41 protein-coding genes (2 of these 41 cut by a window edge) are annotated in these 57,671 nt (G+C 42.8%); 33 read left to right on the forward strand and 8 right to left on the reverse strand.

What is annotated here, in order from left to right:
* The 5 genes in view from IWX76_RS07640 to IWX76_RS07660 are tightly spaced (at most 44 nt apart) and all read left to right on the forward strand, a layout consistent with a single transcriptional unit that may run on beyond the window.
* Positions 1-615, forward strand: partial view of an alkaline phosphatase family protein gene (locus IWX76_RS07640; protein WP_196859315.1) — the 3' end only. The gene continues 663 nt to the left of window position 1, outside the view; the window shows 615 of its 1,278 coding nt (coding positions 664-1,278); its start codon lies beyond the left edge, outside the window; the stop codon is at positions 613-615.
* Between the two features lies 1 nt (position 616).
* The gene (locus IWX76_RS07645; protein WP_196859316.1) at positions 617-1,315 is read left to right on the forward strand and encodes an ABC transporter ATP-binding protein; all 699 of its coding nucleotides are present in this window, start codon (positions 617-619) and stop codon (positions 1,313-1,315) included.
* Positions 1,312-2,256 (forward strand): HlyD family secretion protein, encoded by a 945-nt coding sequence (locus IWX76_RS07650; protein ID WP_196859317.1) that lies wholly within the window; start codon positions 1,312-1,314, stop codon positions 2,254-2,256. The genes IWX76_RS07645 and IWX76_RS07650 overlap by 4 nt, the downstream gene beginning before the upstream one ends.
* A 26-nt stretch (positions 2,257-2,282) precedes the next feature.
* Positions 2,283-3,392: an ABC transporter permease gene (locus IWX76_RS07655; protein ID WP_196859318.1), complete on the forward strand. Its 1,110-nt coding sequence runs from the start codon at positions 2,283-2,285 to the stop codon at positions 3,390-3,392.
* Between the two features lie 44 nt (positions 3,393-3,436).
* Positions 3,437-4,777 carry a TolC family protein gene (locus IWX76_RS07660; RefSeq protein ID WP_334641767.1) on the forward strand — a complete coding sequence of 447 codons (1,341 nt, stop codon included), beginning with the start codon at positions 3,437-3,439 and terminating at the stop codon, positions 4,775-4,777.
* 4 nt (positions 4,778-4,781) lie between these two features.
* Here IWX76_RS07660 and IWX76_RS07665 read toward each other — a convergent pair whose 3' ends face one another.
* Positions 4,782-5,825, reverse strand: coding sequence for a hypothetical protein (locus IWX76_RS07665; protein WP_196860028.1), 1,044 nt, complete (start codon positions 5,823-5,825; stop codon positions 4,782-4,784).
* Positions 5,826-5,960: 135 nt separating this feature from the next.
* On the opposite strand from IWX76_RS07665, the gene IWX76_RS07670 reads away from it, so the two are divergent.
* From IWX76_RS07670 to IWX76_RS07700, 7 genes are all read left to right on the forward strand, one after another.
* On the forward strand, positions 5,961-6,299 hold the full coding sequence (locus tag IWX76_RS07670) for a hypothetical protein (protein WP_196859320.1): 339 nt from the start codon (positions 5,961-5,963) through the stop codon (positions 6,297-6,299).
* Between the two features lie 405 nt (positions 6,300-6,704).
* Positions 6,705-9,944, forward strand: coding sequence for a SusC/RagA family TonB-linked outer membrane protein (locus IWX76_RS07675; RefSeq protein WP_196859321.1), 3,240 nt, complete (start codon positions 6,705-6,707; stop codon positions 9,942-9,944).
* 28 nt (positions 9,945-9,972) lie between these two features.
* The gene (locus IWX76_RS07680; RefSeq protein WP_196859322.1) at positions 9,973-11,748 is read left to right on the forward strand and encodes a RagB/SusD family nutrient uptake outer membrane protein; all 1,776 of its coding nucleotides are present in this window, start codon (positions 9,973-9,975) and stop codon (positions 11,746-11,748) included.
* 36 nt (positions 11,749-11,784) lie between these two features.
* Positions 11,785-12,621, forward strand: coding sequence for an endonuclease/exonuclease/phosphatase family protein (locus tag IWX76_RS07685; RefSeq protein WP_196859323.1), 837 nt, complete (start codon positions 11,785-11,787; stop codon positions 12,619-12,621).
* Between the two features lie 566 nt (positions 12,622-13,187).
* Entirely contained in the window at positions 13,188-13,919 is a 732-nt protein-coding gene (locus IWX76_RS07690; RefSeq protein ID WP_196859324.1) for an amidohydrolase family protein, read from the forward strand.
* Positions 13,891-14,172 carry an amidohydrolase family protein gene (locus tag IWX76_RS18170; RefSeq protein WP_196859325.1) on the forward strand — a complete coding sequence of 94 codons (282 nt, stop codon included), beginning with the start codon at positions 13,891-13,893 and terminating at the stop codon, positions 14,170-14,172. Before IWX76_RS07690 ends, IWX76_RS18170 begins: the two co-directional genes overlap by 29 nt.
* 205 nt (positions 14,173-14,377) lie before the next feature.
* Entirely contained in the window at positions 14,378-15,520 is a 1,143-nt protein-coding gene (locus tag IWX76_RS07700) for a glycoside hydrolase family 43 protein (protein WP_196859326.1), read from the forward strand.
* A 440-nt stretch (positions 15,521-15,960) separates the two neighbouring features.
* Here the strand turns inward: IWX76_RS07700 and IWX76_RS07705 are convergent, their stop codons facing one another.
* The gene (locus IWX76_RS07705) at positions 15,961-16,302 is read right to left on the reverse strand and encodes a VOC family protein (protein WP_196859327.1); all 342 of its coding nucleotides are present in this window, start codon (positions 16,300-16,302) and stop codon (positions 15,961-15,963) included.
* A 501-nt stretch (positions 16,303-16,803) separates the two neighbouring features.
* Between IWX76_RS07705 and IWX76_RS07710 the strand changes: the two genes are divergently transcribed.
* Entirely contained in the window at positions 16,804-18,024 is a 1,221-nt protein-coding gene (locus IWX76_RS07710) for an MFS transporter (protein ID WP_196859328.1), read from the forward strand.
* A gap of 104 nt (positions 18,025-18,128) precedes the next feature.
* On the opposite strand, the gene IWX76_RS07715 is transcribed toward IWX76_RS07710, so the two are convergent.
* From IWX76_RS07715 to IWX76_RS07735, 5 genes are all read right to left on the reverse strand, one after another.
* A complete protein-coding gene (locus IWX76_RS07715; protein ID WP_196859329.1) occupies positions 18,129-20,006 on the reverse strand; it encodes a RagB/SusD family nutrient uptake outer membrane protein in 1,878 nt (625 codons plus the stop codon).
* Positions 20,007-20,017: 11 nt separating this feature from the next.
* Positions 20,018-23,206: a SusC/RagA family TonB-linked outer membrane protein gene (locus IWX76_RS07720; RefSeq protein WP_196859330.1), complete on the reverse strand. Its 3,189-nt coding sequence runs from the start codon at positions 23,204-23,206 to the stop codon at positions 20,018-20,020.
* 119 nt (positions 23,207-23,325) lie between these two features.
* Complete coding sequence (locus IWX76_RS07725) at positions 23,326-26,196, reverse strand: glycoside hydrolase family 2 protein (protein ID WP_196859331.1); 2,871 nt, start codon at positions 26,194-26,196, stop codon at positions 23,326-23,328.
* Between the two features lie 91 nt (positions 26,197-26,287).
* Positions 26,288-27,496, reverse strand: a complete 1,209-nt coding sequence (locus IWX76_RS07730; RefSeq protein WP_196859332.1) for a rhamnogalacturonan acetylesterase — start codon at positions 27,494-27,496, stop codon at positions 26,288-26,290.
* A 753-nt stretch (positions 27,497-28,249) separates the two neighbouring features.
* Entirely contained in the window at positions 28,250-29,437 is a 1,188-nt protein-coding gene (locus IWX76_RS07735; protein WP_196859333.1) for a hypothetical protein, read from the reverse strand.
* Between the two features lie 756 nt (positions 29,438-30,193).
* Here IWX76_RS07735 and rhaT point away from each other — a divergent pair.
* The 16 genes from rhaT to IWX76_RS07815 all read left to right on the forward strand — a co-directional run bounded on the left by rhaT (position 30,194) and on the right by IWX76_RS07815 (position 54,580).
* Complete coding sequence (gene rhaT, locus IWX76_RS07740) at positions 30,194-31,270, forward strand: L-rhamnose/proton symporter RhaT (RefSeq protein WP_196859334.1); 1,077 nt, start codon at positions 30,194-30,196, stop codon at positions 31,268-31,270.
* A 20-nt stretch (positions 31,271-31,290) separates the two neighbouring features.
* The gene (locus tag IWX76_RS07745) at positions 31,291-33,411 is read left to right on the forward strand and encodes a bifunctional aldolase/short-chain dehydrogenase (protein WP_196859335.1); all 2,121 of its coding nucleotides are present in this window, start codon (positions 31,291-31,293) and stop codon (positions 33,409-33,411) included.
* Between the two features lie 15 nt (positions 33,412-33,426).
* Positions 33,427-34,701, forward strand: a complete 1,275-nt coding sequence (locus IWX76_RS07750; protein ID WP_196859336.1) for a TIM barrel protein — start codon at positions 33,427-33,429, stop codon at positions 34,699-34,701.
* Entirely contained in the window at positions 34,701-36,086 is a 1,386-nt protein-coding gene (locus IWX76_RS07755; protein WP_196859337.1) for an FGGY-family carbohydrate kinase, read from the forward strand. Before IWX76_RS07750 ends, IWX76_RS07755 begins: the two co-directional genes overlap by 1 nt.
* On the forward strand, positions 36,083-36,817 hold the full coding sequence (locus IWX76_RS07760; protein WP_196859338.1) for a (Fe-S)-binding protein: 735 nt from the start codon (positions 36,083-36,085) through the stop codon (positions 36,815-36,817). Before IWX76_RS07755 ends, IWX76_RS07760 begins: the two co-directional genes overlap by 4 nt.
* Positions 36,818-36,827: 10 nt before the next feature.
* The gene (locus tag IWX76_RS07765; RefSeq protein ID WP_334641478.1) at positions 36,828-38,210 is read left to right on the forward strand and encodes a lactate utilization protein B; all 1,383 of its coding nucleotides are present in this window, start codon (positions 36,828-36,830) and stop codon (positions 38,208-38,210) included.
* A 4-nt stretch (positions 38,211-38,214) separates the two neighbouring features.
* Positions 38,215-38,805, forward strand: a complete 591-nt coding sequence (locus IWX76_RS07770; protein ID WP_196859339.1) for a LutC/YkgG family protein — start codon at positions 38,215-38,217, stop codon at positions 38,803-38,805.
* 1 nt (position 38,806) lies between these two features.
* Complete coding sequence (locus tag IWX76_RS07775) at positions 38,807-42,415, forward strand: DUF4450 domain-containing protein (protein ID WP_196859340.1); 3,609 nt, start codon at positions 38,807-38,809, stop codon at positions 42,413-42,415.
* A 3-nt stretch (positions 42,416-42,418) separates the two neighbouring features.
* Positions 42,419-43,873, forward strand: coding sequence for a glycoside hydrolase family 28 protein (locus tag IWX76_RS07780; protein ID WP_334641481.1), 1,455 nt, complete (start codon positions 42,419-42,421; stop codon positions 43,871-43,873).
* A gap of 3 nt (positions 43,874-43,876) precedes the next feature.
* Positions 43,877-45,742 carry a rhamnogalacturonan lyase gene (locus IWX76_RS07785; protein WP_196859341.1) on the forward strand — a complete coding sequence of 622 codons (1,866 nt, stop codon included), beginning with the start codon at positions 43,877-43,879 and terminating at the stop codon, positions 45,740-45,742.
* A 5-nt stretch (positions 45,743-45,747) separates the two neighbouring features.
* Positions 45,748-46,539 (forward strand): rhamnogalacturonan acetylesterase, encoded by a 792-nt coding sequence (locus IWX76_RS07790; protein ID WP_196859342.1) that lies wholly within the window; start codon positions 45,748-45,750, stop codon positions 46,537-46,539.
* A 119-nt stretch (positions 46,540-46,658) separates the two neighbouring features.
* The gene (locus tag IWX76_RS07795; RefSeq protein ID WP_196859343.1) at positions 46,659-47,795 is read left to right on the forward strand and encodes a glycoside hydrolase family 88/105 protein; all 1,137 of its coding nucleotides are present in this window, start codon (positions 46,659-46,661) and stop codon (positions 47,793-47,795) included.
* A 1-nt stretch (position 47,796) separates the two neighbouring features.
* Positions 47,797-50,250, forward strand: a complete 2,454-nt coding sequence (locus tag IWX76_RS07800) for a glycoside hydrolase family 31 protein (protein WP_196859344.1) — start codon at positions 47,797-47,799, stop codon at positions 50,248-50,250.
* 97 nt (positions 50,251-50,347) lie between these two features.
* Positions 50,348-50,656 carry an L-rhamnose mutarotase gene (gene rhaM, locus IWX76_RS07805; protein ID WP_196859345.1) on the forward strand — a complete coding sequence of 103 codons (309 nt, stop codon included), beginning with the start codon at positions 50,348-50,350 and terminating at the stop codon, positions 50,654-50,656.
* A gap of 11 nt (positions 50,657-50,667) precedes the next feature.
* A complete protein-coding gene (locus tag IWX76_RS07810; RefSeq protein WP_196859346.1) occupies positions 50,668-53,451 on the forward strand; it encodes a glycosyl hydrolase in 2,784 nt (927 codons plus the stop codon).
* A 97-nt stretch (positions 53,452-53,548) separates the two neighbouring features.
* The gene (locus tag IWX76_RS07815; protein ID WP_196859347.1) at positions 53,549-54,580 is read left to right on the forward strand and encodes a GntR family transcriptional regulator; all 1,032 of its coding nucleotides are present in this window, start codon (positions 53,549-53,551) and stop codon (positions 54,578-54,580) included.
* A 117-nt stretch (positions 54,581-54,697) separates the two neighbouring features.
* On the opposite strand, the gene IWX76_RS07820 is transcribed toward IWX76_RS07815, so the two are convergent.
* On the reverse strand, positions 54,698-55,225 hold the full coding sequence (locus tag IWX76_RS07820) for an OmpA family protein (RefSeq protein WP_196859348.1): 528 nt from the start codon (positions 55,223-55,225) through the stop codon (positions 54,698-54,700).
* A gap of 256 nt (positions 55,226-55,481) precedes the next feature.
* Here IWX76_RS07820 and IWX76_RS07825 point away from each other — a divergent pair, with 256 nt between their 5' ends.
* The 4 genes in view from IWX76_RS07825 to IWX76_RS07840 are tightly spaced (at most 50 nt apart) and all read left to right on the forward strand, a layout consistent with a single transcriptional unit that may run on beyond the window.
* On the forward strand, positions 55,482-55,931 hold the full coding sequence (locus IWX76_RS07825; protein WP_196859349.1) for an NfeD family protein: 450 nt from the start codon (positions 55,482-55,484) through the stop codon (positions 55,929-55,931).
* Complete coding sequence (locus IWX76_RS07830) at positions 55,928-56,890, forward strand: SPFH domain-containing protein (protein ID WP_196859350.1); 963 nt, start codon at positions 55,928-55,930, stop codon at positions 56,888-56,890. Before IWX76_RS07825 ends, IWX76_RS07830 begins: the two co-directional genes overlap by 4 nt.
* A 50-nt stretch (positions 56,891-56,940) precedes the next feature.
* Positions 56,941-57,507, forward strand: coding sequence for a thiamine pyrophosphokinase (locus IWX76_RS07835; RefSeq protein ID WP_196859351.1), 567 nt, complete (start codon positions 56,941-56,943; stop codon positions 57,505-57,507).
* Positions 57,504-57,671, forward strand: partial view of a GNAT family N-acetyltransferase gene (locus IWX76_RS07840; protein WP_196859352.1) — the start only. It continues 330 nt past the right edge of the window; the window shows 168 of its 498 coding nt (coding positions 1-168); its start codon is at positions 57,504-57,506; its stop codon lies off the right edge, out of view. The genes IWX76_RS07835 and IWX76_RS07840 overlap by 4 nt, the downstream gene beginning before the upstream one ends.

The following is a 57,671-nucleotide window of genomic DNA, read 5'->3' on the forward strand; positions in this document are numbered from 1 at the left end:
GATGCCGCACAAACCATTGCTGCAGTTAAAGAAGTGGATGCTACCATTTATAGGTTAACCGAGGCCGTTAAAGCCACCGGACTACCTGTTAATTTTATTTTTGTTTCTGATCATGGCATGACTGCTGTAGACCGCGAAAATCCAATAGGACTGCCGGCTGCCATTGATCCCGATAAATTTATTATTCCTACCTCAGGTACCATGGTTGATCTACATGCAAAAAACAAAGCGGACATTATTCCGGTTTATAAGCAATTGAAAGTTACGGAAAAAGACTATAAGGTATACCTGAAGAAAAATGTGCCGCGTAAATATAACTACCGCAGTAAAGACGATAGGATGAACCGGATTGGTGATATCCTTCTGGTGCCGGAATGGCCTAAAGTATTTTCACAACGTAAACCAGGCATGGGTTATCATGGTTTTGATCCTAAAGTGGTAAAAGATATGCATGCCACATTTTATGCCTGGGGACCAGCATTTAAAAGCGGAATGAAGATTAAATCTTTTGAAAATATACATGTATATCCGCTCATCACAGAGATCCTTGGTTTACAACAAACAGAAAAAGTGGATGGTAATAAGAAGGTTTTAAAAGGGATTTTAAAGAAATAACATGGAAGTAGTCGCCGCGCTTCAGCAAGCAAAAAAGGTCTACAAAACGGGCGATACCACCATTACGGCCCTGGAAAGCACCTCTATTGATATTCATAATGGTGAACTCATGCTTATTATGGGCCCATCAGGTTCGGGCAAAACGACTTTGCTTTCCTTAATCGGCTGTGTTATTTATCCAACAGAGGGCAAAGTGTTTATCCAGGGATCGGACATCACAAGTTACTCTGAAAAGCAATTGGCTCATATCCGGTTAAACCATATCGGCTTTGTGTTCCAGCATTTCAATTTATTAAATCCGCTTAGTGCACTCGAGAACGTCATGCAACCTTTGCTGCTCCGGGGCGAAAGCACCAGTAATGCCATTAAATTGGCGCGCCAGGCTTTGGAAAAAGTGAACATGGGCGACCGCGAAAAGAACCTGCCCAAGAAATTAAGCGGGGGACAAAAACAGCGGGTGGCCATTGCCAGGGCGCTGGTTACTGATGCGGCCATCATTTTATGTGACGAGCCGACGGCATCGCTCGATGCTAAAAGTGCCGCCCTGGTGATGGAGGATTTAAAGGCACTTGCAAAAAGCGGCAAGGCTGTTGTAGTGGTTACCCACGATTTACGGCTGCGGCCTTTTGCCGACCGCATCGTCTATGTGGAAGAAGGGGTGGTTGCTGATAAACTTAAAAACGAAGACGATTATAAATGAGATATTTCATCTACCTCTGTGCTCTTTTCTTAATGGCTTGTGGCGGCGATAAAAAAGTAGCTGAACAGGCCGCGGCAGAAAAAAAGGATTCTTTAAGCCGTCCAGAAAATATTAACCGTGTTTCTGCCATTGCTAAAGTAGAACCTGAAGCTGGGCTGGTGGAACTTTCTGCGCCGCAATCGGGCATTGTTGCTGTGTTGTATAAACAGGCAGGCGATAGGGTGAAAAAAGGGGAGGTCATCCTTAAAATAGATTTACAAAACGATCAGCTGGCAACAGACGTACTGGCTAAACAAATCCTGACGCAACAGGCCCGCGCAGCGGCTGATGCGGCAAATATCAGGCAGTACCAGGCCAGTTTAAAACAGAAACAAACGGAAGTTCAGGTGACGGAAAAACTGGTAGCCACTGGTGCCGATACCCGCCAGAACCTAAACACCCAGCAAAAAGAATTGGAGGTGATTCAGGCCAATTTAGAAACAGCCAGAAACCAGGCAGCCGCCAGTATCGCAGAAATTGCTACCCTTAAGAAACAACAGCAACAGGCGCGACTTACTGCCAGCGATGAGCTGATACGGGCGAAACAAGACGGTATTCTGGTCACCATGGATGCCAGAATTGGTGCAGCTTTAACCGCTTTAACACCTTTTGCTACCCTTGCGCCGGCGGGTGACTTAATTTTGCATGGCGAAATTGACGAGATGTTTTCTACCAGGGTAAAGCTGGGCCAGCAGGTTACTGTAAATGAAGTGGGTAGCCAGGCTGTTATTGCTAGAGGTACGGTCAGTTACTTATCACCCATCCTGGCCAACAAATCCTTATTTTACGGTGAACCGGGTGAAGCCAGCGACCGCAGGGTAAGGCCTTTTAAAGTAGTCCTTGATAAGGAATATGGCTTGTTAATCAATGCTAAAGTAGAGTGTAGCATACAGATCAAATAAATATGATTGGAACGGCCTATAAGTTCATGAAATTCGACAAGCCGAAAAGCATCGGAATCCTTGTTGGCATTGTGATCAGTATTTTCCTGATCGGGCAACAGCTGGGTACGCTCAGGTTTTTAACAGTGTTGATGACTGGCTTGATTGTGAATTCCAATACCACTGAACAGGACATTTGGGTGATCGATGAGGTGACTCAAAACGTTAATGCTTTAAATAAAATTGATGCCCGCATTGTACAGGAGCTGCGAAGTATAGAAGGGGTAGCAACCAGTTATAGCCTGGTCATTGCCAATACCAGTGTTACTTTTCCGGGTGGCAAAACCACAGGCGTGAACCTGGTGGGCAGCGATGGCCCCGTTTTCATTGCCGGACCTCATTCCGCTAAAATTATTGAAGGCAGCTTAAGTGACTTGCATCAGGATAATGCAATTGCTGCAGAGTTTTTCAATGCCAAAGATTTAGGCGTTGCCCTACACCGTGGTCAGGCCTTCGAGATTAATAAAAAAGCGGCGGTGGTAAAAGTGCTCACAAAAAATGCACAGGGTTTTGGTGGCAATTTCATGTTTACCAGTTTAAAAAATGCCCGCTTTTATGGGGGCTTGTCGCCCGACCAAGTGAGTGTGGCGGTGGTAAAAATTAAACCTGGGGCAGATAAACAAAGCGTCATCAACCAGATCAATCAAACATTTTACGGCGTTAAAGCCTGGGACGTAGCGGAACTGAAGAAGTCTACGGTATCTGAAATCCTGGTGACTTCCAATATGGGGGTTAGTTTTGGCTCACTCATTATTTTTGCAACCATTAGTGGTTTTTTTATCATAGGCCTTACCTTGTATTCATCGGCATTGGATCGCTTAGTGGATTATGGCACTTTAAAAGCCATTGGCGCCACTAATGGTTATGTAACCCGCCTGATTTTAACGCAGGCCTTGTTATTTGCATTTTCAGGTTATGCCATGGCGGTATTGTTGTTGTTTCTATTTAAAAGTGGCGTTGCCAATGCCGGCTTGATTATAAATTTAGACTTGCAGCTTAACTTATTGTTATTGGCGATTACCCTGTTTATGTCAGTAGGTGGATCTTTGTTTGCAGTATTTAAAATTAAAAGACTCGAACCTGCCTCTATTTTTTAATAGCTCATGATGATTTCAATACCTATTATAAACAATATACATTGATGAAACTAACCCTGCTCAACGCTATTTTTTTGTTGCTTCTGCCCATCATAATCAAGGCACAGGAAAGCCCGGTTACCTTGCGTTTAAGCTTAAGGGAAGCCCGGAAAATGGCCTTGCATCAAAACCCGCGTTTACGGGCTGGCGACCTGAATACACAAATTGCCAGGGAAAACATTGCACAGGTAAAATGGAAAAGAATTCCTCAGGTTTATGCCGATTTCAACTTGCAGCGCAACCTCATTATTCCAGTAACGCCGGTGCCTGCCAATGCCTTTAATCCGTCGGCACCCGAAGGGGAACTTTTGCCTTTAAGGTTTAGTACCAAATGGACAGCAAATACAGGTTTAAATGCACAGGTGGATTTATTTAATCCGCAGAAAAAGCAGGAATTACAGGAAGCGAAACTGCAGGCCGAACAAAGTGTGACCGAGCAACAGCAGCTGGAAAACGACATTGATTTTGAAGTGAGCAAAGCCTATGCTGCTGCACTGATTGCTGAGGAGCAATTGCGACTGGCCATTGCCGATACAGTTGCCAAGTTTAAAATGGTAACCATGACCCAGGAGCAGTTTGATGCCGGACGTCTGTTACTGGCCGAACTGAACCTTGCAAAAGCAGATCGCAATACGACCTTAAGTCATTTTGATGAAGCCACAAAGATTAATGCGGACGCCACTGCCCAACTTCTTTACCACTTGGGCTACGACCCCGAAGCGGAGGTGAAGCTGGAATTTACGGATGACATCGAGTCCTTATTTTCTTCTTTTCAAGGGGTGGCAATGGCCGATAGCAGCCAGCGTTTAAGCTTGAAAAGATTAGACCAGGAGGAGCAAATGATTAACGTTCAGCTAAAGGGCACAAAGAATGGTTTTCTGCCTGTATTAGCAGTGCAGGGGTACTATGGAAGCAATTACTTCGATAATAATTTTGAGCTCTTTAAAAGCCGCAATTGGAACGGCAATAGCTTCGTAAATGTGGGCCTTCGTATACCCCTTACGGAGGGTTTAGAGCGGGTAAAGAAAATTAGCCAGTTGAAGTTACAGCAACAAGTGAACCGGCTGGAATACCAGGATCAGCAGCATAAAAACAAACTGGATGGTCTGGCGGCAAGCCGTGAGGTAGCCCTTGCGGAGAAAAAATACACGCGCGCAAAGGACAACTTCATTTTGGCACAAGAGAATTACCAGAATGTGCAGGCACAATATAATAATGGCAGGTTGCTGATCGGTGATTTCTACAAACAAAGCTATGCCTATGAACAGGAAAAAAACAGCTACCTCAACGCCAGCTATGATTTCATTTTAGCTCGGATGAAACAGGAAAAAACCCTTAAAGATTAAAACTTTAAAGTTTTACCTGCCTGATGATGTTTTTAATGTTCAATTCTATCATATCAGTCATGGTCTGGCAGGCCAGATAGTTTTCATCTTCAAAATGTGCGGCCATGCCTTCTTTTAGCTGGGCAATATTTTCTGCAGAGGTAAGCACCTCAGTATTGGAAACATCTCTTAAATCTTTCAGGCGATGCCTTTCGCTTCGCACGCAGTGCAAAATAGACGATTTTTCTTCCTGTTGATATTGGAGGTAGGTTTTATCCGTTAGCTGCTCCATACCCATTTTTACATAAGGAAAATTCTCCTTAAAAAACTGGGGCTGGTAAACCTTGATGTTCCCTTCATAAAACTGCTGATCAAAATCAATGGCGCGGATTCTAAACTGGATATCATCAAAGTCGGGGGTAATCTGCATCACAAAATTATAGGAACGCATGTCGCCAAGCAGCATCACCAGGCATCGCTCATTAAACTTCACAAATTCTTTAGCAATACGGGTGGGGTTATATTCTGGTTTATGCAGGTAGGTTTTCGAAAACACATCGCCTGGAATACCGGCAATATGCTCTTCAATTAAGGTTTCGCGGTCCACCAGGTAGTTGACCTGGTTCGGCGATAATATTTCTTCCAGCTCGAGTCCATAAATACGTGATGCATCTGCCCGTTTCACATAAAAATAATCGTAGACGTCGTTTAAGCGGTTGACAATCCTGATGCGGAAAGGATGCGTATTGCCAAAGGTGCAATACTCAATTTTGTCGATGTATTTATGCTGCACAATACGCAGGTTTCCGGAAGCCTTTAAATTAGCGTAAATCACCTTCAGGCCATTATGAATATCTTCAATACGATCGTTAGCATAGATGGGCCCTTCCCATAGGGAATCCTTCCCACTTTTATCCATAATAGGAAATGACTCACTGAACTGCAACAAATCGTCGTAGGTTATGGGCAGTTTTGAATCCCTTTGGTAAGCCCGCAGGTATTTTTGTAAAGGGGCTGACACCGGAAATATCGGCTTCTTTAACACTATTTTAACGTCGTTTAACTCCATCAGCAAGCAATTTACGCCTAATTTCGTGGAATCCATAAAAACGACCTTTTGGGATCCACTGTTTTTTCAGCGATAAATAGAATGGGTCCTATGGTTTGACGATCGGAAATTCCGTAAATTGCGCAAAAATTAATTATGAGTACAGTACGCACCATCCCAGAATATAAAGATTTTAAAGAGTTTTACCTTAACGCTGTCCTTCCATTAAAAGAACAAAATCCTGCATTTCGCAGATTAGACGGCAAAACTGCTGGATCTACCAGAAACGTTTATGCTTATTTCTGGTATGCCGATAAAAAATGGCGCGTTGGTGCCGATACGTATATTGATCGCCTGAAAATTGCTTTCGATACTTTCGAGAAAACAGAAACTCCATTTGTGATTAAACCAACACGTGATCATCAAGGCGAAAGCTTGTCGATCAAAGGCCAGCCAATCAGAAACCAAAAGTTTAACGTTTACAACGCTTCCTAAGAATTTCCTAAAAGCCGGTACCGGGTTGATTGTTGGTCGACCAGGGTTCCTGGCAAGAGCGGAGATGCGACGTGTTAGGAACGCCTTTAGTACGGCCTTCGTACGCGTGATGCCGTACGAAGGCCGTATAAAGCCCGTACCAGATGCGTTATTGTGCCGGAGTTGTTAGGAGCCAGGTGCAGTGGCGAGTCTCGCTTTACGCTATTTTCTTTTTTTCTTCCAAATCCATGCGCTCGTTCGTTGAGTGTAGGTATTCTAGTCTATTGCTCCATTATCGAAGTTGCTGGTATTGTTAATTAATTGTTAACTTTTGTTAAAAAACTAAGGCTGTTAACATATACTTTGCTCAAAATTATTACTAGCTTTAAATTGAAGCAAGTAGCTTCGAACCAAATTTAAACAGGTATGGAAATTAAAAATTCTACTAGACTAGGAAGATCTATCTTGTCAGTAATTCTTGTCTTTTTCTGTGTGGGTGCCTTCGCACAATCGAAAAAGATCAGCGGAACTGTAAATGATGGTGATAACCGCCCCCTCCCCGGCATCAGTATTTCTGTTAAGGGAAAAAAACTTCAAACAAGTACAGATGTAGATGGAAAGTTCATTATTAGCGAGGTCGACAATAATGATGTTCTGGTCTTTTCTTATGTGGGTTTTACCACACAGGAAATTTCAATTGGAAATCGTACTACTCTTAGTATTACTCTTAAAGAAGATACTAAAACGTTAAATGAAATTGTGGTTGTGGGTTTTGGGGTGCAAAAGAAAGCAAACCTTACTGGTGCTGTTGATCAAGTCACTAGTGAAGTTTTAGAAAACAGGCCCATTTCTAACCTTTCGCAGGGCCTTCAGGGTGTTATGCCAAACTTGAATATCAAGATGATGGATGGCAAGCCCACACAGTCTCCCAAATATAATATTAGAGGGACAACTTCGATCGGACAAGGCGGAAGTGCATTGGTATTAATTGATGGATTTGAAGGAGATCCAAGTCTGCTAAATCCGAATGATGTTGAAAGTATATCCATGCTAAAAGATGCTGCTTCGGCATCAATTTATGGTGCAAGAGGGGTATTTGGTGTGGTACTAATCACCACAAAGAAACCAGAAAAAGGCAGAACAAGTGTTAGTTATTCTACAAACGTTGCAGTAAAGGCTCCTCTCCAAACTCCAGATTTTGTTACAGATGGTTATACCTGGGCAAAAATGTTTTCAGAAGCTTTTGTAAATGGTGATGGCGCTTTCCCGCAAAATGCAAATAAAACACAGAAATTCTCTCAAGCGTATTTAGATGAGTTTAAAAGGAGATCTGAATCTGGTCAGCCGTATAATGAAGTAGAGATTGACCCACTTACAGGAGAATATACTTATTACGGTAATACAGATTGGTACAAGCATTTGTATAAAGACAACACAACCGCCACGGAGAATAACATATCTGTAAGTGGTAGCTCGGATAAAGCATCATTCTTAGTGTCAGGCCGTTTTTTAACACAAAATGGGCTATTCCGATATAATTCGGATGATTACAATATGAAAAATATTCGTGCAAGAGGTTCAGTAGAAGTATTTCCATGGTTAACCTTAGAAAACAATGCGGATTTTTCAGTAATGCAATACCACAACCCACTAAATGTTGGGGAGGGCGGTGGAATTTGGCGGAATATTGCCGACGAAGGCAAGCCAACCGTTCCTATGTTTAATCCTGATGGTTCCTTGACTTTTACAGCAGCCTATACGGTGGGTGACTTTTATTATGGAAAAAACGGAATAGATACGAAGAAACAGGTATTTAGAAATATTACCGGACTTAGAGCGAAATTTTTTGACAATAAATTTAGAATCAATGCTGATTTTACTTTCCGTAATACGGATAACAATGTAAATCAAAGGCGTGTACAAGTTCCTTATAGTAATATATTAGGGCAGATTGCTCATGTAGGCACCACGACTAATGACCTAACTTTTGAGAGAAATCAAACCCAATACCTGGCCACTAATATCTATGCAGAGTTTGAGCATACCTTCAACGATATTCACTACCTGAAAGCGATGGCAGGTTATAATTATGAGCAGTCTACAGATAACAGGTTATATATTCAAAGAAACGGTTTGATTTTCGAAGATGCGACTGACCTGAATCTGGCATTAGGACAAGCCATAACGCCTGGTGGTGGATTTGAGAAATGGGCAATTTTAGGTGGATTTTCGAGGTTGAATTACTCCTTTAAAGACAGGTATTTGTTAGAAGTGAATGCACGTTATGATGGATCCTCGAAATTTCCAACAGATCAGCGGTATGGCTTTTTCCCTTCAGTTTCTGCTGGATGGAGAATTAACCAGGAACCTTTTTGGAAAATCTCTCCTGACCTCGTATCTGACTTAAAAATCAGGGCATCATATGGATCACTTGGAAATGGTAACATCGCTTCTTATGCTTACCAGGAAATCTTCAACATCGTTCAGTCTGGTGTTATCCTGAATGGGGTAAGACCACAAACGACCAGCCAGCCAGGTGTACTTCCTAATGGAATTACCTGGGAAACTTCTACAACAACCAATTTAGGTCTTGACTTTTCCATGTTTGGAAGTCGTTTGTCTTTTTCGGGAGATGCTTATATACGTAATACGACTGACATGTTTACCTTGGGTTTAACGGCCCCTGCAATTTTTGGAAATACTGTGCCAAAGGGTAATTATGCAGATTTGCAAACTAAGGGTTGGGAGATATCCCTTGGCTGGAACGACCAGATTGGCAAAGATTCGGCTAAGCCGCTTAGGTACAATGTACGGTTAACCCTTGCCGACAATAAATCTAAAATCACTAGGTACAATAACCCTGATCGATTATTAAATGATTATTATGAAGGACAGGTTATCGGTGAGATTTGGGGTTACGAAACAGAAGGGTTTTTCATAGATCAGGCGGATATTGACTCACATGCAAAGCAGAGTCCACAGATGCGGGCCTCACCTACAAATATTTGGTATCCCGGTGACATCAAATTAAAAGATATTAATGGCGATGGCTTCATCAATGTTGGAGATAATAGTGTTTCTAATCCTGGTGACAGAAAAATAATAGGGAATTCAGCACCTAGGTATCTGTACGGAATCAATCTGGGTGCAGACTGGAACAGTTTCTTTTTCTCTACGTTTTTCCAGGGTGTAGGAAAGCAACAATGGTATCCAAGTACAGAAACTGAAATGTTCTGGGGACAATATAACAGACCATACAATAATATTCCAACCTTTCATTTAGGTAACATGTGGACTCCAGAAAATACAGATGCTTATTTTCCGAGAACCATGTCTCGTGCAGCATCCAGCAATACGAATAGAACACTTGGTGTAGCACAAACAAGATACTTGCAGAATGTAGCCTATTTAAGAATGAAAAATGTTCAGGTAGGATATAACCTTCCGACAAAGTTATTAGCTAAGATTGGTGCACGTAATGCAAAGGTGTTTTTATCGGGAGAAAATTTACTCACTTTTTCGCCACTCTATAAAGTTGTAAAAACAATAGATGTAGAGAATGCAGTACCATCAGATCAAGATTTAAATAGAAATAGTACAAACGGAGACGGCTATAATTATCCTATGTTAAAAAGTGTTTCACTTGGTTTAAATATCGGATTTTAATAGAAAAACTTAACCTTAAAGAATCATCATGAAAAAACAATATCTATTGATCCTATTATGCTTGATGGCATTTGCTTCATGCGAAACCCTGGATCAGGAACCTGAATCAACAGCAACAAAATCAGCGGTATTTAGTACCGAATCAGGATTGAGATTATATACCAATTCATTTTATTCGATGTCGTTCATGCCAAGAAGTTCCACTAGTCGCGATGCGATGTCGGATTATTTGGCGGTGAGGTCTGTAGAAACCTTTCTTCAGCCTGGAGCCTATGGTGCAAACCTAAGTTCAGGCTGGTCATGGACAGACCTCAGGAACATCAATTATTTCCTTGAAAATAACAAGGATCCCAATGTGCCACTTGCTGTTAGAAATAACTACTCAGGAATAGCAAGGTACTATAGGGCGTATTTTTATCTAGAGAAAATAAAGAGATTTGGGGACGTACCCTGGATTGGAAAACCACTTGCGATTGATGATCCTGCATTATATGGTAAAAGAGATAAACGTGAATTAGTTATGGATTCCGTTCTTGCGGATATAAATTTTGCCTGCGAAAATATTACCGTAAGTAATGATCCTTCCCGTACTACCGTTACTAAAAATGTAGCTTATGCGTTTAAATCAAGGTTATGCCTTTTCGAAGGTACTTTCAGGAAATACCATACAGAGTTAGGTCTGCAGGCAAGTGCCACCTCCTGGCTAAACGATGCAGCAGCATCAGCTAAATATTTAATGGATAATGGAGGTTATTCTTTAAATACAGCTGGTGGACCAGGAAATTCTTACCGTCAGGTATTCATAAGCACGGTACCCATAGCAACTGAGGTTCTACAATCGTCAATCAGTGACCTTACCTTAAATGTGCTTCACGATGCAAATTGGTGGTGGACAAGTGGAACTTACGGTGCAAAAGCAAGTTTTACAAGAACTTTTATCAATACTTATTTAAAATTAGATGGAACACCCTATACGAATGACCCTGCCTACAGAACCATGGTGTTTAAAGACGAGGTTAAAAATAGGGATTTAAGACTTAAACAGACGATCCGCTCAGGCGATTATAAAAGAGTTAGTGGCGGTGTTCAGGTGCCTGCACCCCCTTTGTTTTCGTATACTTTTACCGGATATCAACCGATAAAATGGACCCTTGATGATATGTACTTTGATGCAGGTTCATTAAATAATAACGCTGTTGCGCTATATCGCTATGCTGAAGTTTTATTAAACTATGCAGAAGCAAAAGCAGAATTAGGCACGTTGACAGATGGAGACTGGGCCCAGACTATAGGCCGACTTCGGGAAAGAGGCGGTATTACTGGTGGTTTATCATCTAAACCAACGCAGGCAGATCCATACCTGATGGCCAACTATTTTCCAGGAATAAGTGATGCTACAATCCTTGAAATAAGACGTGAAAGAGGCATTGAACTCAGTCTGGAAGGATTTAGATTTAGTGATATCTTAAGATGGAAAAGAGGTCAGCTTATGGAGCAGGAATGGAATGGTTTTTACGTTCCATCACTTGTGACGCCAATGGACCTGAATGAAGATGGGATTCTTGATGTCGCTTTTTACCAGGGAACAGCACCGACAGCAGTGCCGGGAGTAACTTATGTGAATGTTTCTCCTACAGCAGGAGGCAGAACAAATTCACAACTGCTAAAAAATGGCAGCTCAGGAGAACTTACCTGGATGAATGAAATCCCACGAAAATGGGATGATAAAATGTATTATTATCCAATTCCTCAGGCTGATTTACAAAGAAATCCTGCTCTTGGACAAAACGCCGGTTGGCAATAGTTTATCCTATTCAATTAACTAAGACAAAATTATAGTATGAAATTAAAATTTATTGTTTTTACCGCTTTACTTAGCTGCATAGCCCTAGGTATAAAAGCGCAATCACTAACCATAGCAAGTTTTAATATACGTTATGCAAATCAAAGTGATACAGGTAACCTATGGGTAAACCGAGCTCCTGTGATTGCCAACTTGATTCGTTTTCACGAGTTTGATGTATTTGGAACGCAGGAAGGACTTAAAAATCAACTGGATGATATTAGTACAGCGCTTCCAGCGTATGCCAGGTATGGTTTGGGCCGCGATGATGGCAAAGAGGGTGGTGAACATTCAGCTATCTATTACCTAAAAGATAAGTATACCCTTGTTGAGAAAGGTGATTTCTGGCTTTCTGAAACACCGGACAAACCTGGAAAAGGCTGGGATGCTACCTGTTGTAACCGGATCTGCTCTTGGGTTTACCTAAAAGATGTCAATACTAAAAAAATGTTCTATGTATTTAACGTCCACTTTGATCATCAAGGAAAGACAGCCAGAGTAGAGAGTGGTAAATTGATGCTGGAAAAGATTAAAAAGATTGCTGGAAATAAGCCGGTAGTGCTCACTGGTGATTTTAATGGGGACCGCGAAAGTGAATGGTATAAAACAATCGCTAATTCTGACATATTAAAAGATGTTTATGGAAAGGTGAAGTTTCCTTATGAAAATAATGGTTCATCCAATGGTTTTAGAACACCTAGGGGTATGCGGGTAATTGATCATATCTTTATGTCTGACCATTTTAAGGCAAAGAAATGGGGGATTCTTACAGATACCTATTTCGGTAAATTTCCTTCAGATCATTTTCCAATCGTTTCCGTACTTACATTATAATTAGCTTCTTACGATTTTATTTTCTTTAAAGCCGTTGTATATTTAAATATATGCAACGGCTTTTTTGATTAGCGCCCTCAGTCATAATGGTGGCGCTAACAAGCAATGTTAATACGATTACGCTTATTCGGCTTTTTTCTTGAATACCAAAATAGACCTAATCCTATTCACCCATGAAAAGGTGTTAAATTGAACAATGCCGGCAACATGAATAAAATCCTCGTCTGCAAGATCCTATCTTCCGATAAAATATTAGAATGTAGAACTTCTACTTTGCCTAGAATAAAGTTATTTCTTGTTGTACTACCATTACTTTAAGCCTTTGTGCAAAAACTGAAAAAAACAGAAGTAAAATTGGAGACAAGATTTTCATGCTGATTGCGATTTAAGCCAAATATAACTGTAGCAAAGATAGTAGTGGCGATCAATGAAAGTAAAAGGAATGAAAACATTATAATGTCGACGTATTTTTTTCTAAATTTAAAGTAGGGGTTATTGGCTGAATACAGATCTGGCAAAGGTTCGGAAGCCAAGTTCCTTTAACGGTATAAGCATAGGTAATTGCTATGAATCGGAGATCTGCATTAAGAAGTTTATCCTCTATTGGGGCTGCTGCAATACTACCGACATTTCTAGATGTTAGGGAAGCTGCAAGCGAAACCTCTGTGAACACGCTACCTGGACAACATTTGCGAAAAATTGCTACCGAGGAGGCTTTTACCATTCCTGAAATAGCTTCAGCAATTCGAGAAATCGTACAACGAAGTGGAACAAATTTAGATCTTGTTCTTTTGAAGCAGCTTTATGAGCAACAGCACACGATCCCGGCCCAACCAAAATCTAGCAGCAACAACGTGTCTAATCGTGACCATGCAGCAAAGGATATGCTGCCGAAATTACTGGACTTTGAAGAAATGAGGCTGCAGGATATGGCAAGCAATGGTGTTGATATGCACGTGTTATCTCTAGTGATGCCGGGTGTCCAAATGTTTGCGCCGAAGCAGGCGATTGAACTTGCCGCTTTGGCAAATGATAGGCTAAGTGAAGTCATAAGTCGGCAACCAACACGGTTTGCTGGCTTGGCGAGTTTTGCACCACAGGATCCAAATGCCGCTGCAAAGGAAATGGAGAGAGCCATTAAACATTTAAAACTGAATGGATTTATCGTCAATTCACATACGGGAAATCGATATTTAGATGATCCTTGGTTTTTTCCTGTTTTAGAAGCTTCCGAAGCTCTTCAATTGCTCAGCAGACTCGACTTCATGGGTGGGACCGGGGGCTCGTGCAGGACGTAAAAATCAGTTAAAACCAAGTGATTTTTTTAAGAAGAACATAACGATTACAACAAGTGGAGTTGAAGATCCACTTGCGCTTAGGTATTGTATTGATAAAATTGGGGCTGACCGCATCATGTGGGCGATCGATTATCCTTTTCAACCCACTACAGCGTCAGTAATATTTATTGAATCTGCCCCTATTTCTGAAACTGATCGTGCAAAAATCACATACAGTAACGCAGAACGAATTTTCAAGATTAAATCAAAATGATATTAAATTCACTTACTATTTTAACACTATTTGTTGGGTTTTTATTCTTCCCATCAATACCCGGAACGTTAATTTACTGTTCTTTACGCGTCTTCATGCAGCATTAATTATGTTACAATAGTATATTGTACAGTTTCTTTATAAAATAATTATATTTCAATGTTTAGTTTTTGCTATTTCAAAAACTCCTTACACACCAAACTATATGAGAAAAGAATTTCTGATCATTATTTTTTTAATCGGGGTGCTTACTAACATTACAAAGGCCCAAACGCATGTAAGTAGTAAGGAGAAAGTTTACAAAAATCCTTTGAAAGTGCAATTAGGGGATCCTTATGTATTACATACTGAAGGTACCTATTACATGTATGGCACCGGAGGAGAGGCGGACCGAGGCTTTTCGGCGTATTCATCTAAAGATTTGGTTAACTGGAAGCCAGAAGGGCAGGTGTATTTCCACGACAATAAAAACGGATGGAGCGATCCAAATACCGCATGGGACGGCGCTTATTGGGCACCGGAGGTATATGAAGTAAAAGGCAAATACTATCTCTTTTACAGTGCACAATGGAAAGTAAACCCAGCGAAGGAAATGGAAAATTTCAAAATCGGCGTTGCGGTGTCCGACAAACCTACAGGTCCGTTTGTTGACTTGGCACCGAAACCATTGTTCGATCCAGGCTACCCGATTATAGACGCAAATGTGTTTTTTGATACCAATGGAAAATCATATTTATATTATTCTCGGGCGGCTTATAAACATCCGGTAGAGAGCGAAATAGCAGACCAGGCCCGGAAAAGCGGTAAGTACAAAGAAATTGAAGAAAGCTGGGTTTATGGTGTAGAGCTGAAACCAGACTTTTCGGGTGTGACAGGTGAACCTGTATTACTACTTCGGCCTCCAGTAAAGTTAAATGACAAGCAGGCAGCGTGGGAAAGCCTTTCTGTAACGACTGGAGAGGTTAACCGGCGCTGGACCGAAGGCTCTGTAACGTTTAAAAAAGACGGCATCTACTATATTATGTATTCTGCAAACCATTTCGGAGGCGAGCACTACGCCGTAGGCTATGGCACATCTTATTCTCCTTTGGGCCCTTTTAAAAAAGCAGAAAATAACCCGGTTTTGCACAAGAACACTAATAATGGAGGCATAGTCTCTGGTACAGGGCACAATAGCATCATTTATTCTCCGGATGGTAAGGAAATGTTTTGCGTTTATCATGGAAGAACCACTGCTACGGGTTCTGAAAGAGTGGTGTTTATTGATAGGATGGAAGTGAAAAATGGCAAAATCACTGTATTCGGACCAACCACTCAGCCACAAAAAAAGCCTTCAGGTTCTCCATGATATTTCAGGTTGTTATAGTTTTTATCAATGGTAAGGGCTTGGATTACTATAAAGAGCAATTCGGTATTAAGTAATTTTTGTTTTTTGAGATAGTAGCAAAATGCAGCTTTCAGCAATAAATCACGTAGTCAATCCCACTAATAGAACTAAATTATTGGATAATATTTTATCAATTTATAGCTTTCTCCTTTTTCTATTTCATTACATTTAATTCTTATTTGTACGCTGTACCCATAAAGTAAATTGATTAAAAAAAGCCGCAAACCAATCAATAACTAAATTAACGCATTGATTTTCAAGGTCAGCTTTCTATTTCATAATCTTCCAATCATTCAGGTAAATATGTAAAAGATATTGCTTAGGATTGCCTTAATGATATATAATCTCGTAACGCAAACGGCTTATCGCATGCGTTCGAGAATGCAAGACAAAATTAGAGTCTATTTATCTGACCATATTGCAAGTTCATTCCCAGAAGGATCAAGAAAATGAAAACGGTGCCCTCCAGGGAACGTGAAAATATCTTTAGTAATTCTTCCTTTGGCCTGAATGACCTGATCTTTGATCTTATTTAGATCTTCGTGATAAAGGACAATTAATGCTCCATTGGTTATCTCATCTGCGCATTTCTCAAAGCCTCCGTCAAGGCCACTCTCGGAAAAGGCGATGTAATTTTGTCCATAGTCTGTAAAGCTCCAGTTAAAAGCCATTGTATAGAACTCTTTTGTTTCATCAAGATCGTTAGTTTTAAATTCAATGTAGTTAATGTGATTGTTTGTCATACTTAAAAATTTTTATGTAGTGTTGGGCAGTGAACAGATTTCAATGAAGCAACCGACACCAGTTGTTTTAGACTTTGGATTGTTAAAGGCTCCTGCATGTCTTAAATATCTATACAAAGTTGTTTTACTTCCAAAATTTAGGATTTAACAAATCTCGCCAGTTGAAATTCCTTAGGATTATACAAGGTAGCAGCTAAGTAGCTCAACCATTTTTGAATACTGTGGTCGCTCTTTTTTCGCCAATACTTATCTCCTCATGAAAGATTTGCTCGCAGCCTATTTTCTTTAAAGCATCAAGTCGAAGTTCTAAATTTTGCTTGTTTCTCAAAACCTGGACATAACCTAAAATCAAATTACACTTTAACGTTCCCAAGGTAATATAATGAAATCTTATTTTTAAACAAGATAATGAACTAATCAAAGTAACCCGTAACATATTTCTCCCAGAAACCTTTGCGTTATAAAACATAATAAACATTTTTGCTGTTCCTCACCTATCAAATGAAACAAAACACACCCAGCTTTACCGGTTATCAAAAGTTAGCCATCTTCCTCCTTGCCATCACTCAGTTTACGGTTATCCTAGATTTTATGGTCATGTCTCCTCTGGGTGACACCCTGATGAAATCACTTTCCCTAACACCTTCCGCTTTTGGCATTGCCGTTTCAGCTTATGCTTTTAGTGCCGGATTATCGGGATTACTAGCCGCCGGTTTTGCCGATCGCTTCGACCGGAAGAAGTTACTGCTGTTCTTTTATGTAGGCTTTATCATCGGCACTGTGCTTTGTGGCCTGGCACATTCGTATGTTGAATTGGTGGGGGCCAGAATCATTACTGGTTTGTTTGGTGGTGTAATTGGATCAATCTCGCTGGCTATCATTACGGATATATTTAGTCTGCAACAAAGGGGCCGTGTCATGGGTTTCGTGCAGATGGGTTTTGGTGCTAGTCAGGTTTTAGGCATCCCTATTGGGTTATACTTAGCTGGAATCTGGAGTTGGGAAGCCCCGTTCTGGATGATTGCTGGTTTAGCCACCATCGTTGCTGTCGTTATTTTAGTTAAACTAGAACCTGTTACTGCACATTTGGGGGTGCAAAGAACGGATTCTATCCTTAAGCATTTATGGAAAGCGGTAATCAAAAAGCGACACCGCACCGCGTTTACCTCCACCGCTTTGTTGTCTATTGGTGGTTTTATGATGATGCCTTTTGCCAGTGCATTTGCCATCAACAACCTTCATGTGACTAACCAGCAGCTGCCGGTGCTTTTTATGGTGTCAGGCGTCAGCTCGCTGTTAATTATGCCCTTAGTGGGGCGATTAAGTGATAGGATAGACAAGTTCAAGATATTTATGGTTGCCTCGCTTTGGATGATGTTTATGTGTGTGGTGTACACGAATTTATCGGTTACTCCTTTTTGGATTGTAGTTGGTCTGAACGTGTTGCTGATGATGGGCATCATGAGCAGGGTAATTCCTTCCTCTGCCTTAACCAGTGCAGTTCCCGATATGGAAGACCGCGGTGCATTTATGAGTGTTAATGCTTCGTTGCAACAGATTGCTGGTGGGGTAGCAGCCACCGTATCAGGTTTAATCGTGGTGCAAAAAACCAGTGTCAGTCCTTTAGAAAATTATAACATCGTTGGCTATGTGCTGGTGTTTATTTCATTGATATCTATTGCATTGATGTACCGGGTTAGTAAACTGGTCAAGCGCACCTAAATTACATCATCAATGTGAACGATTACTTGCTGCAATGAGATCAAAATAAAAAGCGGCCGGTCATCTTTAATGTCCGGCCGCAAGATTAGCGCGTATATCGTATTTTACCAGCCTGGGTTTTGCATGGCTGTTTTCTCTTCGCCTGATAAAGGTTTGCCATTAGCTTGATTAGCATCCAGGAATCCTTGTGGGATTGGACGGTAAAGGTGTTTATCGCTTACCGCACCAGCTGCTTCTTCGTTAAAAGCTTTAGCCCTTAATACCAGTGTTTTTGTTCTGGAAAGATCTTCCCAACGGTGAAACTCTCCTAATAACTCCCGGGCACGCTCATTTAAAATGAAGTTGATGAACCCATCTTTCATGCCGCTTACGCCAGCAGGATAAAGTTCTGCTTGTGCAGCCACAGTGCCAGGCGTAAAGGAATCTTCTGTGACTAGCATTGCGGCTTTAGTAGATTGAATGGCCGTTTTAGGCAAGCCTTGTGCCTGGAAATAGGTTGGTTCACGCACTTCGCTTTCGGCATAACCTGCACGATCTCTCAGTTTATTAATCAGCCTTAAGGCATCACCATAATTTCCTTTGCGGCCATAAGCTTCAGCAACAATTAAATAGGTCTCCCCTAAACGGGCAATTATACCATCTCTTGTGCCAAACTGACTGGTTAAATTAGGACGGAATGCATCAAGGTATTTAGATAAAGATGGAAACTGACTTAATGTCCAGTTTGATTTAACGGTTCCATTATCCAGGTAGTAACGGATATATAAGGATGCAGCAGATTTGTCGAGCGTTTCATTAGTGTATTTAATGTTAGTTGGTGCATTAATGATGTATTTAATGGCCGTATCGGCTACATTAAACTTGGTTTTTCCAACCAGGTCCGGTGAAGGTGCATTGGCTGCGGTCCACTTCGGTAAAGTATTCGCATTGTTGGAGATATAGGCCGTTTTGAAACTTTTATAAAAACGAGAATCATTGGTGCGGTTAAATATATCCATGGCATAATTTGTAGGCCTTAACCTTTGAAATTCACGGCCATTAACAATATCACGCGTCATTCCTGGTAGGTTTTGGTATACCGATAAAAAGTAAAGGTGAGTTTGATTTCCGTAACGGCCAGCTAAGGCTTCCGTATTATCAAATTGTGCCCCTAAAATCATTTCTGCATTGGTCTCATTGGCGTCATTTACTTTGGTATACTTGAACAAATCGGCATAGTTTGTTGCCAGCTTGTGTGTTGAATTGTCAATCACAAGGTTTCCATAATAAATGGCACTGTCAAGATCTGTTGACTTGCTGAAACTTGCATTTAATTCGCTGGCACGGTATAAATAAGCCTTGGCCAGGAAATGATTTGCAGCGGCTTTGGTTATTCTTCCAACCTGGCCAGGTGCTACAGGTAATAGTTCAGCAGCATTTCTAAAATCGCCAATCACCTGGGCATAAACTGCCTCTGCAGAAGACCGTGTGTATTCCAGTTCTAAGCTTGTAGATGGTTTTAGTTTAAGTGGAACACCGCCAAACTGTTTAACCAATTTAAAGTAATCGAAGGCACGCATAAAGTAACATTCGCCTAAACGCGTGTTTTGAGAAGTACCAGCCGGGTAAACCACAGGGATTTTCTCAATGCCGGTATTGGCTGTATTGATGTTAGCATACATGTTATCCCACACGTTCGTAAACTCTCCCGTGCGTGAATCCAGTGCAGTAGAATAGGTGTTAAAATGAACCTTATCTAAACCACCGCCATGGGTAAACTCATCGGTACCATAGTTTGTGGTTGTATATGCCCATTCATACATAAAATGGAACCTAAGACCATCGTAAAGACCCGTCACCAGACTTTCCAGTCCTTCTACAGTATCGTAATGTTTATTGGTTAGGGTGGCCACCATTTCCTCCTCGAGGTATTTTTTACATGCTGGCAAGGCTACTGCAACAAATAGTGCGCAGCTGAGTATAGTGTATTTAATTTTGTTCATGATGATAATTCTTAAAATGATGCATTTAAACCTAACACGACGCTTCTTGAAGTAATGGATGAGTTAATATCCGTATCGATGAAGCCATTTTTAGTATACAAGTAAGGGTTTAATACCTGCGCATAGATCTTGAAATTTTTAAGATGAATGCTTTCCAGTGCCTTTGGTGATAACGAATAGCCCAAAGAGACATTTTTCAACTTTACGAACGACCCATTCTGGTAATTCATTGATGAATAATACAGCGGCTGGCCACCATTGCCATAATCGGCACGTGGATAAGCATTCGTTGGGTTGTCTGTACGCCAGTAATCAACTTTTCTAGAGGCATACCGGCCCTGCATATCAACGGCACCACCTTCAGCAGTAAATCCTGTTCTGGCATAGAAAAAGAAAGATAACTCCCAGTTTTTGTAATTAAAGGTGTTGGTCATACCACCCGTGTATTTTGGAAAGCGGTTACCAACAACTTTACGGTCATTGTTATTATCTATTTTATAATCACCGTTTAAGTCTTCCACACGAATATCTCCTGCTTTAAAGTTGGCACCATTTGCATTAAATTTAGCCATTTCTTCGGCATCAGCGAGTTGCCATACACCAATTTTATTGAAGTCGTAGAATACAAATAACGGCTGACCGATAAATGCATTTAACTCAATCGCATCATTTTTACCATTGTAAAGTTCAACCACTTCATCAGAATTTGTTGCAAAATTGAAGTCTGTTGTCCATTTAAAATTAGGGTTGTCAATGTTCCTCGAAGAGATCGAAAACTCGAATCCTTTGTTTTTTGTTTGTCCAACGTTGAAATAAGTAGAGGTGAAGCCTGAAATACTAACAATTGGTCTGTTAATTAACAAGTCGTCAGTAGTGGAACGGTAGTATTCAACACTACCAGAAATTCTGTTATTGAACAAGGCATAATCAATACCTACGTTATATTGTGTAGTTCTTTCCCATTTAAGGTCTTTATTAGGCATGGTGGTTGGGTTAGCAGCTTTCGGATCTGAAGGCACATAACCAAGAGACACCTGGTTGCCAAATACAATAGGCATTTGTGTAAGTCCGCCGGCAGTAGAATATGGTTGTATCGCTGAGTTACCGATCACACCAAAACCGATTCTTGGTTTCAACTGGTTAACCCATTTCACGTTTTTCATAAAGGCTTCTTCTTCTAATTTCCAGCCCAGGGCTACAGAAGGGAAAGAGCTCCATTTGTTGCCCTCGGCAAGTACAGAAGCGGCATCCCAACGGTTTGATACGGAAAGCAAGTATTTATCCATGAAGGAATAATTTACACGACCCATAAAAGAAGCAAGTGTGTTTTTGCTGTAACCAGATCCCCATCCGTCCAATGCACCTTTAGCCGTCGATGATAAATTATACCATAACTGGCTGTCGTAAGGAAGGTTGGTCGCGGTCATGTCCGAATTTTCACTCGTATTTAACTGTGAACTTTGTAGCAACGTCACATTGATTTTGTGCTTATTGCCAATTTGTTTATCGTAGAAAATTAAGTTATCAAGGGTATACGAGAAATTTTGGTTCTGTTGCAACCTGGCATAATTGGTAGCGCTTGCTGCACCACCACCACGAAGGATGGAGTTTGCATCCTGAAATTGTCCTGAACGGAAGTTTCTGAAATCCGGTCCGAAGTTAACGCGGTACCTTAAGCCTTTAATCGGTTGTATCTCTGCATAAAAACTACCCAGGGCACGTAAAGCTGTTCTTTCGCTAATTACGTACTGGTCTTCTAAAATTGGGTTAAGGATACCGATATCGCCTCCTGGCTGGAAAATATAATTTCCTTCAGCATCATAAGGTTGTGCAAATGGTAACATGCCTCTGGCGGCGGCATAGATACCGTTAGCACCCCTGGAGCCCGTACCTGTATAACCATAGTTTTGTACCGACCAGGTTCCGTTGATCGATGCCCCTAAAGTAAACCAGTCAGTTGGCTTAAAGTCTATACTTAGTTTTGTACTGTATCTTTTAAAATCCTGGCCATTATTTGTTCCTTTTTGATCAAGGTAACCGGCAGAGAAATAAGCGCTTAATTTTTCAGTACCCGAGCTTACACTTAAGGTATGATCTTGAGTGATGCCTGTTCTGGATACATAATCTGCCCAGTCAGTAGTTTGAATTCTGCTGCCATCGTACAAAGGAACCTCAGATACACCCCATTTGGCGGCTTCTTCTGGTGTTGTTGGTCGCATCTGTGGAATCAGGTTATCTTTGTCTAACCAGGTATACCCGTTTGCGATGTTTTCCCAGGCTACAGGGTCGGTGCCCAGAATTTTCTTATCTTCTGCAGGGTTAGGATATGGCGTATTGTAACCGAAAGCTGTTCCCTGTTTAAGCACACGGTAGGCATCTCTGCGGTATTCTGCATATTCACCTGAGTTAAATAGCTCGTCTTCGGTATGAAGCTTTTCGAAGGTGGAAATGGCATTGTAAGAGATGGAGGTTACTCCATTTCGGCCTCTTTTAGTGGTGACTAACACTACACCGTTAGCCGCACGCGAACCATAAATGGCCGTTGCTGATGCATCTTTTAAGATATCGATAGATTCTATATCATGTGGACTAATCGATTCGATACCTCCAGCATTCAAGGGAACCCCATCAACCACATACAACGGAGAGTTGGTGGCTAATAACGATCGGTTACCACGGATTCGGATGCTTCCTACTTCGCCCGGACGGGAGTTTGAGGTTACATCGACACCGGAAACACGTCCCTGAACGGCTTGTAAAGCGTTTTGCACAGGTAAACGTTCGATGTCTTTAGCACCTATTCCAGCAATTGACCCGGTAACATCCGCTTTCTTGGCGGTACCATAACCAATAACGACCACTTCATTTAAATCGTTTTGCTGAGGAACTAAATTCACATTTAGCGTAGTGGAGGTGCCGGCGGCAACTTCTTTCGGCGTGTAACCGATATAGGAGAAGACCAGCGTTTGCCCAGGTTCCGCACTAATGGTAAACTGGCCCTGACCATTGGTCACGGCACCTTGTTTTTGTCCCTTAATGGTAACGGATACACCTGGTATTCCATTATTTGTTTCATCGGTAACGCGACCGTTAATAGCCCGCTGCGCAAAAGCCGTGAGGAAGCTACAGGAAAATAAGAGGAACAGGGCAATTACCCGGAACTGAAATGGCTTGCATTTCACGTAAATGATTCGGTACATATTTGGTTTTTTTGGTTAGAAAATCTTTCTTCAGTGCACTAAAGTATACTTATCCTTAAATATCGGCAACCTGTAGTATCCTGTATCATAAGCAGGTATGATACAGGGTGGCTAAGTGTTTAATCTGTAAGTATATTTTCTTTGGGCATGGTAAATTGTTTGTTCTCTGTAGTCGGCTTAGGTGTGCCGAAATAGAAATACAAGGTTCGCTGTGTAGCGCCTTTAATAATGTTGGGTTCGCTAATAGGACCAAGCGCTGCTGTATTGTTGCTGATGTTAAATGCAAGTTTGCCTCCAATGGGTGGTATACGGTCTAAAAAGGAAATGTCTCCGATCGGTAAAACGGGCTGTGGTTTCGGTCCGGTTAACCCGTAAAAATTAAACAGACGTACAAAAAGATCTTCTTCTTTAGCGGCGACGATAAATTTACCTTCGGCAGTATTCAGTTCCAACCATACCATTTCTGAAAAATAGCCTTTAAACTCAGGGAAGATCCAGGGTGCAGCACCAGTTTGTGTAGGGTTGTACATGTTTTCCCAAACATTAAGGCCGGTACCAAACTGGCGGTTTTTCCAAACGCGGTAAGGACCTTCACCTAGCCATTTTGCACTCAGCACATAACTTTCCGGGTAACTGAAACTGACGCCTGCAAAAGGATAGGTGCCGTCGAGGTGATAGTCGTAAAATAATTCGAGCCAGCCGCTGGGATGCATTTTCCAACGAACGGTTTTTAGGTTGCCGCTATAACTGGATTCTATAATGTAAGCCTCGCCATCCTTAAAGTGTTTAAAACCTGTTAATTTAGCTTCACCACTGACCAGTATTGGGCCTTTATTAAAGGATAAGGGTTTGCTGAAATCGTTCGTCAACTGTTGCAAGGTGCCATCTTTTTTGCTGATGGTCACTGCAATGCCACTTGCTTTTAAGGTCATACTGGTATCCGTTTCGCTGGTCACTACGGGCGTGCTGGCCGTAGTGGTCAACAAGTTTTTGATGAGGTTAACGTTAGACTTGATTTTCCAGGTCCATTTAAACAATTCATTTCCCGAAGGGTCATAGGCGGCAAGGGTTAAGGCGTCATGATTTTTCCAGTCGGCAGGAAGATTGAGCTTAAGAAACCCTTTGGCCAACGGCGCAATGGATGGCGGATTAACGATACCGTTTTTTTCGCTGCGGTAACCCCCTGCCTGATCGCCCGGCTGGTTAAAATTAACCAGTTCCCAACGGTAAGTACACTGGTTGAGGTTGGTGTAATGGTAACGGTTTTCTACGGGTACCTGTCCTTTAAAGTCGGCCGGTAGGTCTTTTAAGGTGATTTTAACCGGAGAGTATATTTCCTTAATGGCATTGTAACTTCCTTCTTTTTCACGGTGTGGACCAACCACACCATCATTGGCATTGATGGCGTTCACATCAAGCTGGCCATTTCTGTCGGTACGTATTATACCTTCATCTACCAGTGCCCAGATGAATCCACCGGCACCTCTTTTGCTATTCCAGTGAAGATCCCAGAAATCAGAAAGACCTGCGGCTGCACCACCATCATCCTGTGCGTGCAGAAACTCGGTCACCATATAAATATTTGTATCGGCAAGTATCTTTTTTGTGCTGTAATAATCTTCGTAGTGGTTGCCGTCAATGCCATTAAAAGCATTACCAGGTCTGTGGTGGGCATGGATAACTGGTCGGGCCGACAAATCATGCTGCGCAAACAGATCATCCAGTTCAAAGTTGTGTCCGCCTTCATTGCCATTTACCCAAAAGATAATGGAAGGGTGGTTGGCATCGCGGGTCACCATTTCCTTAACCAACGGGGTTCCAGCTTTAGTGCTGTATGATTTTTGCCAGCCTGCCAGCTCGTCTAAAACATATAAACCCAGGGAGTCGCAGTAGTTAAGGAAACTCTGGTCGGGCGGGTAATGAGAGGTACGCACCGCATTCATGTTCATGCCTTTGATCAGTTTCACATCGGCTAAATCGATCTCCGGACTTACCGTACGTCCGGTTTCCGGCCACCATACATGGCGGTTGATGCCTTTCATTTTTATCTTCACGCCATTCACATAAATACCATCCTGTTTTTTAATTTCTATGGTGCGAAAGCCAAACTTAGCCGCAGTTTGATAAATGTCTTTTCCTTGTTGTTGCAGGCTCAGCTTCACCTGATATAGGTTAGGTGTTTCCGCATTCCATAAACTTGGTTTTTTAACGTTAGTTTTCATCAGTACAACCGAGTCCGCTCCCGTGGTGGCGGTAGCTGTTCCAACGGTTTTACCCTTTGCATCGATTATACTGGCCAGGAGCTTGCCTCCAGGTTGCACATTTTTTAAAAATACATTCATGGCAAACGTGCCATCGGCATCGGCTTTAATGGCCGTATGGCTGATGTGTTGCACTGGCGTAGCCTCCAGATAAACGGGGCGAAAAATACCCCCGAATATCCAGTAATCGGCCAGGCGTTCGGCGTTGTTTATCGATGCATCAGTCGACATTTTACTTACGGTTACCTCTATTTTGTTGGATTGGCCGACCTTAATTTTATCGGTAACATCATAGGTGAAGCGGTAGAATGAACCCTGGTGCGTTGGGCCAGCCACTTTACCATTAATCTTTACTTCCGTGTCCGTCATCGAGCCTTCGAAAACAAGTTGAATGTTTTTTTCTTTCCATCCCGCGGGTACGGCAAAACTATAAGCATAGAGGCCTTTTTCTTCTGCAAAGCGGAAGTTTTTGCCATAGGTTACATAATCGCGACCGTAGTTATAAGTGCCAAATCCTTGTTGCTCCCAAACCGAAGGAACCTGTATTTTAGACCAAAAACCACTGTTTCTTCCGCTGGTACACCAAAAATCCCAGGTCACGGTATTTTTATTATCGGTACCCGAGAGGTACTGGATTTCTTTATGAATAGACTGAGCATGTAGGCCATGAACACCTGGAAGGAGTAAGGCAAAAAGGGTCAATGTTTTGAACAAAAAGGCTGGTTTCATGTAACTTGTTTTTTAAAGGTAATGAAGCGATCATAAGCTTATTCATTGCTAAGCTTATGTGATTTCATCTATAATCACTTGTAGATTAATGCTAATTGCCTTCTGGTTTAACCGCGCTGGTTTTAAGACTTAAAGGCAAGCTAAAGGTTTCAGGTTGATCGGGTTGTGCTGGGTTATAAGGAGGCACTTCAATCATGTATTTAGAAAGTTCAGGTAGGGTGGTTTTGATGCCTTCCAGCACACATTTTGACAGTTGATAGGCACCATAAGTGCTGAAATGGGTATTGTCGGCAAGGGCAGTTGTTTGTCCGGGAAAGCTGTTTGCCGGATAGTGTACGAAAGCTTTTTTAGAATCCTCTACCCCTAATGCATCATAAAATTGGGTACTCATGGCATTAAGGTCGATTAAAGGAACCTGACGATCCCTGGCCACTTTTCGTGCTGCTTCAGGGTAATCGCCCAGGGTGTTGATCGTTTTTCCGTTATCATCAAAGGAGCGGCGGGCGGTGGAGGTAACCAATACCGGCAGGCCGCCTTTGGCTTTGATTTTATCGATAAAGAGATTTAATCGTTTAGTGTAGGAGCCGTAGGCACCATCAGCAGGGCCTTTTTCCTTTTGATCATTATGTCCGAACTCAATAAATACATAATCGCCGGTTTTCAGCAAGGACAAGATTTTATCCAGGCGATGGCTACCCAAAAAACTGCCTAACGAAAGTCCGGATGCCGCATGGTTAGCTACGACCACACCTGGTTTAAAAAAAGGCGTGATCATTTGTCCCCAGCTAGCCCAAGGTTCCTCATCCTGATCAACCACGGTAGAATTCCCGGCAAAGTAAATACTGCGCTGGTCGTTTGTTCTTTTCAGCTTAATTGATTTCACCAGTGACGGATGGCTAAATTCGAGAGTAAGTTGGTCGTCCCAGTTGAGGTTGCCAACTTCACGGGGCTTTAATTGTACTTTATTGTTCCCGTCAATTTGTGGGTTTTTGACGTTTACCACAAAACTTATTTTCTTGTTTTCTTTTGGGCCAACAGTAATTCTATCGACCATCAATCGGCGCGATTCCGCTTTGACCGTTAACGTGTCTGGTCTATTATGGCCTTTTAACGATAGGGTAACTATATAGTTCCCTTCAGGTACTTTTACCGAGTAATAAGGACCTTGATTTTTTGGTGGTTTCACAGACACCTTATAGGAGCCATGATCCTGCGCATTACTGGTGGCGGGCCATAACAAACTTAGTGAAAAGAGTCCGGTGATGGAAACAGCAAATAGCCTTAATCGTTGGATGTGCATGAGGTCATTACGAGTTTATAAATGGTTACCCCCGGTATTTAATTTCAGGGGTAGTTCAAATGTATACTTCGTAATTCAATTCGGTATCCTGTGCCATCCTGCAAAAGGGAGATTTCATGCTAGTATTTGATAAGCGTCAGCTTGTGAATTTCTTATCCCAGTTTTTTAATAGCATATGGAACAAGATCAGATAATTATTTATCAAACCTCGAACGGGGAAACTAGAATTGATGTAAAGCTTGAAGGTGAGACGCTTTGGTGGAGTCTGAAATTAATGTCTCAATTGTTTGATAAAGATTCTGATACAATTGGATTGCATATTAAGAATATTTACAGAGGGGGAATTGGAAGAGGATTCAACTACCAAGTTTTTCTCGGTAGTCACAGATTACTCTTATACGTTGGATATTCTCGATAAGTACGACCATCAACAATTAAGCATAGAGGCAACAACTTCGACATCATTATTTGTAATAGACTATGTCGATGCTAGAGAGATTCAAATTCGATCTAAAAAAGAATCGCTGCCTAACCTTTTCGTATGGTTTATAGATAAAAATAAACTTTAGTACCGAAAGGATGGTTCTAAACGTATTGCCAATAATGCGCTTGTTGCAATAACACTGATGATTGCCGAAAGTTAATCGGACGAGAAGGAGATGATAGTTAAGGTTATCGTTAACTTGATAAATTCCAAAAACTGAAAATTAAGGACGGGATAAAATGAGGAAGATTTCGGAATCACAATAATTTTTAATGATCAGCAATTTTGGATGCTGTAACCTTCGGAATAATGACTAATAAATCATAACCTTTTATTATCCTGGATAACTTTATATCGGAAATGCTAATCTTTCCTTCGTTCAGAGCCTTTCTTAGTGGAAGCATATCAAAACAATGCCATTGGTTCCCATCGATTGCTCTTGTTATTGGTTTTAATGTTTTAAGTATACTGCTGTTTTCATCAATTTTTTCTTCTGGAAAACCTTGAAATGGCGATGCCTGGGTACCTGACGTACTTAATATCATGATGTGTAAAGAATTTTTGTACTTACTATCATCAATATTGTTTACTAAGTTTCCAATATCATAGACCTCCATCAAACTTTCGCCTTTTGCTAAGTGATTTGCACCATATTTAAAAAGATTTCTCTTGCCAGCCCAGTCTGAATATTTTTCCATGAGTTGATTTTTCATCAATTGAATTCGCAAATGATGGTTTCGAGACTTATATATTTTTACACTTTGCTTCAAAGCAGCAATTATTTGTCCTTCTTTTGGGCTTAATTCGAGCAATGATAGTTTTTCAATATTTTTTTCAAAGTCATCTGTAAATAGGTAAAAAGGCTTACTTTGATCCTTCAGAAAATTGTCAAAGTATATTTTTGAATTATTTTCTATCGTGGTATATATATCTTTAGCTTTTTTATTCTTTGTGATTTTTTGTAGCTCGTTACATATTACTCTGTCACCTACTACCATTATTTGATCAGTGCCATGTATCTGGGTGTTTGATTTAGCCAACTGTTTAAGCAGGGCAAATTCAGAAGTGAAAGCATAGAAAGAAAAGGTATTTCCATATCTATTTACATACTTCTGTAATTCAATATCTGATAGATTTTTAATCTTCTGCTGTAAAATGCCAGCTGTAAAGGGATCAATTTCACAAAAGAAGTTATCAAATTTTACTTGTGAAGCTAATGCAGAAGTGAAATACGGGATTTCATTCGTAAAGTGATCTTCTCCAATGAGCACATCATTACTTCCGTTTACCTTATCCATAATCTTTGTCCAACCTAAACCGGAAAACGAATTCCCTTCAGGCAAAAAGGATGATACATTAGCTTTTGCAAGCTTCGTGACTACACTATCTTGCGCAAAAGAACGGTACGTGGAAAAAAGATTTAAAAGCGCACATAATACTATAAATAACTGTTTCATTTCAATTAGACGACATTAGTTTGGAAAGTTACAGCTAAAATATTTATGAATATGCCCTCCTTTACTGAAATTTAATATTGGCTATGGCACATAGCTTTTAAACATATCAAATCTTTCCCTATCTAGCCTGATCGATCCTTTCATTTTTCTGTCGATTATCAAGAACTCATTCCATTAATCAACGCTATTTTCCTGTTTTTGATAATGAGTTTTTGATAAAGAAAACATAAAATATACTCCGCAAGAATAACCTGCAGATCAAAATCTAAACCTTCATTTAATACAAGTTTACCAGAGAATGATCCTCAATAGTCTAAGACTGTTGTAACCTTATTTTTTGAGTATTACACATATGTAAACCAAACTTAAGAACACCGATGTTGGAATATTTAAGCTAATTGCGGCGATACATTTTTCAAACATCAATTCCTAAGTATAAGGGCTTTAGAAGGGCGTTTGAAGGGCCTTTGAAGGGCCTCTAAACGGCTACAGCCCTTCAAACGCCCTTATAACACCGCCACAACACCCTTTTGTTGCTCTTATACCTGATAATTGCAGTTCGGCTTCATTTTACTGGCTAGTTTAAACCTTACCCTTATCAACTTTGTTGATTTTCATTCCAATAGCTAATAAAGAAATTCAGGTGCAATAGATTGTAACAATCCTGATGAATCTTTTTTGGAGCAGGACAGTTAAGAACAGTTAATAGAAATTCATTCATTATTATTGTTTTTCAAACTAACCAGATATATTGTTATGCAGATCATTTTTGGAGTATTATTCCATTTCATCGGTGGCTTTGCCTCCGGCAGCTTTTATATTCCTTTTAAAAAAGTAAAAGGTTGGGCCTGGGAAAGCTATTGGATCGTAGGAGGTGTTTTCTCCTGGTTAATTGTACCACCTATAGCCGCTTACCTCACTATCCCTGGTTTCGCGGAGATCATTAAACAAACCAATGGTTCTATTTTAGCACTCACTTATTTCTTTGGAATCCTCTGGGGCATAGGTGGTTTGACTTATGGTTTAGGTGTTCGGTACCTCGGTGTTTCGCTAGGTAGTTCTATTATTTTAGGCTTAAGCTCCGTATTTGGAGCCTTACTGCCATCCATCTATTATAACTTTTACCCTAAAGAAGGAAGGGACAGCTTTAACGATATTATTGGCAGTTCCTGGGGGCAGGTGGTTTTGATTGGGCTGATTATCTGTGTAGTCGGCATCTTTTTCTGCGGAAAAGCTGGCATGATGAAAGAAAAAGACCTGGGTGCAAAAGCAGCGACCAAGGAAAGTGCGGAGTTTAAAATCGGCTTAGGCCTGGTAGTATCCATCGTTTCCGGAATCTTGAGTGCGTGTTTCGCCTTTGGTATTGATGCCGGAAAAGACATGGCCAACGAAGCTAACGCGGCTTGGAAACTATTGAACCCAGGCGATGGTGAATTCCTTTTTCAAAACAACGTTACCTATATCGTGATCCTTTGGGGTGGTTTAACCACCAACCTGATCTGGTGTGTGATCTTAAATACAAAAAATAAAACATTTGGCGATTATACGAATCGTAAAGTGCCCATGTTATCCAATTATATATTCGCCGCTTTGGCGGGTACCACCTGGTTTTTGCAGTTCTTTTTTTATGGAATGGGCGAAAGTAAACTCGGAAACGGCGCAAGCTCCTGGATTCTGCACATGGCCTTTATCATTTTGGTAGCTAACGTATGGGGGCTGGTCCTTAAAGAATGGACTTCAGTTAGCAAAAAAACCTTTCGTACCGTGTTATTGGGTATCGCTTGTATTATCATCTCCATCATGGTGGTGGGATACGGAAATTCTTTAAAATAAAATATTAAATTATCAATCATATGTCTGTCGAAAAAGACCGTTTTAAACATGTAAGCTATTTATGGGATGAAGCTCATGCTGCTGAACTGGCAGGTGACGAAGTTGCCTTATTACTTTACCGATCTAACCTGCTGGGTGCAGACCTTCGCCTCACCAATTATGGGGGTGGCAACACCTCATGCAAGGCAGCAGCCGTAGATCCGCTGACGGGAGAAACCGTTGAGGTCATGTGGATTAAAGGATCTGGTGGAGACATTGGTACCTTAAAACGTAGTGGCCTTGCCGCTTTATATGTGGAGCGTCTTCGCAACCTGAAGAATATATATAAAGGGATATACCAGGAGGATGAAATGGTGGAGTTATTTAACCATTGCATTTATGACCTGCAATCAAAAGCACCTTCTATTGACACCCCTTTGCATGGTTTCCTACCCTTCAAACACATCGATCACTTACACCCTGATGCAGCCATCGCTATTGCAGCGGCAAAAGATGGTAAGCAGATCACCCATGATTTGTTTCAGGGAACCATCGGCTGGGTCGATTGGCAAAAGCCGGGTTTCGACCTTGGTTTGCAATTGGAGCAATGCTTAAATGAAAATCCAGGGATCCGTGGTATTATGCTTGGCTCACATGGGTTATTCACCTGGGGTGATACTGCTTACGAAAGTTACCTGAATACCCTGGAAGTCATTGAAACCTGTGCCAATTACCTGGAAGAAAACTATGGTAAAAAAGCGCCTGTATTTGGCGGACAAAAACTAGGAAGTCTCATAAAACCTGAGAGAATACAAAAGGCAGCTTTATTGGCGCCTGTTTTACGTGGCTTTTGCTCCAGCGAACGCCACATGGTAGGCCATTTTGTTGATGATGCCAATGTGCTGGAATTTATCAATTCCAATGATTTTGAACGATTGGCGCCTTTAGGAACCAGCTGCCCGGATCATTTCCTGCGCACTAAAATCAGTCCCTTAGTTTTAGACCTCGATCCTCAGGCTGACCTTTCAGATACTGCAGCTTTACAAGAACGTTTAACACCGCTTTTTACTGCTTACCGAGCTATTTACGCGGAGTATTATAATACTTGTAAAAGAGAAAATAGTCCGGCCATACGTGATGCCAACCCGGTGATCATTCTTTACCCTGGAGTTGGTTTATTTTCTTTTTCTAAAGACAAACAAACGGCTCGGGTAGCAGCAGAATTCTATGTCAATGCCATCAACGTGATGAAAGGTGCCGAAGCCATTTCTGAATACACCTCTTTGCCGCGACAAGAAGCTTTTAACATTGAATATTGGTTGCTTGAAGAAGCTAAATTACAGCGGATGCCTAAGCCAAAAGCTTTATCGGGCAAGATTGCTTTAATTACTGGCAGTGCCGGAGGGATAGGAAAAGCGATTGCCAAGAAATTTCTAAATGAAGGCGCCGTAGTGGTAATTAACGATAATGATGCGAACAGACTGGCTAATGCCGACCTGGAATTAGAACGGGAATATGGTAAAGATGCCTATATTACAGTGGCCTTAGATGTAACCAATGGCGAGCAGATTACCAATGCTTATTCAGCTGCAGCACTTGCTTTTGGTGGGGTAGATATTGTGGTAAATTGTGCGGGTTTATCGATCTCTAAACCGATTGAAGAACATACCGACAGGGATTGGGATTTATTGTATGACGTGTTGGTTAAGGGGCAGTTTAAGGTTACACAAGCCGGTGTTTCGGTGATGCGTAAACAACATATCGGTGGCGATGTGATTAACATTGTCAGTAAAAATGCATTGGTTTCCGGACCTAATAACGCTGGTTATGGCTCTGCCAAAGCGGCGCAGTTACACCTGAGCAGGTTAAATGCCGCAGAATTAGGTGCCGATAAAATCCGCGTGAATGTGGTGAACCCTGATGCGGTGATTTCGGACAGTAAAATATGGGAAGGCGATTGGGCAACCGGACGTGCAAAAGCTTATGGCGTTAAGGTAGAAGAGCTGCCTGCATTTTATGCAAAACGCACACTCCTGGATAAAATTATTTTACCAGAGGATATTGCCAATGCCTGTATGGTTTTCGTGGGTGGACAGTTATCGAAGTCGACCGGCAATGTATTGAATGTTGATGGCGGAGTGGCCAATGCTTTTGTGAGGTAATTTAATCTATAAAAAATGGAAATACAGAAACACCAGATTGATCAACATAACCAAGATCAACACCTTGATCATAGACGCAGGTTTAACTTCCTTATAGGGGAGCATGCGGATGTTTACCAAATCATCGAAAAACTGATTAAGTTTCAAATTGCGATTCCAAGCTGGGCTTTAGGTAATGGCGGAACACGCTTTGGTCGTTTTTCAGGCGGTGGAGAACCACGCAACCTGGAAGAAAAGATCCAGGACATCGGCTTACTCCATCAATTAAACCAGTCGAGCGGCGCCATTTCGCTCCACATTCCCTGGGATAAAACAGAAAACTTCGAAGCGATAAAAGGCTTGGCAGATCATTATAACATCCGTTTTGACGCGATGAATTCCAATACTTTCCAGGATCAGGCAGGTCAGGCGCAAAGTTATAAGTTTGGCTCCCTGCAGCATGTAGACAAAGCCGTGCGTAAACAGGCTATTGAGCACAATATTGACGTCATCCGTCAGGGTGTTGGATTAGGTTCGAAGTCGCTCACCGTATGGCTGGCCGACGGTTCTTGTTTCCCCGGGCAGCTGAATTTCAGAAAAGCTTTCCAAAATACCTTATCGAGTCTGGAAGAAATCTATGCCGCTTTGCCGGAAGATTGGAAAGTATTTGTAGAGTATAAAGCTTATGAGCCTAACTTCTATTCGACTACGGTTGGCGATTGGGGGCAGTCGTTATTGTTTGCCAACAAGCTGGGCCCTAAAGCCTTTACCCTGGTTGATTTAGGTCACCATTTACCAAACGCTAACATTGAGCAAATTGTTTCTTTATTATTGATGGAAGGTAAATTGGGTGGTTTCCACTTCAACGATTCAAAATACGGCGATGATGATTTGACGGCGGGAAGCATGAAGCCTTACCAGCTGTTCCTCATTTTCAATGAATTGATTGAAGGGATGGATGCGAAAGGTATTGATCATGCCACCGGATTAGGCTGGATGATTGATGCGTCGCATAACGTAAAAGATCCATTAGAAGATTTATTGCAGTCGGTAGAAGCCATTATGATTGCCTATACGCAGGCCTTATTGGTAGACAGGAAAGCCCTGGAGCTAGCGCAACAGGAAAATGATGTGTCAACTGCACAGGAAATATTGCAGCATGCTTTCAGAAGTGATGTACGTCCGATCATTCAGGAAGCGAGGATACAATCCGGTGGTGCCGCAAGACCACTGGAATTGTACAGAGCGTTAAAAGTAAGAAATACCTTGATTTCAGAACGGGGAAATAAAACAGTAGCCACAGGATTATAATGAGTAAAATACCGGTAATTGTAGTTTTTGATGTAGGGAAGACGAACAAAAAGCTCTTCCTTTTCGACGAAAATTATAAAATAGTTTTTGAACGTTCCGCACGTTTTATCGAGACCTTCGATGAGGATGGCGATCCCTGTGAAAACCTGGAAAGTTTAAGGTTATCTGTTTTTGATTCCCTTCGGGAGGTGTTAAAGCGGAAAGAGTTCGAGATCAAAGCCATCAATTTCTCATCGTATGGAGCAAGTTTTGTTTATATTGATGAATACGGTAAACCACTTGCACCTTTATACAATTATCTGAAGCCTTATCCGGAAGCGCTAAAAAAAGAATTTTATGCAAAGTATGGCGGCGAAACCGCTATTTCCGCCGCAACGGCATCCCCGATTTTAGACAGTCTGAACTCAGGTATGCAGCTATACCGCATTAAAAAAGAACGGCCGGAGTTGTTTAAGCAGATCAAATATGCCCTTCACCTGCCGCAATACCTCAGCTACCTGGTTTCGGGGGTTGAATATTCAGACCTGACCAGTATTGGCTGTCATACCCAGCTATGGGATTTTACTAAAAACGATTACCATGATTGGGTACTCCAGGAAGGGATAGACAAAAAACTGGCACCCATTGCCGAAGCAAGTGACGTTTTTCCTGCCGAGTTTCCAGGCAATCTGTATAAGGTTGGCATCGGCTTACACGACAGCTCTGCGGCACTTATTCCATACCTGACGAGTTTTCATGAACCTTTCGTATTGATTTCTACGGGTACCTGGAGTATTACCATGAACCCCTTTAACAATACCCCTTTGCAAGCTGAAGACCTGCAGCAGGATTGCCTTTCTTATTTGCATTACAAGGGTAAACCGGTGAAGGCATCACGAATTTTCGCGGGTTATGAACATGACCAGCAAGTGAAACGTATTGGGGCTTTCTTTAAACAAGGAATATCCAGGTATAAAAATATGCGGTATGACGCAGGTATCATCGATGAGCTGCTGGAAGAAAGAAAAAAACGGAATGAAAGTCTGCCGGATAACCATAAGGTTTCTGCATTTGGCGCCCGTGATTTAGCTTCTTTTTCATCAGATACGCAGGCCTATCACCAATTTATGCTAGACCTGGTGGTGCAACAAAAGGCCTCTTCCAACCTGGTAATGGGTAACGAAGTGAAACGGATTTTTGTAGATGGCGGATTCAGTAAGAACGTTATTTTTATGAACCTGTTGGCGCGGGTATTTCCAGAAGTTGAAGTGTTTGCGGCCTCTATGGCCCAGGCTACAGCCATTGGTACAGCCCTGTCGATCCACAAACACTGGAATACCAAGCAGATGCCAAATGATATTATTGAATTGAAATATTACGCGACCACACACGACCTTTCCCTATGATTGTAGGTTTATTTATTCCTTGTTATGTGGATCAGTTTTACCCAAATGCGGGTATAGCCACTTACCAGTTGTTAACAAAATTAGGCGTTGAAGTGCGTTATCCTACGGGGCAGACCTGCTGCGGACAGCCGATGGCTAATTCTGGTTTTGAGCACCTCAACCAGGGTTGTAACCAACTGTTTGTCGACAACTTCGGCGAGTACGATTATATTGTATCGCCTTCCGGAAGTTGTGTTTTACACATCAAAGAACATTTACATACCGACGCACAGCCGGAAAAGGCATTGGCCATCAGGCATAAAGTCTATGAGCTGGTTGAATTTCTGGTGGATGTATTAAAGGTTAAAAACCTGCAGGCGAAATTCCCTCACCGCGTAGGTTTACACCAAAGTTGTCACGGCCAACGCGGATTGTTCTTGTCGCAAATGTCTGAGCTCAATGCCCCTTATTTTTCTAAACCCCATGAATTGCTCAGCCAAGTGGGCGGCTTAACGCTAATTCCTTTAGACCGTGAAGATGAGTGCTGCGGTTTTGGTGGCACCTTCTGCGTGGTTGAAGAAGCGGTATCCGTAAAAATGGGTAAAGATCGGGTGAAGGATCACTTGTCGCATAAGGCGGAATACATTACCGGATCCGACATGTCATGCCTCATGCATATGGAAGGCATCTTAAAGCGCCAAAACAGCCCGGTTAAGGTGTTGCACATCGCAGAAATCCTGAATGCAGAATAAACCTAAACCTATGAATGCAGGAATGAAAACACACCCGGAATTAGCCGAAAGTTTTAATAAAGATGAAGCACGTGTCGACTGGCATGATGAAACCCTTTGGTGGATCAGGCAAAAAAGAGATAAATCGGCACATGGCGTTCCTGAATGGGAACAATTAAGGGCCATTGCCTCTCAAATAAAGGAAAACGTTTTGGGTAACCTGGCGGATTACCTGGTTGCCTTTGAGAAAAAGGCTATTGAAAACGGCGTAACCGTTCATTGGGCTGCAGACGCCGCAGAACATAACCAGATTATTCTGGATATTTTAACTAAAAAAGGTATCCGGCAGATGGTGAAAAGTAAGTCTATGCTGACCGAAGAATGCCACCTTAACGAATTTCTGGAACAGCAGGGGATCGGAGTGATTGACTCCGACTTGGGCGAGCGCATTGTGCAACTGGCCAAAGAACCACCAAGTCATATTGTATTGCCATGTATCCATAAGAAAAAAGAAGAAATCGGAGCGCTTTTCCATGAACACCTGGGCGTAGCTTCTGGGGTATCCGATCCACAGGTACTGACCGAGGCGGCGAGGCAGCACCTTCGCGAAACCTTCCTGACCCGCAAAGCGGCTTTAACGGGCGTAAACTTTGCCATCGCAGAAACCGGTGAATATGTGGTCTGCACTAATGAAGGTAACGCCGACATGGGTGCCCATTTAGCAGAGGTACACATTGCAGCCATGGGGCTGGAAAAGATTATTCCAGAACGAAAACACCTTGGTGTATTTCTGCGGCTATTAACCCGCAGTGCCACCGGGCAGCCGATTACTACGTATTCCAGTCATTTTAAAAAACCAAGGCCAGGGCAGGAGATGCATATTGTGATTGTAGACAATGGACGTTCCGTTCAGATGGGCCGCGAAGACTTTAGGGCTTCCTTAAAATGTATCCGTTGTGGTGCATGTATGAACACTTGTCCGGTTTACCGAAGAAGTGGAGGTCATAGTTATCATAATGCCATTGCTGGCCCGATTGGTGCTATTCTGGCACCTAATCTGGACATGGAAAAACATGCTGACCTACCTTTTGCATCCACCCTTTGTGGATCCTGTTCCAATGTTTGCCCGGTTAAAATTGATATCCACCAGCAACTTTATAAATGGCGGCAGGTCATTGTGAAGGAAGGTTATGCCACCAAGTCTAAAACCATGGGCATGCAGCTGATGAATTACACGCTGTCCTCACCAAAAGTTTACCGCACAGCCGGTAAAGCTGGGCGCTGGATGTTAAAACACGTGCCTTTTGCCGTCAACAACGGCCTAAACCCCTGGTATAAACAGCGGAACATGCCTGCCGCACCGCAAGAATCATTTGGCGAGTGGTATAAACGCACGATAAAGGATAAGAAATAAAGACATGAGCAGAGCAAATATATTAGCTTCCTTAACGAAAAATCAACCTGAGCAGGTGCCCCTTCCTTCTTTAATCATGGATCGGGAAGAAATCACTGACCTGCAGGAAAAATTTAAAGCGATGGCAGAAGGTATCGGCAGCAAGGTAATAGAGGTGGCAGACTTAGCGGAAATTCCAGCATGGCTGGCGCAGGAATTCCCTTCCGCCAAACGGCTGGTGACACTGGTGGAGGAATTAGTTTCTCCAACCATAAGTGCCTTTGCCTTAACTAGTCCGCACGATTACGAAGATGTGGACGTTGCCATTTTTAAACCGACCCTAGCGGTTGCAGAAAATTCTGCCTTATGGCTTACCGAAGATTTGATGGGGGTTAGGGTGTTGCCTTTTATTACCCAGCATATCGTGATGCTGGTGGATGTGGCTATCCTGGTTCCTGATATGCATGCGGCCTACCAGATCTTGGGCGATGCTTCATACGGTTATGGTGCCTTTATTTCCGGTCCTTCCAAAACAGCTGATATTGAACAATCACTGGTGTTGGGTGCCCACGGGCCCAGAAGTATGACCGTTTTTATTTACGATAAAACATATTAGTATGCTCTTAAAGCCGAAAGCCTTATTATTCCTGGTTTCCCTTACGTTTATTATTGCGTTATCACCAGCGCCAGCATTTGCACAAGAGTGGCATGGCGAGCAACGGGAGATGCGATACCATCCTGAAGGGGAAGACTTCGTAATCAATAATGGTACCCGGCGATTTAATCGTGCGCTTTATGGCACCAATACGGCTTTTCGCGTGGAAGCAGGTGATTTGCCGGAATTTGCCATGTATATGCCCGGTATGGGTGGTAACCTTAAATTTGCCTTGCAAAAAGGCGGTAAAAGCATTTGGTTGATTGCTGCAAAAGACATTACGGCGCGTTATACGCCAGGCAAAATGAGCTATGTCATCAAGGATCCTTTATTAGGATCAGGAACATTACACATGGTGGTTTTAGCCATGGCTGATGCAGAAGGCATGGTGGTTAAAGCCACAGTTGAAGGTACCGAAAAGGACATTACCTTGTTAGCTGTTTTCGGTGGTGCCAGCGGCAAAAAGTTCTTCCGTTCTGGTGATATGGGTCCTGATCCGGAATCCAGTTTCTACCTACATCCTGATTATTGCAAAACCAATGTATATACCCTCAATCAGGGTGCCTTTAACCTTACTTATGGTGCTAAACAAGATCAAACACTGACGGGCGTCTTTCCGGCGACCTTAAAACTGGGGGATGCCGCAACACTCGATCAGGTGGAAACCTTTGATCAATCGACAAGATCTGCGACACCCGTGGTGACTGCGAAAAAGAAATTGCTTTCGGGCGAAAGTCAGTATTTTCTGATAAAAAATCCTGCGTCCAACCCGGCGCCGGTACAGTTAGCCCAGGCTGCAGGCATTTTTAATGCCGCTGAAACGGCAAGGAAGAAAGTTGCCGGTCAGATCAGCATCAGCACCCCGGATCCATACCTTAACACTTTGGGCGCTGCCATCAGCATTGCTTCAGATGCCATTTGGGAAGACCCATCCTACCTGCATGGCGCTGTTGGCTGGAGGATGCGTTTAAACGGCTGGCGCGGCGCTTATACCGCCGATCCGCTAGGCTGGCATGACCGTGCGAAAACACACTTCAGGGCCTATGCTAAATCACAATTGCTAAGTCCGGCAAGCGGTCCAGTGGTTGCAGATACTGCTTTTCATTTAGCCAGGCATGAAGAAAAAATGGGCACTTCCATGTTTACAGAGGGGTATATCAGTCGCGACCCGGAAGGAAAATCTTTACGTCCGCATCATTACGACATGAACCTGGTTTACATTGATGCCCTATTGTGGCACCTGAACTGGACGGGCGACCTCGACTTTGCCAGGGAAATGTGGCCGGTATTACAGCGTCACCTGGCCTGGGAAAAAAGAAACTTCGATCCAAATAATGACGGACTTTACGATGCTTATGCAGCCATATGGGCAAGCGATGCCCTGTATTATAGTGGCGGAGCGGTAACCCATAGCTCGGCTTATAACTACCGTGCGCACCTAATGATGGCTAAAATTGCTTCATTAATCGGTGAAGATGCTGGTCATTATGATCAGGAAGCTAAAAAGATATTAACGGGTATCAACAACACGTTGTGGATGCCTGAAAGAGGTGTGTATGCAGAATATCAGGATGGAATGGGCCTTAAGGCCCTTCATCCTGCTGCAGCTTTGTGGACCATATACCACAGTCTCGACAGTGATATTGCTGATCCTTTTCAAGCATATTCAAGCTTGAAATACATTGATAACGAGATTCCTCACCTGCCAATTCTGGCTAAAGGAATGCCGGAAGGAAAATACCATACCCTATCTACCAGTAGCTGGATGCCTTACGTATGGTCTATTAATAATGTTAGCCTGGCCGAATCCATGCACACGGCTTTAGCCAACTGGCAAGCGGGCAGACATGAGCAAGCCTATAACCTTTTTAAAAGTGAAATCCTTGCTTCCATGTACCTGGGTGGTAGTCCGGGAAACTTTGTGCAAATTTCGCATTATGATGCCATCCGTGGAGAGGCCTATCGCGACTTTGCCGATCCGGTGGGGGTTTCTTCCAGGGCACTCGTGAATGGTTTATTCGGTGTAATTCCTGATGCCCTGCATAAAAAACTGGTCATACGACCGGGTTTTCCATCGGACTGGGATCATGCGGCGATCCGCATGGCCGACCTGCATTATAGCTTTAAAAGAGCAGATCATACAGACCGATATACGTTTAAACAAAGTTTTGCTATACCGCTTTCTTTAAGCTTACAGTTGAAAGCACGTGGAAGTTCCATTACGCAGGTGCTGGTGAATGGCAAGAAGTCAAGCTGGACAACGATAGACAGTGCCGTTGGCGAAGCCATGGTTGAAATTGTAGCCGCACCAGCAAGCCAATACCAGGTGGAGATTACCTGGCAGGGCGAGGATTTTGAAAGTCCTAAAGTGGATACTAAATATGCCGCTGGCGATCAGCTGGTGGTAGATTTTAAAGACGCAACCATCCTGGCCCTGAATGATCCACAACAGGCATTCGCCAATACAGCTTTTAAAGGTGGGGTATTTAACGCGATGCTTAGTCGGCAAACAGGGCATCGCACTGCATTTATACAATTAAAAAGAGGGTCCTTTACCTGGTGGCAAGCACTTTCAGTTACCATAAAACCATCGCTAAGTCTGTTGCCAGCAGCTAAACAAGTGAAAAACCAGTTATTATTTACACTGATTAATAACAGCAACAAAGTCATCAAAGGAACACTGAACGGTACTGGATTTGAAAAAGAAATCAGCCTGAAAGCAAAAGAAAAAGCGGAGCTTCACCTTACCCATAACGACGTGTCTGTAGGTCGCAATGCCTTTAAATTTACAGCAGCGAACAAGGAAGTAAATTTATTGGAACTGACGAACTGGGATGTCGATAAACCGGTGCCTGGGCAACGTACAGTTGACTTATCGAGCTTTTTTAACGATCAGGTGACCCAGATCTTTAAGAACAAATACTTGAGTCCGCGGCCAACAGCAGGACCAACCTTACAAATACCATGGCAGGGGCTTGGCGACTGGCCACATGCCATGGCTACTGCCGACATCGATGATAGCGGCTTACGACAGTTAGCGGGAGAAAATAACCAGATTACCCTGCCGCAGGGCATCTGTTTCAGCACTCCGGGAGAAGCGCAGAAAAAGAACATTCTGTTTACTTCTCAATGGGACAACTACCCCACAGAAAAGGTGGTTCCTTTGACTGGCAGTGCTTCCCATGCCTATTTTCTGATGGCAGGATCCACCAATCACATGCAAAGTCAGTTTGATAATGGCCAGGTGGTGGTTACCTATATGGACGGCACCACGGCTGTGCTCACCTTGAGAAATCCGGAAACCTGGTGGCCTATTCAGGAAGATTATTACATTGATGGTTTTGCCTTCCAATTAAAAACACCCCCACCAGTAAGGGTACATTTAAAAACAGGTAAAATGGTAATGGGTGCAGCACCAGAAGCAAAAGTTGGTGAGCAAATCATTCCAGGCGGCGCGGCTACCGTGCTCGATCTTTCCTTAGACCCTAAAAAAACATTAAAAAGTCTCACGTTAAAAACCCTGGCCAACGACGTTGTTATTGGACTCATGGGTGTCACCCTAATTAAATAAGTCATGATAAGAAATTCATTATGGTCACAACCGCTGAAGTCACTAAGTAGTTTATTCTTACTGGTGATGTTTTGCGGATTCACCGTTCAGGCACAATCCTATAAAAGCTGGGTAGACAAAGTGGGTGCAAGAAAAGTACCGTTAAAAACGAAAGTGTTTAAGGTGAACAGCTATGGAGCCAATAAAACAGGAAAAAGCCTTACGACAAAAGCCATCCAGCAAGCCATTGATGCTGCCTCGGCAGCTGGCGGTGGCCTGGTTACCTTCGAACCTGGAATTTATTTAACAGGATCTATTTTTGTCAAAGCAGGCGTTAACCTGCGCATCGATAAAGGGGTGGAGGTTCGCGGAAGTGAAGACATTAAAGATTATCCGGAGATCGATAGCCGCATTGCAGGTATAGAGATGAAGTGGCCAGCCGCATTAATCAATGTGCTGGAACAGAAAAATGTGGCCATTACGGGTGCAGGACTGGTTAATGCGCAAGGCAAGGTGTTTTGGGACATGTATTGGAATCTGCGCAAAGCTTATGAACCGAAAGGCCTTCGCTGGGTGGTCGACTATGACGCCAAAAGACCCCGGACGGTGCTGATTGCCGAATCATCGGATGTTACGTTGAAGGGTTTAAACTTACAACAGGCAGGTTTCTGGACCGTACAGGTGTTATATTCAGATCACATTACCGTTGATGGTTTATTGATCCAGAACAATGTAAATGGCCATGGCCCAAGTACTGATGGCATTGACATCGATTCCTCGTCATGGGTACTTATAGAGAATTGTGATATTGACTGCAATGATGATAACTTTTGCCTGAAAGCTGGGCGCGACTGGGATGGCCTTCGGGTAAATAGGCCTACAGAATATGTGGTGATCAGGAACAGCATCGCCCGTCGTGGTGCAGGTTTGCTTACCCTGGGCAGTGAAACGTCGGGAAGCATCAGGCATGTGCTGGCAACCAATTTAACAGGTGATGGCACCTCTAATGCACTGAACATTAAATCGGCCACTACCCGTGGTGGAACCGTAGAAGACATCTATTTCGAAAATATCAATATGAATAATGTGGGTACATTCTTACAGGTGAATATGAACTGGAACCCTACCTATAGCTATTCATCCTTACCTGAGGGCTACAAGGAAGAAACACTTCCGCCACATTGGAAAAAATTGCTGGCTAAAGTAACACCAGCGGAAAAAGGTATCCCCACTTTTAAAGACATTTATATTTCCAACATCAATATTCAAAGTTCAAAACGTGCAGTTAACGCCACAGGGTTGGAGCAGTCGGTATTAAAGAACTTTAACCTGCAGAACGTTAATGTGAATGCAGCCGTTGCCGGACAAATTGACTATGCTGAAGGCTGGAAATTTACCAACGTCAACATTGTAGCAGAAGACGGTAGCAAATTACAGGTTTCGAATGCAACAGACATGAAGCTGGACCTCAAAAAATAAACCATGCAAAAGCTCGCGTTATTTACAGTGTCAACTCTTTTCCTTGCTTTTTCGGCCACCGCACAGCGCCAAATGGAATACCTTAACCGGGGTATGGTGGCGGTGCATCAGGGAAATGACTCCGTTTACGTTGGCTGGCGGATGTTAGGCACAGAGCCTGAAAACATCGCTTTCAACTTGTATCGCAGTACTGGAAAAAATGCTGCGGTTAAACTTAATGAAGTACCCATCACAGCAACCACCGATTACCTGGATACCAAAGTAGACCTTGACCATGTTAATGCCTATCATGTACGCCCGGTAATTAATGGCAAAGAAACAACAGCAAGCGAGGCTTTTAAACTTCCCGCCAATGCAAAAGCTGAGCCTTACCTCACGATACCATTAAAAACACCAACAGGTTATACACCCGGTGATTTATCGGTTGGCGACCTGGATGGTGACGGGACTTATGAGCTGATTGTTCATCAAACGGGTCGGGCACGTGACAACTCACATGATGGTTTTTCCGATCCTGCAATTTTTCAGGCTTATCACCTGGATGGCCGTTTATTATGGGAGATCAATCTGGGTATCAACATCAGGGAAGGTGCACATTATACCCAGTTTATGGTGTACGACCTGGATGGCGACGGCCTGGCCGAATTTGCCTGTAAAACTGCCGATGGTACAAAAGATGGTGAAGGAAAAATTATAGGTGACCCTAAAAAAGACTGGCGCAATGAAACGGGCAGAATACTTGACGGGCCCGAGTACTTTACGATATTTAATGGTAAAACCGGTGCTGCCATGGCTACAACAGGCTATATCCCGGGCCGCGGCAACCTTGGTGGCTGGGGTGGTGTGGGTGGCAACGGAGGAAATGATCAGAAAGGTAACCGCGTAGACCGCTTTAATGCGGCAATTGCTTATCTTGATGGCGAAAGACCCAGTATAGTGATGTGCCGTGGTTATTATGGTCGTACCGTGCTTGCGGCATGGGACTGGAGTGATGGCAAGCTGACTTCCCGCTGGATATTTGATACCAAAGATAGCAACAATCCATATTCAGGTATGGGGAACCATAACCTCTCCGTAGCGGATGTAGACGGCGATGGCAAGGATGAGATCATTTATGGCGCCATGTGCGTTGATGATAATGGAAAAGGATTATACACCACAGGTTTACGCCATGGTGATGCACTGCATGTTAGTGATTTGGACCCTCGACGGCCAGGGCTGGAAGTATTTGGGGTACATGAAATTGAAGAATCAACCAAAGGGCCGGGGGTGGCACTTTTTGATGCTAAAACCGGAGAAATCTTATTTTCTGCAGCGCATGATACAGATGTGGGCAGAGGTGTGGCGGCAAATATTGATGCTACACGTGAAGGCGCACAGTTATGGTGGGCAGGAGGTGATGGCTTGTTTGATATGAAAGCTAATAAAATCGGGGAACAACCTTCCTCTACAAATTTCCTGGTGTGGTGGGATGGCGACTTATCCAGGGAACTGCTTAGTGGAATCCAAATTGATAAATACAATGGCGGCCGTTTGCTAAAGGCAGAGGGCAGTGTAGCTAATAACGGCAGCAAATCAACACCGGCATTAAGCGCGGATATCCTGGGCGACTGGCGGGAAGAAGTTATTTTTCGCACTGCCGATAACCAGGCGCTGCGGATTTATACCAGCACCATTCCCTCGCAATATAAACTATATACCCTGATGCACGACCCGCAATACCGTTTAAGTATTGCCTGGCAAAATGTGGGTTACAACCAACCACCGCATACCGGCTTTTACCTGGGCAAAGGCATGAAAAAAGCGCCCAGACCAGCGATAAAAACCACCCCTCATTATAGCACAACCGTTATTAACCCTTTAAAATAAAATATATGTTCCTACAAAAGAAATTAATTGGCTGTTTGCTGATCGGTATCCTGATGATCTCGGCTGCATTTATCATGCGGAAAGAAACACCTACCTTATTTCTCATCGGTGATTCTACCGTAAAAAGTGGCAAAGGGAAGGGCGAGGGCGATATGTGGGGCTGGGGTAATTTTATCGGTGAGTATTTTGACCAGGGGAAAATTAACCTTGAAAACCGTGCTTTAGGTGGTACCAGCTCACGCACTTTCCAAACCCGTGGTTTATGGGACAGTGTTCTGGTTAAAATTAAACCCGGCGATGTGGTGATGCTGCAGTTTGGTCATAATGACGGCGGTCAGCTTGATGATACCGCACGTGCACGTGGAACCATTAAAGGGGTGGGCATGGAAAGCAAACACATCTACAATCCCATCTTAAAGAAAAATGAAACCGTTTACACCTATGGCTGGTACCTGCGTAAGTTTATTGCAGATGCCAAAGCAAAAGGTGCCATTACCTATGTTTGTTCGCCGATCCCAAGAAATAATTTTAAAGAAGGTAAAGTGGTCAGAAGCAACGATAGTTATGGCCTATGGGCAAAACAGGTGGCGCAAAGCGAGGGTGCTTTTTTCATAGACCTCAACAACATTACCGCAGATAAATACCAAAAATCAGGACCGGATGTTGTAGCTACTTATTTCCCATCTGACCATACCCATACCAATGCTGCCGGGGCAAAAGTCAATGCCGCTTCGGTGGTCACAGGTTTGCGTGCACTAAAGAAAAGCCCATTGAATAAATACCTGCTTAAGCCTTAACAGCAGGCTGTAAATAAGATGTTACAGCCAAACAGGATACTACAGGTTGCCATATTGAATGTTTAGCCCTAATATAGCGGATAACAACCAAATATATAACAAGCGTTTAATAGCACCTTATGAACCATCTCTTAAGATTTAGCAGTATCCTTTTTCTAGGACTGACCACTTGTTTGTCGCAGGTTTCTGCACAAAAAACACCTTCAAAAAAGTCTGTCATGAAGGCCATGGTGAAAACCAATGCCTATTTTATGAATAAATGGCCCGATCCGGGCATATCCATTACCACGAATATAACCCGCCCAAGTAATATCTGGACCAGAGCCGTTTACTATGAGGGTTTAATGGATATGTATAAGTTAAATCCAGATAAAGCCTATTACAATTACGCCGTTGAATGGGGTGAAAAACACAACTGGGGCTTACGTGGAGGCACCAGCACCAGAAATGCCGATAATCAGGCTTGTGGCCAGACTTACCTGCACCTGCATGATATAGAGAAACACCCGGAGCGTATAAAAGACATTAAAGCGTCGATGGACTTGATGATGAAATCAGGAAAGGTGGATGACTGGACCTGGATTGATGCCCTGCAAATGGCTATGCCGGTTTTTGCCCAATTAGGGAATTTAACAGGCGATAATGCTTATTATGAATACATGTACAAGATGTACATGCACTCGAAAGAAGTAGAAGGTGGCGGTTTATATAATAAGGCCGATGGCCTGTGGTGGAGAGATAAAGATTTTGTGCCGCCTTACAAAGAGCCGAATGGTGAAGACTGCTATTGGTCTAGAGGTAACGGATGGGTAATTGCCGCCTTTGTAAGGGTATTGGATATTATGCCTGAAGATGCACCGCACCGAGAAGAATACTTGAAAACCTATAAAGAAATGCTTGCGGCACTTGTGCCTTTACAAAGACCTGATGGCTTCTGGAATGTAAGTTTACATGATCCTACCCATTTTGGTGGAAAAGAAACTTCGGGAACAGCGTTATTCGTTTATGGCATGGCCTGGGGAATTAACAAAGGGATTATATCATCAGAAACGTACAAACCAGTATTGGTTAAGGCATGGAATGCGATGACTAAAGACGCCATTGCTAAGGATGGTTCTCTGGGGTACCTGCAAGGAACCGGTAAAGAGCCAAAAGATGGACAGCCGGTAACCTTTACCAGCAGACCTGACTTTGAAGATTATGGACTGGGTTGTTTCCTGCTTGCAGGAACAGAAGTTTATAAAATGAAGAAATAGCATGATCAACAAACCCCTTTCTTTTTTATGCATCTTGTTTTGCCTTCCCTTTATTGGAGGCGCTCAAGAAGCAGGTAATTATAAAACTGCTTTTAAAAAGCAGGATAACGAGGTGAGCTTTGAAACCACCACCGCAAAGGTAAAAATAGACTTCTGTAGCGACGGTGTGTTCAGGGTGCGTAGCACCTGGAACGGGCAGTTTGAGTCGAATGAAAACCTGATGGTGATTAAATACAACTGGCCCGCCGTACAAGCTACAGCAGAAGAAAAGAAAGATCATTTCCTATTGAGCACATCACAACTGGATATTAAAATCACTAAAGCGCCATTTTTGATCAGCGTATTTGATAAAAAAGGTAGGCTGTTATCAGCAGAAACTGGTGCCAGGAGTGGCATGGCAAAAAAGGGCGATACCGTTGGGGTAGTCAAAGCCATGCAGGGCGATGAACATTTCTTCGGCTTTGGCGAACGCATGGATTTCCTGGACCGGCGCCATAAAAAAGTACGTTTAGATGTTGGTCGTGGCAAGGGTTTACCCCATGCCATCGGCGCCTACAATATTTTAGAAGCTAATTATAGCCCGGTTCCCTTTTTTATGAGTACCCGTGGTTATGGCATTTTTATGCATAATTCCTTTGCCACCAACTGGGACATGGGGGCTACCCGAAAAGACCAGTATAGTTTTGAAGCGGTAGACGGAGAAATGGACTATTACTTTTTCTACGGTCCTGATTTCCCAACGCTTTTGAACCATTATACCCAACTGACGGGTAAATCGCCGATGTTACCTGATTTTGCTTTAGGACTACATGTGGGCACCTATGCTGGTGGAACCTGGGGCCATGAAGACGAAACTTCCGGAGAATATGTGGTAGCCCTGGCCAAACGCTACAGAGAAATGGGTATTCCCGCAGATCTCTTATGGATTGACTCTACCTGGCGTTTATTTGGCGAGAATGGGGGTAAAGGGGCAACCTCTTTTGAGTGGCGCGAAACTTTTACCAATCCTAAATCCATGTTCGACAGCCTTTACGCCATGGACTATAAAATGGTTGGCCTGCATGTGAGGCCGCGTTTTGATAATGCTAAAAAGTTAAACCTGTTAGACCAGGCGCGTGAAAAAGGATATACCTATCCCGAGGACGGCAAGCCAGGCGAATTTGTCAATTTCTTCGATGAAAAAGCGACAGACTGGTGGTGGAAAAACGGCGTGATGCGCGTAGCTTCCATGGGCGCTAAGTTTCTGAAAACTGACGAAGGCAGTGCCTTTGGTGCTTTGGCTAATGAAAGCGATAAAGTTGGTCCCACAGGTAAAGAAGCGGAACGTTTACATAATCTTTTTCCTTTGGCTTATGCAAAAGCCCCTTTTGAGAAATTTCAGCAGCTGAATAAAATGCGTGGCTTGAACCAGACCCGCGAAGGTTACGCTGGGATACAGCGGTATCCCTATTTGTTTGCGGGCGACTGGCCTAGTGAGTGGCAATATTTTGCGCCAGTCATCAAAGCAGGTTTAAATATTGGTTTATCAGGTATTGGCTCCTGGGCACATTGCATGGGTGGATTTGAGCACATTGCTGATCCCGAATTATTTATCCGCTGGGTGCAGTTCGGCATGTTCAGTCCCATTGCCATGGTCTTCGGGATGGACCATCCAGGTTATAAGGAACCATGGAATTATGGTAATGATGCGCTGCGGAACTTCAAAAACTACGACGTATTACGCTATCGCATGATCCCTTATCTTTATACGGAAATGTATGAGCAGCATACTACAGGTAAACCCTTAATGCGTGCTCTGGTACTGGATAACCAGGATGATGAGAATACTTATGAAATTGCCGACCAGTATATGCTTGGTAAACAATTGCTGGTGTGCCCGGTAACCACCAAAGGTGCAGTGACCCGTTCTGTGTATTTACCTAAGGGAAATTGGTATAACTATTGGACCGGCGAAAAACACAGCGGTGAACAGTATGTACATGTGGTAGCGCCTTTAGATACCATCCCACTCTTTGTTAAAGGTGGTGGCATTATACCCATGCAGCCTCAGATGGCTTATAGTGGAGAAAAGCCTGTTGACGTCATCACCTTAGCCATCTACCCGGACAAAAAATCAGTGTACAGCCTGTATGAAGACGATGGTTCTTCCTTGGCCTACCAGCAAGGAGCATATGCGCAAACAAAAATTACCGCAGATTTACAGGCTAATCAATTTAACTTGGCTATTGCCAAACCTGTCGGTAAATTCAACCCTACTAAACATACCTATCTGGCAAAAATTTACTGGCATGGCAGCAAGCCTAACGTAGTGCAGGAGAATGGAAAAAAGCTGCAGGAAGCGACGGCCGTATTGGATGGTAAACAGGCAGGATGGTATTATGATGCCCAGACTAGACTGCTTTGGATAGCTAGTCAGCACAGCAATAGCGACAACATTGATTTAACTGTAAAATAAAATAGGTTTTATCTATTGGTATAAACAGTAATTGAAAATCATTGATACAATACCTGCAATAAAACAATGCTTCAACACGCTTAAAACAAATATAAAGATGAAAGTAGCATTTAAAATGAAGCTAAAGCCTGGCTTTAGGGATGAATATAAAAAAAGGCACGATGAAATCTGGCCAGAACTTTCTACCTTGCTTCGCGCCAGTGGGGTAAGTGATTACACCATTTTCCTGGATGAAGAAACCGATAACTTGTTTGCCGTACAGCAAAATAGTGGTTTAGGTTCACAGGCATTAGGCGACAATGAACTAGTGAAAAAATGGTGGAACTATATGGCCGATATCATGGAGACTAATCCTGATAATAGTCCGAAAAGCATTGCCCTTAAAACGGTATTCCACCTGGACTAACAAAGAATAACATGAAAAAGACACTACTGGCCTTTGCGCTGTTTCTATGTGCTCAACAAGGTGTTGGACAAGTAAATACTAACCCTTCCAGTCCATGGCCAGTGGTGCAGAAAGAAATGAAACCCTGGACCCGCTGGTGGTGGATGGGTAATGCGGTAGATCAGAAAGGTCTGGAAGCTGCTTTAACAACGTACCAGCAGGCCGGTATAGGTGGTGTAGAAATAACGCCTATTTATGGCGCAAAAGGTTTTGAAGATAAATACATCGACTACCTGTCGCCGAAATGGATGGAGATGCTCCACTTTACCGTAACTAAAGCCAATGCTTTAGGCATGGGGGTAGACATGAATACCGGTACGGGCTGGCCATTTGGCGGACCGCAAATCACACCGGAATATGCCGCATCTAAGTTTTTTGTGCAACAATACAAACTTCCTAGAGGGAGATATTTAGACATCCCCATAGAACCCGCAGATGCGAAACAGCGTGCAGCAGGGGCTACCTTAAACGCCCTTACGGCCTATGGTCCGGGGGGAAAGGTAATCAGCCTCGGTGATCGTGTTGATACCAATGGGCAGCTGATTTGGAGAGACAACTCTTCAGAATACGAACTCTACGCGTTATTTTCTGGCAAAACTCTGCAGCAGGTTAAACGCGCCGCGCCAGGCGGTGCCGGACTCACCTTAGATCATTTGGATAAAACCGCTGTCGATGTATATTTAAAGCGTTTTGATGAGGCTTTTAAAGGTGAATCACCAAAAATCAGGGCTTTTTTTAACGACAGCTATGAAGTTTATGGCGCCAACTGGACACCTACATTTTTGGAGACCTTTAGGCAGCAGAAGGGTTACGACCTGGAGAAACACCTCAAAGAACTAAGTGGAAAAGATTCTACCAGCGCTACCGTAGGCAGGATTAAATCTGATTACCGTGAAACCATGAGCCAAATGCTGTTGGATAACTTCACTAAAAATTGGAGCAACTGGGCACACCGCTACCAGGGCATGACTAAAAACCAGTCGCATGGCTCACCGGGTAATTTAATTGACCTTTATGCTGCGGTAGATATTCCCGAAACAGAAACATTTGGTTCCAGTTATTTCCCTATCCCAGGTTTGAGGCGCGACAAAGCTGATATCCGTAATGTGGATCCCGACCCCATGATGAGTAAGTTTGCCAGTTCGGCAGCACATGTAACAGGCAAAAAGCTCGTGTCATCAGAAACCTTTACCTGGCTTACAGAGCATTTTAAAACTTCTTATGCGCAAGCAAAACCAGAGGCCGAACAGCTCTTTCTGGCAGGTATTAATCATATTTTTTATCACGGTACCACCTATACACCACCCAATGTTCCCTTTCCGGGCTGGTTATTTTACGCCTCCATGAATGTAGTGCCGGCAAATAGTTTATGGCCACATTTAAAAGGTATGAACGACTATTTTACCCGTACGCAGTCAATATTGCAGTCGGGCATTTCAGACAATGAATTGCTTATTTACTGGCCGGTTTACGACCAGTGGGGCAAGCCTAAAGGCTTAGATATGCCCATGAAAGTTCACGATGTGGACGTATGGCTGCACCCAACGGAGTTTTACAAACAGAGTATGGAACTGCAAAAAGCAGGTTATGCCTTTGATTTTGCGTCAGACCTGGTGTTAAAGCAGTCCACGGTAAGCGGTAAACAAGTGCAAACCGCAAAAACAGCTGCACCTTACAAAACCTTAATTATTCCGGCGACCGGACTGATGCCTGTAGAAACCTTATCGGCTATTTTATCCTTGGCCAATGCCGGAGCAACAGTTATTTTTCAGCAATTGCCACAAGATGTGCCGGGCTTAAGTCAGCTTGCCGGGAAGCAGCAGCGATTTAAACAGTTACTAGCTGGTTTAATGCTTCAGGAGGCTACTCCGGGCTTGCAACGTGCGCAACATGGTGCCGGCGAAGTTATCGTGTCTGGTGACCTTAAAAAAGCCTTGGCCTTTAAGCAAGTGCAAGGCGAAGGTTTAGTGAACGGCGGACTTAAATTTATCCGTCGCCAGGTAGCAGGTGGTAAATTTTACTACCTGGTTAACCACACGGCCAAGGCAATGGATACGCTGATTACCCTGAATGCAAAAGCAGGATCGGTGATGATCCTGGATCCTCAAACCGGCGATTACGGTTTAGCAGCAAGCACGGCCAAGGGTGAGCAAACCGAGGTAAAAATTCAACTGGCATCGGGCGAAGCCTTATTTTTAAAAACTAATGACGTACCAGAGAACGCCAAAAACTGGGTATACCTGGATAAGGCCGGTAAGCGCCTGTCCATAGAAAAGGGCTGGAAACTAGAATTTACAGCTGGTGGTCCGGAATTGCCAAAAGCAAGGAAGATGAGTAAACTGGTGTCCTGGACTGATCTGCGCGACGACAAGGCTACTGCTTTTTCTGGAACCGGTGTTTATACCACCACCTTTAAATTGCCTACAGGTGATGCCAAAGAATACGTGCTCAGCTTAGGTAAAGTGCATGAAAGTGCGCAAGTATGGATAAACGGCAAAGATGCTGGTATGATCTGGAGCCATCCTTTTCAAAAAAGAATCGGGCAGTACCTGGTCAAAGGAAAAAACACCATTAAAATTGAGGTGGTCAACCTGATGGCTAATCGCATCAGGGACATGGACCTGAAGAAGATCAACTGGCGTAATTATAACGAAATCAATTTTGTGAACATCGATTATAAACCATTCGATGCGGCGGGCTGGCAACCTATGCCATCAGGATTAGTAGGGCCAGTGGTGATTACGGCCTATCCATAGTCACCAGGGTCCGGGAACGATTGCATAGTTAAAAATAGGCTTTCGTTTTCAACTTAGCCCTAAACTTTGTAAGTTGATCAATTAGCATAAAAAAGCCATGAAGATCAATGATTTTTTTTCATACTTACAGGTTGATGAGTATTCTGCGGTACCCAAGTATTTGCAGTTGACTAAATCAGTGTTAACGGCCCTGGAAGAAGGCAGGCTGAAGAAGAACGATACGCTGCCTTCCATCAATGAGCTGAGCTATGAACTGGAAATTTCCAGGGATACAGCCGAAAAAGGCTACAAACACCTTAAAAACCTAGGGATTTTAGGCTCTATACCTGGCAAGGGTTATTATATTCTAAATGAGGATTATAACCAGAAGCTGAAAATCTGCCTGATGTTTAACAAGCTAAGCAACCACAAAAAACTGATTTATGATGCTTTTGTGGATGCCATCGGGGAGCATGTTGCTATTGATTTCTATATCTATAACAATGATTTTAACCAGTTTAAAGACCTGTTAACGGCTAAAACTGAACAATACTCTCATTATGTCATCATCCCCCATTTTCTGGAATCCGATGCACATGAATATGAAATCTTAAACACCATCCCCAAAAACAAGTTAATTCTGATGGATAAAATGATCGCTGAAGTTACCGGCGATTATGGTGCAGCCTATGAAAACTTCCAGCAAGATATTTACCAGGCGCTGGAAGAAGCCTTAGTACCTTTAAGTAAATACAAGATGCTTAAGCTGGTTTTTCCGGCGAACAGTTATTTCCCTGTGGAGATTAAAAAAGGCTTTTCTAAATTTTGTCAGCAATACGGTTTCAACCAGAAAGTCATCAGCGATGCCAACCGGGAGCCGATTAATGAAGGTGATGTGTTTATTAACCTTATGGAAGATGACCTGGTTACCCTGATCGAAAGGATAAAAACCACTAAACTGGACATTGGCAGCCAGGTGGGTTTAATCTCCTATAACGAGACACCATGGAAGAAGGTGATTTTGAATGGTATTACCACCATTTCTACTGACTTCAGGAAGATGGGGATCATTGCGGCCAATCTTATCCTGGAAAACTCCAGAAAACAAGTGGAAGTACCTTTCTACCTAACCCTCAGGGCCTCACTCTAACCACCCTTCCCAATAATTTTCCTATGTAATTTAACCCGAAAACCATGATTTTATGGCTGGGATTTAATTAGCTATAAAGGCTGTAGCTTTGACAGCCACAGCCTTAGTAAATTATTATTATGGAATTAATTTAATCTCTACTCTTCTATTCAATACACGACCTTCTTCTGTGGTGTTTGACGTTGCTGGTTCCGACTCACCTAAACCTCTGATGCTGAATCTGGAGGCATCAATGCCTGCATTCACTAAAAATGATTTCACGGAATTGGCGCGGTCTTCAGATAGGGAAAGGTTATGTTCTGGGGAACCTTCTGCTGAAGAGTGGCCATTTAACTGAAACTTAGCACTCTGGTCTTTTTTCATTTCAGCTACAGCCTTGTCTAATACAGCAAAAGATGCTGTTTTTAACACCGAAGAGTTAAATTCAAACTGGATGTTATCGAAAGTATAGTCTGGCTTTTCTGGTTCAGGTGCTTTTTCTGGTTGTGGCACTGGTGGGGTAGGTGGCGGTGGTGGAGGCGTTTGTTCTTGTGCCGGTGCAGCCGGGGCGGGTTGTGCAACCACTTTCTTGGTTTTACAAGAATACATCGTAATGGACAATAAGCCGATTAAAGCGGGTAAAATAATGGTTTTTGTAATTTTCATGTTAATTATTTTGGTTTTTAATTTAGCGATTGTAGACCAAAGCTACTCATCATAACTTAATATTTGTTGCAACGCTTAAACAATAACGTTTGTTTTTTACATTCCGTGCCTTTCAATTAAGGCATCGGTAAGCGATGTGCTTAAAAAAAGCTGCCGGCCGACAGTGATTTTTATGGGAAAAGCCTCTTATTATAGGCTTAAATTGCTTATATTCACAGGCAATCAGGTTTATTTATCAAGTTTTTTTATTTAACGCATGGAAGAATATTTAAATAGTGCAGTAGTTTGGTTTGGTCTGGGACTGGTGTTTCTGTTACTTGAATTCGTGCTGCCAGGATTTATCCTTTTCTTTTTTGGAATAGGTGCCTGGATCGTGGCTATCCTTACCCTTTTTATAGATGTATCGCTTAATGTGCAGATATTAGTGTTTCTAGCTAGTTCATTGTTGACCGTACTGATGTTTAGAAACTGGGTAAAGAACAAATTTGACCTGAATCAAAAATCACCTCAACAGCTGGAAGACGAGTATATTGGTAAATATGCCCTGGCCGAAACTGCTATTACACCGGGCCATCATGGCAAAGTCGAATTCAAGGGTGCCTCCTGGGATGCCAGTTCTGACGACTATATTGAAGCCGGAGAGCAGGTGCTCATCACCGAAACCCGCAGTATCCTATTAATTGTAAAATCAACCAAATCATTATGACAGCATCTACTTTAATTTTATTGTTCCTCGCCCTTTTCGTAGTCATTGCCTTTTTATCAACCTTCAAGGTGGTGCCACAGCGCTCTGCATTTATTGTAGAACGTCTGGGTAAATACAGCCGTACCCTGGAAGCTGGTTTTCATATCCTGATTCCCTTTATCGATAAGATTGCCTACAAACAAAACCTGAAAGAGCAGGCCATTGATGTTGCCCCTCAAATTTGTATTACCCGCGATAACATTGCCGTTGAAGTGGATGGGGTGTTGTACCTGCAGGTAATGGATCCTCAAAAGGCTTCTTATGGCATTGATAACTATAAATTTGCAGTGATCCAGATTTCGCAAACCACCATGAGAAGTGTGATTGGTAAAATGGAATTGGACAAAACTTTTGAAGAACGCGAAACCGTAAATGGAACCATTGTAGCGGCAGTTGATAAAGCCAGCGATCCCTGGGGCATTAAAGTATCCCGTTATGAAGTAAAAAATATTGCGCCACCACAGAGCATCCGCGATGCGATGGAGAAACAAATGCGTGCGGAAAGAGAAAAAAGAGCGTTAATTGCCGAATCTGAAGGTGATAAACAAGCGAAAATTAACCGTGCCGAGGGCGATAAACAAGAAATGATTGCCCGCTCTGAGGGGGAAAAACAACGTAAAATTAACGAAGCGAGTGGTAAAGCATCGGAAATTGAAATGGTTGCTGTAGCTACGGCTATCGGGATCCGTGAAATTGCCAAATCCATTAATGAAGAGGGTGGTATGAATGCGGTGAACCTGCGTGTGGCAGAACAATACCTGGCTGAATTTGGTAAGTTGGCTAAAACAAATAATACCATGATTGTACCGGCCGATCTGTCGGATATTGCGGGTGTAATTTCCAGCATTACCTCTGTCCTTAACAAAACAAGTGTGGAGCCACCAAAAACGCCATTGGTCCGTAACCCCAGGTTAGATTAAGATTTAAGCAGCCTGGGTTCGAATGTCCCTTTTTTTGTTATTTTCGCTGTATGTCATCACATCACATCGTTAAAGAAAAGCAGGAGCCTGCATTGTATATTCATGAATTAGGTGAATTTAATCAAGAATACTTAGGTCAGCTATTAGAATGGAGCCCGACATTGATTGTCAATGTTACTGAATATGAGAAAATCATTAGTCTGGGTTTAAAGGTAGACATTGTGGTTAATTCGGTAGATTTGCCAATTACCTATCAGGAAAATACTAAAACCATTATGGGCGCTGGTGATGCGTTTAATACAGTATTAAATTACCTGCTGGCTGAAAAATATGACGCGGTGAACATCATTAGCGTGGGCACCAAATTGATAGACCTGGAGTATTACCTCGATGAGATCAATATTGTATTATTTGATGCAACCCGCAAAACATATGCGATTACCAAGGGTTTTACGGTATGGAAACCTCAGGGCACCATTTATTACATCGACATCATTTCTTATTTTGAAACCAGTAACCTGAAGCAAAATGAAGGCGAAGAATTCGAAGTGATTAATGATGGTTTTGTAGAGTTTATTTTCAATGCAGAATATTTAATCATCAGCGAGAAATTATGATCCTTTTGCGAAAAGCAACTGAGCAGGATATACCCATAATCCAGCATATTGCTGCGGTTACCTGGGAGCCTACGTACGTGCCCCTCATTGGGCGTAAGCAGGTTGACTATATGCTGGACACCATGTATAGCAGGCTGGCCCTGCTAGAGCAGTTACAAGCTGGA

This window comes from Pedobacter sp. CAN_A7, assembly GCF_015752175.1.
Taxonomy (GTDB): Bacteria; Bacteroidota; Bacteroidia; order Sphingobacteriales; family Sphingobacteriaceae; genus Pedobacter.

Coding starts and splice junctions, on each gene's coding strand:
- IWX76_RS07715 (WP_196859329.1), bottom strand. CDS start 20,006: ATGAACAAAATTAAATACACTATACTCAGCTGCGCACTATTTGTTGCA.
- IWX76_RS07810 (WP_196859346.1), top strand. CDS start 50,668: ATGAAAAAGACACTACTGGCCTTTGCGCTGTTTCTATGTGCTCAACAA.
- IWX76_RS07660 (WP_334641767.1), top strand. CDS start 3,437: ATGAAACTAACCCTGCTCAACGCTATTTTTTTGTTGCTTCTGCCCATC.
- IWX76_RS07710 (WP_196859328.1), top strand. CDS start 16,804: ATGAAACAAAACACACCCAGCTTTACCGGTTATCAAAAGTTAGCCATC.
- IWX76_RS07825 (WP_196859349.1), top strand. CDS start 55,482: ATGGAAGAATATTTAAATAGTGCAGTAGTTTGGTTTGGTCTGGGACTG.
- IWX76_RS07745 (WP_196859335.1), top strand. CDS start 31,291: ATGTCTGTCGAAAAAGACCGTTTTAAACATGTAAGCTATTTATGGGAT.
- IWX76_RS07670 (WP_196859320.1), top strand. CDS start 5,961: ATGAGTACAGTACGCACCATCCCAGAATATAAAGATTTTAAAGAGTTT.
- IWX76_RS07765 (WP_334641478.1), top strand. CDS start 36,828: ATGAATGCAGGAATGAAAACACACCCGGAATTAGCCGAAAGTTTTAAT.
- IWX76_RS07650 (WP_196859317.1), top strand. CDS start 1,312: ATGAGATATTTCATCTACCTCTGTGCTCTTTTCTTAATGGCTTGTGGC.
- IWX76_RS07685 (WP_196859323.1), top strand. CDS start 11,785: ATGAAATTAAAATTTATTGTTTTTACCGCTTTACTTAGCTGCATAGCC.
- IWX76_RS07705 (WP_196859327.1), bottom strand. CDS start 16,302: ATGACAAACAATCACATTAACTACATTGAATTTAAAACTAACGATCTT.
- IWX76_RS07800 (WP_196859344.1), top strand. CDS start 47,797: ATGATCAACAAACCCCTTTCTTTTTTATGCATCTTGTTTTGCCTTCCC.
- rhaT (WP_196859334.1), top strand. CDS start 30,194: ATGCAGATCATTTTTGGAGTATTATTCCATTTCATCGGTGGCTTTGCC.
- IWX76_RS07795 (WP_196859343.1), top strand. CDS start 46,659: ATGAACCATCTCTTAAGATTTAGCAGTATCCTTTTTCTAGGACTGACC.
- IWX76_RS07750 (WP_196859336.1), top strand. CDS start 33,427: ATGGAAATACAGAAACACCAGATTGATCAACATAACCAAGATCAACAC.
- rhaM (WP_196859345.1), top strand. CDS start 50,348: ATGAAAGTAGCATTTAAAATGAAGCTAAAGCCTGGCTTTAGGGATGAA.
- IWX76_RS07755 (WP_196859337.1), top strand. CDS start 34,701: ATGAGTAAAATACCGGTAATTGTAGTTTTTGATGTAGGGAAGACGAAC.
- IWX76_RS07655 (WP_196859318.1), top strand. CDS start 2,283: ATGAAATTCGACAAGCCGAAAAGCATCGGAATCCTTGTTGGCATTGTG.
- IWX76_RS07645 (WP_196859316.1), top strand. CDS start 617: ATGGAAGTAGTCGCCGCGCTTCAGCAAGCAAAAAAGGTCTACAAAACG.
- IWX76_RS07725 (WP_196859331.1), bottom strand. CDS start 26,196: ATGAAACCAGCCTTTTTGTTCAAAACATTGACCCTTTTTGCCTTACTC.
- IWX76_RS07675 (WP_196859321.1), top strand. CDS start 6,705: ATGGAAATTAAAAATTCTACTAGACTAGGAAGATCTATCTTGTCAGTA.
- IWX76_RS07820 (WP_196859348.1), bottom strand. CDS start 55,225: ATGAAAATTACAAAAACCATTATTTTACCCGCTTTAATCGGCTTATTG.
- IWX76_RS07830 (WP_196859350.1), top strand. CDS start 55,928: ATGACAGCATCTACTTTAATTTTATTGTTCCTCGCCCTTTTCGTAGTC.
- IWX76_RS07835 (WP_196859351.1), top strand. CDS start 56,941: ATGTCATCACATCACATCGTTAAAGAAAAGCAGGAGCCTGCATTGTAT.
- IWX76_RS07790 (WP_196859342.1), top strand. CDS start 45,748: ATGTTCCTACAAAAGAAATTAATTGGCTGTTTGCTGATCGGTATCCTG.
- IWX76_RS07780 (WP_334641481.1), top strand. CDS start 42,419: ATGATAAGAAATTCATTATGGTCACAACCGCTGAAGTCACTAAGTAGT.
- IWX76_RS07735 (WP_196859333.1), bottom strand. CDS start 29,437: ATGAAACAGTTATTTATAGTATTATGTGCGCTTTTAAATCTTTTTTCC.
- IWX76_RS07770 (WP_196859339.1), top strand. CDS start 38,215: ATGAGCAGAGCAAATATATTAGCTTCCTTAACGAAAAATCAACCTGAG.
- IWX76_RS07680 (WP_196859322.1), top strand. CDS start 9,973: ATGAAAAAACAATATCTATTGATCCTATTATGCTTGATGGCATTTGCT.
- IWX76_RS07815 (WP_196859347.1), top strand. CDS start 53,549: ATGAAGATCAATGATTTTTTTTCATACTTACAGGTTGATGAGTATTCT.
- IWX76_RS07785 (WP_196859341.1), top strand. CDS start 43,877: ATGCAAAAGCTCGCGTTATTTACAGTGTCAACTCTTTTCCTTGCTTTT.
- IWX76_RS07720 (WP_196859330.1), bottom strand. CDS start 23,206: ATGTACCGAATCATTTACGTGAAATGCAAGCCATTTCAGTTCCGGGTA.
- IWX76_RS07690 (WP_196859324.1), top strand. CDS start 13,188: ATGAATCGGAGATCTGCATTAAGAAGTTTATCCTCTATTGGGGCTGCT.
- IWX76_RS07775 (WP_196859340.1), top strand. CDS start 38,807: ATGCTCTTAAAGCCGAAAGCCTTATTATTCCTGGTTTCCCTTACGTTT.
- IWX76_RS07700 (WP_196859326.1), top strand. CDS start 14,378: ATGAGAAAAGAATTTCTGATCATTATTTTTTTAATCGGGGTGCTTACT.
- IWX76_RS07730 (WP_196859332.1), bottom strand. CDS start 27,496: ATGCACATCCAACGATTAAGGCTATTTGCTGTTTCCATCACCGGACTC.
- IWX76_RS07665 (WP_196860028.1), bottom strand. CDS start 5,825: ATGGAGTTAAACGACGTTAAAATAGTGTTAAAGAAGCCGATATTTCCG.
- IWX76_RS07760 (WP_196859338.1), top strand. CDS start 36,083: ATGATTGTAGGTTTATTTATTCCTTGTTATGTGGATCAGTTTTACCCA.